49 protein-coding genes and 3 tRNA genes (1 of these 52 running past the window's edge) are annotated in these 57,671 nt (G+C 63.7%); 15 read left to right on the forward strand and 37 right to left on the reverse strand.

Going from position 1 to position 57,671, the window contains the following annotated elements:
- Positions 1–716: EF-Tu/IF-2/RF-3 family GTPase (locus Q7J58_RS07430; protein WP_304825593.1), on the forward strand; the 716-nt coding region annotated here is incomplete at its 5' end.
- A gap of 123 nt (positions 717–839) precedes the next feature.
- On the opposite strand, the gene purN is transcribed toward Q7J58_RS07430, so the two are convergent.
- A complete protein-coding gene (purN, locus tag Q7J58_RS07435) occupies positions 840–1,436 on the reverse strand; it encodes a phosphoribosylglycinamide formyltransferase (protein WP_304825596.1) in 597 nt (198 codons plus the stop codon).
- Between the two features lie 14 nt (positions 1,437–1,450).
- On the opposite strand from purN, the gene Q7J58_RS07440 reads away from it, so the two are divergent.
- From Q7J58_RS07440 to Q7J58_RS07450, 3 genes are all read left to right on the forward strand, one after another.
- On the forward strand, positions 1,451–2,170 hold the full coding sequence (locus Q7J58_RS07440; protein WP_304825597.1) for a YceH family protein: 720 nt from the start codon (positions 1,451–1,453) through the stop codon (positions 2,168–2,170).
- A 76-nt stretch (positions 2,171–2,246) separates the two neighbouring features.
- The gene (locus Q7J58_RS07445; protein ID WP_304825599.1) at positions 2,247–3,449 is read left to right on the forward strand and encodes an acyl-CoA dehydrogenase family protein; all 1,203 of its coding nucleotides are present in this window, start codon (positions 2,247–2,249) and stop codon (positions 3,447–3,449) included.
- Between the two features lie 32 nt (positions 3,450–3,481).
- A complete protein-coding gene (locus Q7J58_RS07450; RefSeq protein WP_304825601.1) occupies positions 3,482–4,597 on the forward strand; it encodes an acyl-CoA dehydrogenase family protein in 1,116 nt (371 codons plus the stop codon).
- Positions 4,598–4,737: 140 nt separating this feature from the next.
- Here Q7J58_RS07450 and Q7J58_RS07455 read toward each other — a convergent pair whose 3' ends face one another.
- The 4 genes from Q7J58_RS07455 to Q7J58_RS07470 all read right to left on the reverse strand — a co-directional run bounded on the left by Q7J58_RS07455 (position 4,738) and on the right by Q7J58_RS07470 (position 10,798).
- The gene (locus tag Q7J58_RS07455; protein WP_304825604.1) at positions 4,738–6,942 is read right to left on the reverse strand and encodes a DEAD/DEAH box helicase; all 2,205 of its coding nucleotides are present in this window, start codon (positions 6,940–6,942) and stop codon (positions 4,738–4,740) included.
- A 65-nt stretch (positions 6,943–7,007) separates the two neighbouring features.
- Positions 7,008–8,318, reverse strand: coding sequence for a tellurite resistance TerB C-terminal domain-containing protein (locus Q7J58_RS07460; protein WP_304825607.1), 1,311 nt, complete (start codon positions 8,316–8,318; stop codon positions 7,008–7,010).
- Positions 8,319–8,458: 140 nt separating this feature from the next.
- On the reverse strand, positions 8,459–9,766 hold the full coding sequence (locus tag Q7J58_RS07465) for an ATP-binding protein (RefSeq protein ID WP_304825609.1): 1,308 nt from the start codon (positions 9,764–9,766) through the stop codon (positions 8,459–8,461).
- Positions 9,767–10,240: 474 nt separating this feature from the next.
- Positions 10,241–10,798 (reverse strand): HNH endonuclease, encoded by a 558-nt coding sequence (locus Q7J58_RS07470; protein ID WP_304825612.1) that lies wholly within the window; start codon positions 10,796–10,798, stop codon positions 10,241–10,243.
- Between the two features lie 154 nt (positions 10,799–10,952).
- Here Q7J58_RS07470 and Q7J58_RS07475 point away from each other — a divergent pair, with 154 nt between their 5' ends.
- From Q7J58_RS07475 to Q7J58_RS07500, 6 genes are all read left to right on the forward strand, one after another.
- Positions 10,953–12,038, forward strand: coding sequence for a bifunctional riboflavin kinase/FAD synthetase (locus Q7J58_RS07475; RefSeq protein ID WP_304825615.1), 1,086 nt, complete (start codon positions 10,953–10,955; stop codon positions 12,036–12,038).
- Between the two features lie 119 nt (positions 12,039–12,157).
- Positions 12,158–15,082: an isoleucine--tRNA ligase gene (gene ileS / locus Q7J58_RS07480; protein WP_304825617.1), complete on the forward strand. Its 2,925-nt coding sequence runs from the start codon at positions 12,158–12,160 to the stop codon at positions 15,080–15,082.
- Positions 15,082–15,588, forward strand: coding sequence for a signal peptidase II (gene lspA / locus Q7J58_RS07485; RefSeq protein ID WP_304825619.1), 507 nt, complete (start codon positions 15,082–15,084; stop codon positions 15,586–15,588). Before ileS ends, lspA begins: the two co-directional genes overlap by 1 nt.
- 170 nt (positions 15,589–15,758) lie before the next feature.
- Complete coding sequence (locus Q7J58_RS07490) at positions 15,759–16,910, forward strand: aminotransferase class V-fold PLP-dependent enzyme (RefSeq protein WP_304825622.1); 1,152 nt, start codon at positions 15,759–15,761, stop codon at positions 16,908–16,910.
- A 51-nt stretch (positions 16,911–16,961) separates the two neighbouring features.
- On the forward strand, positions 16,962–17,405 hold the full coding sequence (locus Q7J58_RS07495; RefSeq protein WP_304825625.1) for a hypothetical protein: 444 nt from the start codon (positions 16,962–16,964) through the stop codon (positions 17,403–17,405).
- Entirely contained in the window at positions 17,402–18,208 is an 807-nt protein-coding gene (locus Q7J58_RS07500; RefSeq protein WP_304825628.1) for a dienelactone hydrolase family protein, read from the forward strand. Before Q7J58_RS07495 ends, Q7J58_RS07500 begins: the two co-directional genes overlap by 4 nt.
- 63 nt (positions 18,209–18,271) lie before the next feature.
- On the opposite strand, the gene Q7J58_RS07505 is transcribed toward Q7J58_RS07500, so the two are convergent.
- A complete protein-coding gene (locus tag Q7J58_RS07505) occupies positions 18,272–19,264 on the reverse strand; it encodes a quinone oxidoreductase (RefSeq protein ID WP_304825631.1) in 993 nt (330 codons plus the stop codon).
- Positions 19,265–19,420: 156 nt separating this feature from the next.
- Here Q7J58_RS07505 and Q7J58_RS07510 point away from each other — a divergent pair, with 156 nt between their 5' ends.
- The gene (locus Q7J58_RS07510; protein WP_304825737.1) at positions 19,421–20,359 is read left to right on the forward strand and encodes a DMT family transporter; all 939 of its coding nucleotides are present in this window, start codon (positions 19,421–19,423) and stop codon (positions 20,357–20,359) included.
- Positions 20,360–20,369: 10 nt separating this feature from the next.
- Here Q7J58_RS07510 and Q7J58_RS07515 read toward each other — a convergent pair whose 3' ends face one another.
- From Q7J58_RS07515 to Q7J58_RS07575, 13 genes are all read right to left on the reverse strand, one after another.
- The gene (locus tag Q7J58_RS07515; protein ID WP_304825634.1) at positions 20,370–20,942 is read right to left on the reverse strand and encodes a chromate transporter; all 573 of its coding nucleotides are present in this window, start codon (positions 20,940–20,942) and stop codon (positions 20,370–20,372) included.
- Complete coding sequence (locus Q7J58_RS07520; RefSeq protein ID WP_304825636.1) at positions 20,932–21,549, reverse strand: chromate transporter; 618 nt, start codon at positions 21,547–21,549, stop codon at positions 20,932–20,934. Before Q7J58_RS07520 ends, Q7J58_RS07515 begins: the two co-directional genes overlap by 11 nt.
- Positions 21,550–21,582: 33 nt before the next feature.
- Positions 21,583–23,613, reverse strand: coding sequence for a 4-oxalomesaconate tautomerase (locus Q7J58_RS07525; RefSeq protein WP_304825638.1), 2,031 nt, complete (start codon positions 23,611–23,613; stop codon positions 21,583–21,585).
- A 131-nt stretch (positions 23,614–23,744) separates the two neighbouring features.
- Positions 23,745–24,785, reverse strand: coding sequence for a porin (locus Q7J58_RS07530; protein ID WP_304825641.1), 1,041 nt, complete (start codon positions 24,783–24,785; stop codon positions 23,745–23,747).
- Complete coding sequence (locus tag Q7J58_RS07535) at positions 24,785–25,747, reverse strand: LysR substrate-binding domain-containing protein (RefSeq protein WP_304825644.1); 963 nt, start codon at positions 25,745–25,747, stop codon at positions 24,785–24,787. The genes Q7J58_RS07530 and Q7J58_RS07535 overlap by 1 nt, the downstream gene beginning before the upstream one ends.
- Positions 25,748–25,821: 74 nt before the next feature.
- Positions 25,822–26,994 carry a tricarballylate utilization 4Fe-4S protein TcuB gene (tcuB, locus tag Q7J58_RS07540; protein ID WP_304825648.1) on the reverse strand — a complete coding sequence of 391 codons (1,173 nt, stop codon included), beginning with the start codon at positions 26,992–26,994 and terminating at the stop codon, positions 25,822–25,824.
- Positions 26,981–28,417 (reverse strand): FAD-dependent tricarballylate dehydrogenase TcuA, encoded by a 1,437-nt coding sequence (gene tcuA, locus Q7J58_RS07545; protein WP_304825650.1) that lies wholly within the window; start codon positions 28,415–28,417, stop codon positions 26,981–26,983. Before tcuA ends, tcuB begins: the two co-directional genes overlap by 14 nt.
- A 6-nt stretch (positions 28,418–28,423) precedes the next feature.
- Positions 28,424–29,776, reverse strand: coding sequence for a 3-carboxy-cis,cis-muconate cycloisomerase (gene pcaB / locus Q7J58_RS07550; protein WP_304825652.1), 1,353 nt, complete (start codon positions 29,774–29,776; stop codon positions 28,424–28,426).
- Between the two features lie 26 nt (positions 29,777–29,802).
- Positions 29,803–30,624 (reverse strand): CoA ester lyase, encoded by an 822-nt coding sequence (locus Q7J58_RS07555; RefSeq protein WP_304825655.1) that lies wholly within the window; start codon positions 30,622–30,624, stop codon positions 29,803–29,805.
- Complete coding sequence (locus Q7J58_RS07560; RefSeq protein ID WP_304825656.1) at positions 30,621–31,802, reverse strand: CaiB/BaiF CoA-transferase family protein; 1,182 nt, start codon at positions 31,800–31,802, stop codon at positions 30,621–30,623. The genes Q7J58_RS07555 and Q7J58_RS07560 overlap by 4 nt, the downstream gene beginning before the upstream one ends.
- Positions 31,803–31,812: 10 nt before the next feature.
- Positions 31,813–32,670, reverse strand: coding sequence for a MaoC family dehydratase N-terminal domain-containing protein (locus Q7J58_RS07565; RefSeq protein WP_304825658.1), 858 nt, complete (start codon positions 32,668–32,670; stop codon positions 31,813–31,815).
- A 51-nt stretch (positions 32,671–32,721) separates the two neighbouring features.
- Entirely contained in the window at positions 32,722–34,737 is a 2,016-nt protein-coding gene (locus Q7J58_RS07570; RefSeq protein ID WP_304825661.1) for a tripartite tricarboxylate transporter permease, read from the reverse strand.
- A 126-nt stretch (positions 34,738–34,863) separates the two neighbouring features.
- Positions 34,864–35,976 carry a tripartite tricarboxylate transporter substrate-binding protein gene (locus Q7J58_RS07575; RefSeq protein ID WP_304825663.1) on the reverse strand — a complete coding sequence of 371 codons (1,113 nt, stop codon included), beginning with the start codon at positions 35,974–35,976 and terminating at the stop codon, positions 34,864–34,866.
- Between the two features lie 182 nt (positions 35,977–36,158).
- Between Q7J58_RS07575 and Q7J58_RS07580 the strand changes: the two genes are divergently transcribed.
- The gene (locus Q7J58_RS07580) at positions 36,159–37,094 is read left to right on the forward strand and encodes a LysR family transcriptional regulator (RefSeq protein WP_304825666.1); all 936 of its coding nucleotides are present in this window, start codon (positions 36,159–36,161) and stop codon (positions 37,092–37,094) included.
- A 25-nt stretch (positions 37,095–37,119) separates the two neighbouring features.
- On the opposite strand, the gene Q7J58_RS07585 is transcribed toward Q7J58_RS07580, so the two are convergent.
- From Q7J58_RS07585 to Q7J58_RS07625, 9 genes are all read right to left on the reverse strand, one after another.
- Entirely contained in the window at positions 37,120–37,917 is a 798-nt protein-coding gene (locus Q7J58_RS07585; protein ID WP_304825669.1) for an SDR family oxidoreductase, read from the reverse strand.
- A 21-nt stretch (positions 37,918–37,938) separates the two neighbouring features.
- A complete protein-coding gene (locus tag Q7J58_RS07590; protein ID WP_304825672.1) occupies positions 37,939–38,862 on the reverse strand; it encodes a DMT family transporter in 924 nt (307 codons plus the stop codon).
- A 56-nt stretch (positions 38,863–38,918) separates the two neighbouring features.
- Positions 38,919–39,629, reverse strand: coding sequence for a Crp/Fnr family transcriptional regulator (locus Q7J58_RS07595; protein ID WP_304825674.1), 711 nt, complete (start codon positions 39,627–39,629; stop codon positions 38,919–38,921).
- 106 nt (positions 39,630–39,735) lie between these two features.
- Positions 39,736–41,547 carry a type II/IV secretion system protein gene (locus Q7J58_RS07600; protein WP_304825677.1) on the reverse strand — a complete coding sequence of 604 codons (1,812 nt, stop codon included), beginning with the start codon at positions 41,545–41,547 and terminating at the stop codon, positions 39,736–39,738.
- 7 nt (positions 41,548–41,554) lie between these two features.
- Entirely contained in the window at positions 41,555–42,337 is a 783-nt protein-coding gene (locus tag Q7J58_RS07605; RefSeq protein ID WP_304825679.1) for a spermidine synthase, read from the reverse strand.
- Between the two features lie 170 nt (positions 42,338–42,507).
- The gene (locus tag Q7J58_RS07610) at positions 42,508–43,035 is read right to left on the reverse strand and encodes a DNA-deoxyinosine glycosylase (protein ID WP_304825681.1); all 528 of its coding nucleotides are present in this window, start codon (positions 43,033–43,035) and stop codon (positions 42,508–42,510) included.
- Entirely contained in the window at positions 43,032–43,883 is an 852-nt protein-coding gene (locus tag Q7J58_RS07615) for a TatD family hydrolase (RefSeq protein ID WP_304825684.1), read from the reverse strand. The genes Q7J58_RS07610 and Q7J58_RS07615 overlap by 4 nt, the downstream gene beginning before the upstream one ends.
- A 41-nt stretch (positions 43,884–43,924) precedes the next feature.
- Positions 43,925–44,599, reverse strand: coding sequence for a lipoprotein-releasing ABC transporter ATP-binding protein LolD (gene lolD, locus Q7J58_RS07620; protein ID WP_304825687.1), 675 nt, complete (start codon positions 44,597–44,599; stop codon positions 43,925–43,927).
- Between the two features lie 153 nt (positions 44,600–44,752).
- Positions 44,753–46,009 (reverse strand): lipoprotein-releasing ABC transporter permease subunit, encoded by a 1,257-nt coding sequence (locus tag Q7J58_RS07625; protein ID WP_304825690.1) that lies wholly within the window; start codon positions 46,007–46,009, stop codon positions 44,753–44,755.
- A 45-nt stretch (positions 46,010–46,054) separates the two neighbouring features.
- On the opposite strand from Q7J58_RS07625, the gene Q7J58_RS07630 reads away from it, so the two are divergent.
- Together Q7J58_RS07630 and recJ are read left to right on the forward strand one after the other, a co-directional pair.
- Positions 46,055–47,050 carry a phosphoglycerate mutase gene (locus tag Q7J58_RS07630; RefSeq protein ID WP_304825693.1) on the forward strand — a complete coding sequence of 332 codons (996 nt, stop codon included), beginning with the start codon at positions 46,055–46,057 and terminating at the stop codon, positions 47,048–47,050.
- Positions 47,047–48,783, forward strand: a complete 1,737-nt coding sequence (gene recJ / locus Q7J58_RS07635; protein ID WP_304825696.1) for a single-stranded-DNA-specific exonuclease RecJ — start codon at positions 47,047–47,049, stop codon at positions 48,781–48,783. Before Q7J58_RS07630 ends, recJ begins: the two co-directional genes overlap by 4 nt.
- A gap of 70 nt (positions 48,784–48,853) precedes the next feature.
- Here recJ and Q7J58_RS07640 read toward each other — a convergent pair whose 3' ends face one another.
- Complete coding sequence (locus tag Q7J58_RS07640; protein ID WP_304825699.1) at positions 48,854–49,606, reverse strand: LytTR family DNA-binding domain-containing protein; 753 nt, start codon at positions 49,604–49,606, stop codon at positions 48,854–48,856.
- A 24-nt stretch (positions 49,607–49,630) separates the two neighbouring features.
- Entirely contained in the window at positions 49,631–50,620 is a 990-nt protein-coding gene (locus tag Q7J58_RS07645) for a sensor histidine kinase (protein ID WP_304825702.1), read from the reverse strand.
- Positions 50,621–50,837: 217 nt separating this feature from the next.
- Here Q7J58_RS07645 and argH point away from each other — a divergent pair, with 217 nt between their 5' ends.
- On the forward strand, positions 50,838–52,289 hold the full coding sequence (argH, locus tag Q7J58_RS07650; RefSeq protein ID WP_304825705.1) for an argininosuccinate lyase: 1,452 nt from the start codon (positions 50,838–50,840) through the stop codon (positions 52,287–52,289).
- A gap of 286 nt (positions 52,290–52,575) precedes the next feature.
- Here the strand turns inward: argH and Q7J58_RS07655 are convergent.
- The 7 genes from Q7J58_RS07655 to Q7J58_RS07685 all read right to left on the reverse strand — a co-directional run.
- Positions 52,576–52,652 (reverse strand) — tRNA-Asp (locus Q7J58_RS07655).
- A 56-nt stretch (positions 52,653–52,708) separates the two neighbouring features.
- A tRNA-Glu gene (locus Q7J58_RS07660) sits at positions 52,709–52,784 on the reverse strand.
- 74 nt (positions 52,785–52,858) lie between these two features.
- A tRNA-Ala gene (locus tag Q7J58_RS07665) sits at positions 52,859–52,934 on the reverse strand.
- 77 nt (positions 52,935–53,011) lie between these two features.
- Entirely contained in the window at positions 53,012–54,400 is a 1,389-nt protein-coding gene (gltX, locus tag Q7J58_RS07670) for a glutamate--tRNA ligase (protein WP_304825707.1), read from the reverse strand.
- Positions 54,401–54,442: 42 nt separating this feature from the next.
- On the reverse strand, positions 54,443–55,657 hold the full coding sequence (locus tag Q7J58_RS07675) for an O-succinylhomoserine sulfhydrylase (RefSeq protein WP_304825710.1): 1,215 nt from the start codon (positions 55,655–55,657) through the stop codon (positions 54,443–54,445).
- Between the two features lie 33 nt (positions 55,658–55,690).
- Complete coding sequence (gene purF / locus Q7J58_RS07680) at positions 55,691–57,193, reverse strand: amidophosphoribosyltransferase (RefSeq protein ID WP_304825713.1); 1,503 nt, start codon at positions 57,191–57,193, stop codon at positions 55,691–55,693.
- 151 nt (positions 57,194–57,344) lie between these two features.
- On the reverse strand, positions 57,345–57,671 hold the 3' portion of the coding sequence (locus tag Q7J58_RS07685; protein WP_304825715.1) for a CvpA family protein. Its footprint extends 159 nt past the window's final position; only the last 327 of its 486 coding nucleotides appear in the window; the start codon falls outside the window, past its right edge; its stop codon occupies positions 57,345–57,347.

A 57,671-nucleotide genomic window follows, 5' to 3' on the forward strand; every position in this document is an offset into this window, starting at 1 on the left:
CCAACATGGACCCGGCGCACCGCGACCGCATCGCCTTCGTGCGCGTGGCCAGCGGCCACTTTGAGCGCGGCATGAAGCTGCGCGTGGTGCGCAGCGGCAAAGACCTGCGGCCCAACACGGTGGTGAGCTTTTTGAGCCAGCGGCGCGAGCTGCTGGACGAAGCCTTTGCCGGCGACATCATCGGCATCCCGAACCACGGCGTGCTGCAACTGGGCGACACGCTGACCGAAGGCGAGAGCTTGCAAGTCACCGGCCTGCCCTTCTTCGCGCCGGAGATCATCCGCAGCGTGGAAGTGGCCGACCCGCTGCGCAGCAAGCAGTTGCGCGCGGGTCTGACGCAGTTGGGCGAAGAAGGTGCCATTCAGGTGTTTCGCCCGGTGGCGGGCTCGGTGCTGCTGCTGGGCGCCGTGGGCCAACTCCAGTTTGAGGTGGTGGCGCACCGGCTGGAGCACGAATACGGCGTCAAGGCCCGCATCATGGGCAGCCCTTACCAGGTGGCGCGCTGGGTGACCTGCGCGCCCGAAGACGGTGGCGAGGTGGAGTTGAAAAAATTCATCGACGCCAACAGCCACCGCGTGGCGCTGGACGCGGTGAACGCACCCACCCTGCTGGTCGACCACGCGGCCACACTGCGCGCGGTGGAGGCGAACTGGCCGAAGATCAAATTCCACGCCATGCGCGAGCACGCGGGTCTGGTGTTTCACAAGAGCATGTGATTTTCACCCCCCGCGCCGGGCTGAGCCCGCCACCCCCCAGGGGGCCATGCGAGCGGCCCGGCGAAACCGGTTCCGCCACATTCTCGGTTGACGGCCCTTCGCCGCTCTGCCCGCTCGGTGGATTTATGCCATTTTTTCCAGCAAACGCTCCACCGCTCGCGGGTAAATCAGATGCTCTTGCGTCAGCACACGCTCGGCCAAGGTCTGCGCTGTGTCGCCCGGCAGCACCGGCACCACCGCTTGTTCCAGAATGTCGCCGTGGTCCAGCTCGGCCGTCACGCGGTGCACGGTGACGCCAGCAAACTTGCAGCCCATGTCGATGGCGCGCTGGTGGGTGTTGAGCCCGGTGAACGCGGGCAACAGGCTGGGGTGGATGTTGATGATGCGACCCGCGTAATGCGCCACGAAACCGGGCGTGAGGATGCGCATGAACCCGGCGAGCACCACCAGCACAGGGTTATGGTGGTCGATAGCGGCCATCAACTCGGCATCAAAAGCTTCGCGGCTGGCAAACGCCCTGTGGTCCAGCACGGCGGTGGCGATGCCCTGTTCGCGAGCAAAAACCAGGCCTTGGGCGTCGGCTTTGTTGCTGATCACAGCCGCCACACGGGCGCCGAATTGTTCTCTCCAGTGGTGTTTTTGAGCGGTCTTCAATATGGCGGCCATGTTGGAGCCGCCGCCGGAGATCAGAATAACGATGTTTTTGTTCACGCCTGACATGGCCGAGAAGTGTAATGACCCCAGACCAAGCCCCCGCCCCTCGCTCCCACGATTTCCAACAGCGCCCCTTGTCTGTGGCTGAGGCCCGCGTGCTGGGCACGCTGATGGAAAAAGCGCGCACCGTACCCGACAGCTACCCACTCACGCTCAACGCGCTGGTCACCGGCTGCAACCAGAAGTCCAGCCGCGACCCGGTGTTGCAGTTGCCCGACGCGCTGGTGGTGGAGGCGGTGGAGAACCTGCGCCAGCTGAACCTGGTGCTCGAGACCAGTGGCGGACGCGTCACCCGCTACGAACACAACATCATGCGCGCGGTGGGTGTGCCGTCGCAATCGGCGGTGCTGCTGGGCATGTTGATGCTGCGCGGCCCGCAAACGGCGGGCGAATTGCGCCTGAACACCGAGCGTTGGTACAAATTTTTGGACATCGCCTCGGTCGATGCGTTTCTGGAAGAGTTGCAAGACCGCGCCTTGGAGAAAGGCGGTCCGCTGGTGGTGAAACTGCCGCGTGCACCCGGTGCCCGGGAGCAGCGCTGGGCGCACCTGCTGTGCGGCCCGGTGGACCTGTCTGCCGTGCACAGTGCCACCGCGCCCACGGGCACCGGCGCCACCGAAGACGATGTGATCGCACTCACCCGCCGTGTATCCACCCTGGAGGACGCTGTGGCGCTGCTCCAGGACCAGCTGCAAAACCTGCACAAAGAACTCGGCTTGTCGCAGCCCGGACAGGGCTGAAACGAACGGTCGTGCCAAACTGAAGCTTGATTGGCGCAGACCCCGTTCACCCTGCGCCCCACAAGGAGACAACCCCATGGATTTGGCATTCACGCCCGAAGAGCAGGCGTTTCGCGAAGAGATTCGCGCCTGGGTCAAGGACAACCTGCCCGCCGACATCGCCCACAAGGTGCACAACGCCCTGCGCTTGTCGCGCGACGACATGCAACGCTGGGCCAAGATACTGGGCCAAAAAGGCTGGCTCGGCCACGGCTGGCCCAAAGAGTTTGGCGGTCCGGGCTGGAACGCGGTGCAGAAACACCTGTTTGAAGAAGAGTGCGCGCTGGCGGGTGCGCCCCGCGTGGTGCCTTTTGGCCCGGTGATGGTGGCCCCGGTCATCATGGCCTTTGGCAACAAAGCCCAGCAAGAGCGTTTTCTGCCGGGCATTGCCAGCGGCGAGGTGTGGTGGAGCCAGGGCTACAGCGAACCTGGCTCGGGCTCTGACCTCGCTTCCGTGAAATGCCGTGCCGAGCGCCAGGGTGACACATACATCGTCAACGGCCAGAAAACCTGGACCACGCTGGGCCAGTACGGTGAATGGATTTTTTGCCTCGTCCGCACCTCCACCGAAGGCAAGCCACAAACCGGCATCAGCTTCCTGCTGATCGACATGACGTCGCCGGGCGTGAGCGTGCGCCCCATCAAGCTGCTGGACGGCGAGTGTGAAGTCAACGAAGTCTGGTTTGACAACGTGCAAGTGCCCGCTGAAAACCTGATTGGCGAAGAAAACAAGGGCTGGACCTACGCCAAGCACCTGCTCAGCCACGAACGCACCAACATCGCCGACGTGAACCGCGCCAAACGCGAGCTGGAGCGCTTGAAGCGCATCGCCAAGACCGAAGGGGTGTGGGACAGCACCGTAGACGGCCCGTCGGCCGGGCGCTTTCGCGACCAGATCGCGCTGCTCGAAGTGGACGTGGTGGCGCTGGAAATGCTGGTGCTGCGCGTGCTGTCGGCCGAAAAATCCGGCAAAAACTCGCTCGACATCGCCGGTCTGCTCAAGATCAAAGGCAGCGAGATTCAGCAGCGCTACGCCGAACTCATGATGCTGGCGGCCGGACCGTCTGCCCTGCCCTTCATTGAAGAGGCCATGGAAGCCGGCTGGCAAGGCAACTTCCCCGGCGGCGAGGTGGCCAACGCGCCGTTGGCATCCACCTACTTCAACATGCGCAAGACCACCATCTATGGCGGCTCCAACGAAGTGCAGCGCAACATCGTGGCTCAGACCGTGCTCGGCTAAGCCCCTCGACCAGCTCAAAAACGGAGACACACATGGATTTCGATTTCAGCGATGACCAGGAACAACTGCGCGATGCAGTGCGCAAATGGGTGGACAAGGGTTACGACTTCGAGCGCCGCCGCGGCATCGTGAACGCCGGTGGCTTTGACCGCGTGGCCTACAACGAACTGGCCGAACTTGGCCTGGCGGGCCTCTACATCAGCGAAGCCGACGGCGGTATGGACATGGGCCCGACCGAGGGCATGCTGGTGATGGAGGCACTCGGCCATGGCATCGTGCTGGAGCCCCTGGCCCAAACCCTGATTTGCGGTGGCGTGCTCGGCGCCTACGCGGGTGCCGACCTGAAAGCCGCCTGGCTGCCCCGCGTGGCCTCGGGTGAGGCGCTGGTGGTGCTGGCACACCAGGAGCGCGCAGCGCGCTACCGGCTGAACGTGTGCACCACCCAGGCGGTTGAAAACGCAGGAGGCTGGACACTGAGTGGCTGCAAGCACGTGGTGCCCGTGGGTGACCACGCGGAGGCCTTCATCGTGCCCGCCATGGCCTCAGGGCAGCTGGCGCTCTTTCTGGTGGAGCGCACGGCGGCGGGCGTGACCACCCAGGGCTACCGCACGCAAGACGGTGGGCGTGCTGCCGAAGTGTCGCTTGAGCAGGCCCCGGGGCAACTCATCACCACCGACGGCCTCACCGCCCTGGAACACGCGGTAGACATCGGCATTGCCGCCACCTGCGCCGAAGCCGTTGGCGTGATGGACCAGACCCTGGCGATCACGGTGGACTACATGAACACCCGCAAGCAGTTTGGCGTGGCCATTGCCAGCTTTCAGGCGCTGCGCCACCGCGTGGCCGACATGAAAATGCAGCTGGAACTGGCCCGCTCCATGAGCTATTACGCCAGCCTGAAGCTGAACGCCCCTGCGGCCGAACGCCGGGCGGCCATGGCCCGGGCCAAGGTGCAACTGGGCAACTCGATGCGATTTGTGGGCCAGCAGGCGGTGCAGCTGCACGGGGGCATTGGCGTGACCGACGAATACATCGTGAGCCATTACTTCAAAAAACTCACCCAGTTGGAAATCACCTTTGGCGACACGCTGCACCACCTGGGTGAAGTGTCGGCCCGGATGCAGGACACGGCCGGGGTGTTTGCCTGAGCTTTGCGACTTGAAGAGGCACTCCACTTTCCAGGGGTGCTTTTCCGTTCCAAGGTGAGACGGGATCACAGAGGCGCTTGCAGACCAGTCTGAAGTCGTTCCTTAGCGAGTGCACCACCTGAAATATGTGAAATCAACTTTTAGCTCGGTGACTGTGGCATCGCACGGATCCACTGCAGCGCCTCGTCGATGGCCAAGTGCTGGGTTCCAAAGGCTCGGCGCAGCAAGCCGTCTGGAAGTGCCCAATCCCATTTCTCGCGCAGCAGGTTTTTTGTGTCGGCGAGTAGAACATCGATAGGCGGAGGTTCTTTAAGCCCGAGATCGAACAACACGCCGACAAGGTCCTCTGTCGTTGCCTGACGCTTCAGCACATCCACGCCCGGTCCGGCCGGTGATGCGACAAACCCGCGGTAGCGCAACAGGCAGGCAAGCGCTTCGTTGGCCGCATCACCCAGCCAGGTCAACAGGAACACCCGACGACCCTGGTCCAGCACATATGTAGCAGACAAGCCACGGGCCGTGTAGTTGAGTCGTGCCTCGGCGAGGAAGCGCCTGGCCACGTCGTCCAGATACGCCGGCTGTTCTTGGGAGGCCAAGAGTTCTCGCATCCTCTGCCGTATGCGCGTGTGGGTTCGTCCTGCACCGCCAGCGAAAAGGGGCTGCGTCCCGCCTGCCGCATGGCTCACATAGATCGCCCTGCGCGCCTCATCGATGTCCTCCACCTTCCAAGTGCGGCCAGCGAACAGGATTTGCTGACCGACCGCCAGCGATTGCGGCACGGGCAAGGTGCCGAGCGGCTTGCCGCCCGCGACAAGGCGGAACTCCTCGTCCGAGGCGAACGCCGCGTAGAAAGTGTGGTGATTGACCATCTTTTCGCCAAGCCGCCCATGAAGCAAAACACCCGACGAATCCTGCATGAGCAGTTCCTTCTGGCCAAGGTGCCGGATCAGCTCGACAAATTCGTCTTGGGTAACACCTGTGAAAGGCGACGCAGGAGCACACAGCAGCCTATAGAGCTGCCCAATGGTCGCGCCGCCGTTCTGCGCGATGTAGGACAACACTTGCTGGACCAGAGTAGACAGGTGCACGCCCTTCACCACAGGTGGCTCGAACCACCCTTCCAACAAGAGCGAGATCATGGCAATCATCTGCAGCGTGCCGAGCCGCAGTTCGTCTGCGATCGAGGACTGGCCATCCAGCGCGTCCTCGACGCAGTAGCCACGCAGAACCGCCGGTTCGCCGTCTCGGCGGCCAGAGCGCCCCAAGCGCTGGCGCAGACTGGCGACAGAGGGGGGTGGACCGATCTGCGCCACGCTCTTCACAGCGCCAATGTCAATACCAAGCTCCAGCGTGTTCGTGCAGATGGCGGTCGCAGGACGCTCCTGCTGCTTCAGCGCAGCTTCCGTCTCGGCTCGAGTTTCCTTGGAAAGACTGCCGTGGTGGGGCCAATACTCGTTCGGCACGCGCCGTGCCTTGCACATTTGGTTGAGCAAGTGGGTGTAGCGCTCAACCTCACGTCGAGAGTTCGGAAAGACCAGATTATTCGAACCTCGCAAGCATTTGAAGAGGTGTGCCGCGATCTGCGCCGCTGTGACAGGCTCAAGCGTCTCTCTATCGGCTTCAACGGGCACCACTCGAGGCTCCTCGTATCCCTTCACCAGAATCTTCAGCTCTCCGCCAGACGACCTTGACTCGACCAGTTCAACAGCCGATCCATAACCAAGACGGAGAAATTCGGCCGCAAGCTCCATATCTCCCAAGGTAGCAGACAGCCCGATGCGAGAAACGCGCCGACCGAGGACGTGCTCGATGCGGTGCATCAATGATTGCAACTGCTTGCCGCGCTCGGTGCCGATGAAAGCATGCAGTTCGTCGACAACCAGATAGGTCAGGCGCTCGAAGGTGGAACCGACGGTCGTGCCTCGGTTGCACAACATCGCCTCAAGCGATTCCGGCGTGATTAGCAAGACGCCTTGCCGCTGGGTCAGAAAACGGCTCTTGTCTGACGCCGAGATATCACCGTGCCACGGCCACACGGGTATTTCGAGTTGCTCGCAGAGTCGATGGAGCCGCCCGAACTGATCGTTGATGAGTGCCTTGAGTGGGCTGATGTAGACGACAAGGCCCGGAACATTGGCCTGCATCAGGCGGGTCAAGGCTGGAAGGAACGCGGCTTCGGTCTTACCCGCTGCGGTGGCGGCCGCAACGATGACATCGCGATCTGCCTGGACAATCAGCGGAATCGCTGCTTCCTGCGCATCGCGCAGCGACTCCCAACCTTCGGCCCAGATGAAGCGCTGGATGCTCAGGTCGAGCAGGTTAAACGATCTCGATGGGCTGGACACAGCTTACCAAGCCTGGGATTTGATCGACGTCTGCGATGTCGGTATGAATGCAGGAGGGAACGCCTTCACGCCAACACCAGTGCCTTTCGAACCTCACCCGCGACGGTCTGGTTCACATCCAGATCACCGTCATCCACGATCAACGCCTCGCCGGCAAGATCGAACACTGCCTCGTTGAGGTGCTCCAGAGCCCCGTCAAACATCAAGCCAAGCTCATCAACTCTTCGCTGGATACAGCCCCTGCTCCAATTTGGCTGGCAGATCAGTTCTGTCAGCAGCGTGAAATGTGCTTCGTCGAGTCCCAACCGGATGTGATTCTGGCTTGCCAAAACGGCAAATGGAGAAACAGCGGTGACATTCAATGGCAGCTGATCATCAACATCCTCGACAAACAGACCCGCGAGCAGCACTGACGCAGCGGCATCGTCTTCACGAATTCTTTCGAGACGAGCCCAGTCCAAAACAAAGTGCCTTTCAGCAACTTCCGTTGCCACAGGAGCGTTGCGCGGATCGCCATGCTCATTCAAAAGTTCTGGACTGCGATCAGCCTCGTTTCCCTCAATTATCGTGACGGCGACCACATCAGTGTCATCCTGCTCTGGTCGAGGCGGGATGTCCCACGCGCGAGGTTCTGGGTCTATTCCAAGCTGCGGAACCGTGACAGGATCGTTGTGTCCATCGGGAGCTTGGATAGATACAGGAGCCGCTACCTCTACAGCTGGCGTGTCAGCGGTTTCCGATATGCCGTTTGCCGGTCCAAGCGATTGGCCCAACTGCACATTCGGCACCATGTCGTGACCAGACAATGAGGATCGACGCTCAGCGTCATCGCAACCGACGGTCGTCCATGAAGGTTCAGGTTCTTCATGAGCAAGGGGCAAGCCAGCAATCAGTTGAACGGGCGCTGCCCTCAAGGCCCTGAGCGCAACCAGTGCAGCCTGTACCCGCTCACGCTCGCGGTCGGTCCAGCCCAGACCGTCAAGCGGTAGCGGTCGAGTGGGTGCATGTTCTGTCTCCGTTTGAAAAACGTCCTGACTCTCACGCTTTGACTTCAGCAGCCCGACCGCACTGATAACCGCTTGGAGTCGAACGATTTGTTTCTGTCGCCCAACAGCGCTGAGCGCTGCTTGTAGTCGAGTTCTTTCCTCTGCCGTCCAAAGGCTCTGCCTGCGGTTGTACGGATGCAAGGGCAAGGCCTCTTGAGGTCTATCGCTCGACGTGCGGTTCGCATGGTCATCCACCGCATTGAGACATCCGATAACGTCAGTTCGCTGCGACGCCATGCGCTGGAGCGCTCGGGTTTCCGCATCGGACTTTGCTTGATCAAGCACCTTCTGCATTTGCAGCCGATCTGCCTCAGACCATCGTGACTTCATTCATCCTCCTCCACTATGGCATTGGAACATCAGCGATTCATCGATTCATCACCGTTGACGATTTGGCGGTTCCTTTTGCTCGACCAAAGTAGATCTTCCATTCACCAACCGATGAAGCAAAACGAAGTCAATGACAGGCTCTAGAGCTTGAAGCTGGCAAACTCGTCGTCCCCTTCGGCGAAGGCAACATGATCAGCCGCACCACCCGTGTCAGGCATGACCTTGATGTCCCCCAGAAGACTTTGCCAAGAGGTGCCCGGGTTTTGCTCCAAGACCGCCAAAAGGTTGACAAATGCGGTGATCGTCGTGCGCGGCGTCCGAAAGTACATGTCGCCGATGCGCTTCGAGCAGTGCTGCATGAAACTCAAGATACCGTCGTCGGAGATCAGATGCCTGGTGGAGTCGCCGAAAGCGTAAACCCCTCGGATCTTCAGAAGCAGCATATAGAAGTCCTCCGGTGTCAGGCTGGACAGCGGGACCACAGGTCCGCTGAAGTCAACGAGGCCCTCTGAAACGAACGTATTCTGCGCAAGACGGCTTTGCAATGCGGGATAGCTGTACAAGCCGCGCCGGGGATCAAGCAAAAATTCCGTCGTGCCACCCAACACGAAGCCCAGCCCCACAGCAGTACCCTGCAAAGAGTCATTCAAGATGCGCAGAATCTGCTCGTAGTTGGCATTGCGTGCTTGGCTGTTGGCCAGTTTGTATATGTTGACCATCTCATCCAGGCTCACCAGCAGACCCGCGAAGCCAGCCAGGCGCACGAAGCGCGACATCAGCTTGAGCTGGTCGTAGACCGCTGCGTCATCGACGATGTTGCGAACCCCCAGAGCCGCCCGCGCATCGGTCTTCGTGCTGAACTCACCGCGCAGCCAGCGCACAGCGTCCGACTTCAACTGCTCATTGCCCTCCTCGTGTCCACGGCAATAGGCCGCAATCACGTCGGCAAAGTCGTAGCCGTTCACCAACTCGGTCAGCTGATCCAGCTTTTGCCGCAGGACCGCTTCGGTCGAAGCTCCAGACACCTTGGCCTCGGTTTTTGCGGTGGCAATGAATTTTTCGACAATGCCGCCCAAAGCGCCACCTTCAGGCCTTGTGCGCGTAGCCAGATTGCGCATCAGCTCCGCGTACAGCGACCGGGCTTGCCCACCGCTGGCGTGCAGCCTGCGGTCCGGATTGAGGTCGGCGCTGGCCACAACAAGCTTCTTCTCCATGGCTAACGCGCGGACCAGGTTCAGGAAGAAGGTTTTGCCCGCGCCATACTCACCGATCACGATGCGGAAGGCCGAGCCACCATCGGTCACGCGTTCAATGTCCGTGAGCAGGGTCTTGATCTCCCTTGTGCGCCCAACCTGAATCAGGTGCTGCCCGGCACGGGGAACAACGCCTGCACGCAGCGACTGGATGACTGCGTCGCGGTCCTTGGGGCGGATGGCCGGTGTATTCATACTTTCACTTTCTCCACTATGTCAGTGTTGAGAATTAAGGCTAATTCCCTTGAACAGCGGCATTCATGTGCGGCGAAGGCCTCATCAATTGATGCGCACCAGCACGCCCATGCCATTGGAATAGCCGTAGGATCCTTCCTGATCCGATCTTCGCCGAACTTGTGCAGTTGCAAAGACCGGCACGCAAGTCAGATACAGGCACCAAGCCAAGTATTGCCGGAATTCCCCCGTCTTTTCCGGGAGGCGAGGACGACCCACAGCACAGCACATTGAGTCGGCGACCTGATTGCTGGCTTAGAAATCGAAAAGACTGGCTTGTGAACTGCGGTAGAAGCGCATCAGCCACGGAGGGTGGAAAACCGTCTCACGCCGCCACTTCGTCAGACTTTGGCGACGGAACAGCCCACATGAGGGGGGAAAAAACTGGGGTCTTGCACCACATGTTCTGCTGCAGGACTTCTGCCACGCAGACTCCTAAACATGCAAACGCGACGTCTTGGGCAAATGCGACATCAGAAACTCCATCTGGTCGGCCAGGATGCGGCGGTTGCGCAGAATGAAGTCTTCCCACAGGCTGGGCACATACGGCGCATACAGCAGCGGCATGTGGGCTTGCTCGGGCGTGCGGTTGCCCTTGCGGTGGTTGCACGACTTGCAGGCCGTCACCACGTTCATCCAGCTGTCTGCGCCCCGCTGCCCCAGCGGCACGATGTGCTCCCGCGTGAGCTGGTCTTCATGGAAACGCTCCCCGCAGTACGCGCACAGGCAGCGGTCCCGTGCAAACAGCTTGCTGTTGGTGATCGACGGGCGCTGCTCAAACGGGTTGATGCGCGGCACACCCTGGGTGCCGATAATGGAGTTGATGGTGATGCTGGACTGGCGCCCAGTGAGCGCGTTGTGCCCGCCGCGAAACACGGCCACCTCGGCACCCATTTCCCAGCGCACTTCGTCCGCCGCGTAGTGCAACACGGCTTCTTCAAGGCTGATCCACGACTGTGGCAACCCCTGCGCAGACAGCTTCAAAACCTTCAAGACCCACCTCCACGTTGAGAACCAACCGGACAATCTGTCTTCAAGACGAGGCCCCCTGCAGACAAAGGGGCACATCTTGTGTGTCAATATACAGCGCTTCTGTGACAAACACTTTGAACCGCGTCCAACACCCCGGCCTGGACGGACATCGCCCATGAAAATCATCCGAGGTCTGTGGAACCTTCAACACGCCCTGCGCCACGAGGCGCCAACAGGCTGCGCGCTCACCATCGGCAACTTTGACGGTGTGCACCGGGGCCACCAGGCCATGCTGGCGCTGCTGATCAACGAAGCCCGCCACCGCGGTGTGCACAGCTGCGTGATGACCTTCGAGCCGCACCCGCGCGACTACTTTGCTGGGTTGCACCAAAACCCCGATCTGGCCCCAGCCCGCATCGCCACCCTGCGCGACAAGCTCGAAGAGCTGGCCCGCTGCGGCGTGGACCGCTGCCTGGTGCTGCCGTTCAACGCCCAGCTCGCATCGCAGCCACCCCAAGACTTTATTCAAGACACGCTGGTGCACGCCCTGAATGTGAAATACGTGCTGGTGGGCGACGACTTCTGTTTTGGGGCCAAGCGTGCTGGTGACTACGCCATGCTCGACGCGGCCGGCGAACGCCTGGGTTTTGACGTGGCGCGCATGCAAAGCTACGAAGTGCACGGTATCCGCGTGTCCAGCTCGGCGGTGCGCGAAGCCCTGGGCTGCGGCGACATGGACCGGGTGGCGGCCCTGCTGGGGCGACCTTACGCCATCAGCGGCCATGTGGTGCACGGCCGCAAACTGGGGCGCGAACTGGGCGCCAGCGCCGAGGGCCAAGGGGATGGCTTTCGCACCCTGAACCTGCGTTTTTCACACTGGAAGCCCGCTGCCAGCGGCATTTTTGCGGTGCATGTGCATGGCCTGAACCCCGACGGCACACCGCTGACCGGCGTGGCCAACCTGGGCGTGCGCCCCTCGATCGACCCCACCGATGTGAACGGCGGGCGCGTGCTGCTGGAAACCCACTGCTTCGACTGGCCCGAAGCGCTGGCCCGCAGCCTGCCCGGCGGGGAGGCCTACGGTAAAATCATCCGCGTGGACCTGCTGCACAAACTGCATGACGAACTGAAGTACGACAGTCTGGACGCCCTGACCCAGGGCATTGCCAAGGACTGCAACGACGCTCGTGCGTTTTTTGCCACCCTGCCCACGCAGGCCTATGGGCAAACCCACCGCCAGACCACGCGCGACCGAATTTAGCGCCCGCGCGCACCCGGTCGCCGCCCTTCGACAGGCTCAGGGCGAACGGTATCTCTCCCCAGCATCTTTCAACACCCCGTTCGGGCTGAGCCAGTCGTTGTCCCCACCGAGCCGCCCCTATGTCTGAAGCCAAACAACCCCCTGCCGCTGCCAGCAAACCCGAAGCCAGCGCCTACCGCGCCACGCTGAACATGTCCGATACGCCGTTTCCCATGCGCGGCGACCTGCCCAAGCGCGAGCCGGCGTGGGTCAACGACTGGAACAACGGCGGCCTGTACAAACGCCTGCGCGATGCCCGCCAGGGCGCGCCCTTGTTCGTGCTGCACGACGGCCCGCCGTACGCCAACGGCAAGCTGCACATCGGCCATGCGCTGAACAAGGTGCTGAAAGACATGATCGTCAAGTCGAAACAGCTCGCCGGTTTCGACGCGCAATACATCCCGGGCTGGGACTGCCACGGCCTGCCGATCGAAAACGCCATTGAAAAACTGCACGGCCGCAACCTGAGCCGCGACGACATGCAGGCCAAAAGCCGCGCGTTTGCCACCGAGCAGATCAACCAGCAGCGCGAGGACTTCAAGCGCCTGGGCGTGCTGGGTGACTGGGAGCGCCCCTACCGCACCATGGACCCGGCCAACGAGGCGGGGCAAATCCGAGCCTTCAAGCGCGTCATCGAACGCGGCTTTGTCTACCGGGGCCTGAAGCCGGTGTACTGGTGCTTCGACTGCGGCAGTTCGCTGGCCGAGTTCGAGATCGAATACGCCGACAAGAAGAGCGACACGCTGGACGTGGCGTTCGAGTCCAACGACGCCGTCGGTCTGGCCCAGGCTTTTGGTCTGGCCGCCCTGCCCGAAGGCAAACAAGCCTTCGCCGTCATCTGGACCACCACCGCCTGGACCATCCCGGCCAACCAGGCACTCAACGCCCACCCCGAGCTGGAATACGCGCTGGTGGACACGCCCAAAGGCGTGCTGCTGCTGGGTGCCAACCTGGTGGACAGATGCCTGGAGCGCTTTGGCCTGGAAGGCACCGTGCTGGCCACGGCCAAGGGCGAGGCCCTGCGTGGCCAGGTGTTCCGCCACCCGCTGCACGACTTGCCGGACAGCGGCAACGCCTTCAGCTACAAGCGCCTGTCGCCGCTGTACCTGGCCGACTATGTGAGCGACGCCGACGGCACCGGTATCGTGCACTCGGCCCCCGCCTACGGCGTGGACGACTTCAACAGCTGCGTGGCCCACGGCATGGCCTACGACGACATCTTGAACCCGGTGCTGGGCAACGGCGTCTACACCGATGAGCTGCCGCTCTTTGGTGGCCAGCACATCTGGAAAGCCTGCCCCGTCATCATCGACACGCTGCGCGAGCACGGCCGCCTCATGGCCACGGTGGGCATCACCCACAGCTACCCGCACTGCTGGCGCCACAAGACGCCCGTGATCTACCGCGCCGCAGCGCAGTGGTTCGTGCGCATGGACGAGGGCGAGGGTGTGTTCACCAAGGACAAGGCGCCCAAGACCCTGCGCCAGCTCGCGCTGGACGCCATCGCCCACACCCACTTCTATCCGGAGAATGGACAGGCCCGCCTGCGCGACATGATCGCCAACCGGCCCGACTGGTGCATCTCGCGCCAGCGCAGCTGGGGCGTGCCGGTGCCCTTCTTTCTGCACAAAGACAGCGGCGAGCTGCACCCGCGCACCATGGACATCCTGGACCAGGCAGCCGACATCGTCGAAAAGGGCGGCATCGAAGCCTGGAGCCGCGTGACCGCTGAGGACATCCTGGGCACCGACGACGCGCCGCACTACACCAAGAGCACCGACATTCTGGAAGTGTGGTTCGACTCGGGCTCCACCTTCTGGCACGTGCTGCGCGGCAGCCACGCCCAGGCCTACCCCAACGGTGCCTTCCATGCCCAAGGCCCCGAGGCCGACCTCTACCTCGAAGGCCACGACCAGCACCGCGGCTGGTTCCACAGCTCGCTGCTGCTGGGCTGCGCCCTGTTTGACCGCGCGCCCTACAAAGGCCTGCTGACCCACGGTTTTGCCACCGACGGCCAAGGCCGAAAAATGAGCAAAAGCCTGGGCAACACGGTGGAGCCGCAAAGCGTCACGAGCAAACTGGGTGCCGAAATCGTGCGCCTGTGGGTGGCCAGCACCGATTACTCGGGCGACCTCAACATCGATGACAAGATCCTGGCCCGCGTGGTCGATGCCTACCGCCGCATTCGCAACACGCTGCGCTTCCTGATGGCCAACACGGTGGACTTCGACCCCGCCCTTGATGCCGTGCCGCTGGACCAGATGCTGGAAATCGACCGCTACGCGCTGGCCCGAGCGAGCGAATTGCAGGCCCAGATCCTGGCGCACTTTGACGTGTACGAATTCCACCCCGTGGTGAGCAAGCTGCAGGTGTACTGCTCGGAAGACCTGGGCGCGTTCTACCTCGACGTGTTGAAAGACCGCCTCTACACCACGGCACCCAAGAGCCTGGCACGCCGCTCAGCGCAAACCGCACTGCACCAGATCACCCACGCCATGCTGCGCTGGATGGCGCCGTTCCTGAGCTTCACCGCCGAAGAAGCCTGGCCTTTGGTGGCCGGCAAGGCCAACCAGGGCTCGATCTTTTTTGAGACCTTCTTGCCCCTGCCCGCCCCCAACGAAGCGCTGCTGGCCAAGTGGTCGCGCATCCGCGCCATTCGCGATGTGGCGAACAAAGACATCGAGGCCGTGCGCACCGCTGGGCAGGTGGGTGCTTCGCTGCAAGCCACGCTGACCATTGCCGCAGGTGCCGACGACGCAGCGCTGTTGCGCTCGCTGGGCGACGACCTGAAGTTCGTCACCATCACATCCACCGCCGTGGTGGTGGACGGCCCGGAACTGGCTGTGAGCGTGAGCCCCAGCGCAGCCACCAAGTGCGAGCGCTGCTGGCATTACAGCGACGACGTGGGCAGCCACGCCGAACACCCCACCCTGTGCGGGCGCTGCGTCAGCAACCTGACTGAGGCCAACGGCACGGGTGCGGGTGAAACCCGCAAGGTGGCCTGATGGCACGCAACCAAGGCACTTTCTGGCCCTGGCTCGGCCTGGCCGCAGGCATTCTGCTGCTCGACCAGCTCACCAAGGTGCTGATCCTGGGCTATTACCAACTGGGCGACAGCACCTATGTCACCAGCTTTTTCAACGTGGTTCGTGTGCACAACACCGGCGCGGCTTTTTCCTTTTTGGCCTCGGCCGGGGGCTGGCAGCGTTGGTTTTTCACGGCCATCGGGGTGGCGGCGGCGGCCTTTATTGTGTGGATGTTGCGTTCGCACCCTGGTCAGAAACTCTTTGCCTTTGCACTGGCCTGCATTCTGGGCGGCGCCATCGGCAACGTGATCGACCGCGTGCTGCACGGCTATGTGGTGGACTTCCTGGACTTCCACTGGTCGTTTTTGTCGGGCATTTTTCATGGTGGACACTTCCCCGCTTTCAACATCGCCGACGCGGGCATCACCATCGGCGCGGTGAGCCTGATACTCGACGAGATTTTGCGGGTTCGGCGCAGCAAGTAGACAAAGGCCCCCACGCTCCGCCGCTGCGCGGGTCGCTGCCCCCCGAGGGGGCTGTTTCGCCTTGGGGCGGCCCGGCGGCGAAACCCTCCGGACCCACGCTACAGCGCTGCGCGGGTTGTTTGCCCTGTGCTAATCTGACTGGCTGAACCAACAAGCCCTAGGAGACACCCATGCCCGGACTGCTGCCCCACATCGACCCCGACGGTCTGCTTGAATTTTCGGTGGTCTACACCGACCGCGCGCTCAACCACATGTCCAAGCGCTTTCAGGGCGTCATGACCGGCATATCGGCCATGCTCAAGCGCGTGTACGGCGCCCACTCGGCGGTGCTGGTGCCCGGCAGTGGCACGTTTGGCATGGAGTCGGTGGCGCGGCAGTTTGCCCACGGCAAGCATGTCATGGTGATCCGCAACGGCTGGTTCAGCTACCGTTGGACCCAGATTTTTGACATGGGCGCCATCCCCGCGAGCCACACCGTGCTGAAAGCCCGGCGCACCGGCGAAGGCCTGCAAGCCGCCTGGGCACCCGCAGCCATTGAAGAGGTGACCGCCGCCATCACGGCAGAGAAACCCGCCCTGGTGTTCGCGCCCCACGTGGAAACCGCCGCCGGCATGATGCTGCCTGACGGCTACCTGAGCGCCGTGGCCGACGCGGTGCACGCCGTGGGCGGTCTGTTTGTGCTGGACTGCATCGCCTCGGGCGCCATGTGGGTGGACATGCAGGCCACCGGCGTGGACATCCTCATTTCGGCGCCGCAAAAAGGCTGGAGCAGCTCGCCCTGCTGCGCCATGGTGATGCTGAGCGAGCGCGCCCGCCAAGCCATTGACAGCACCCAGAGCACCACCTTTGCGATGGACCTGAAAAAGTGGCTGCAGATCATGGAAACCTACGAAGGCGGTGGCCATGCGTACCACACCACACTGCCCACCGACGCCCTGGTGCGCCTGCACGAGACCATGAAAGAAACCGAAGCCTACGGCTATGAACGCGTGCGCCAGGAGCAAATCGCGCTGGGCCGTTCGGTGCGCGGTCTGCTGGAACAACATGGTTTCCCCAGCGTGTCGGCCCCAGGCTTCCAGGCGCCCGGCGTGGTGGTGAGCTACACCACCGACCCCGACATCCAGAGCAGCAAGAAGTTTCTGGCCGCTGGCCTACAAACCGCCGCCGGCGTGCCGCTGCAGTGCGACGAAGGCGCCGACTTCCGCACCTTCCGCATTGGCTTGTTTGGGCTGGACAAATGGCACGATGTGCCGGCCACGCTGGCGCACCTGGAAGCTGCGCTGGCCACCGTGGCACCGGTGCTGGAGGAGCGCGCAGCCTGAGAGGCTGCGCGGACGGCTCTTGGCATGGATCTTCGGCATTCAGGAGGCCACATGTTGACCCAATCCCTCGTTCGCCGCTTTGCTGTGGCGATCTCGGCCTTTCTGGTGACGGCCGTCGCCGTCGCCCAGCTGGCTCCACCACCCACCGAGGACCAGCTCAAGGCCGCTGGCGCGACACAGATCAAGGGCGATGACCTCGCCCAGATGCTGCGCAACCAGACCCTGGAGCACACCAACCTACAGTCGGGTCAGGCCATCTTCATCTTCTACCGCGAAGATGGTCGCCGCTTTGTCGGCTTGGGCAGCAGCGTGCGGGAAACCAAGTGGTGGATCAAGGACGACATGCGCTGCGAGGACAGCGTGGCCGGGCGCAGCTCGGTGTGCCAGAAAATCTACAGACACGGTGACACATTGCGCATCTGCACAGCCGGTGAGGCGCAGTGCCAATGGCTCGTCGAGGCGACGCCGGGCGACGTTCGGAAACTGGCCCAATGAGGCACCGGCGCCAGGTGCTGGGCGCACTGGTAGGCACCCTGCTTCTTTTCAGTGGTGCGGCGCAGGCTCAACAAGCGAGCCGCCTGCTCAGCCTCACGCTGCCCGCCGGGCCGGGGCCACACCCGGCCGTCATCCTGCTTCATGGATGCTCCGGCATTCTGGACAACCAGCCGATGTGGCAACAATTCCTGCGCGACCGTGGCTATGCGAGCGCCAACGTGGACAGTTTCACACTTCGCCGCGTGAGCGAGATATGCACCGACTTCACGCGCGTGCGCATGCCCGACCGGGTGCGCGATGCCTACGACGCGCTGGTGGAAATGGCGGACCGACCCGACATCGATGCCCAGCGCATTGCGGTGATGGGCTTTTCCAATGGGGGCGTGGCCACGCTGGCGGCATTGACCCGCGCGGTGGAGTCGCAGCTGATGCCGGGCAGTCCACGCTTTCGCGCTGGCGTGGCCGTGTATCCCGACTGTGCCCTGACCAGCCCACGCTTTTATGCGCCGATCCTCACCCTCATCGGCGAACTCGACGACTGGACGCCGTCCGCCGAGTGCGTGACGCTGGGACAAAAAATTGCACCGGGGCGCCCTGCGTTCACCACCAACGTCCTACCCAAGGCGCACCATGCGTTCGACAACCTGAACCAGCCATATCACTACGACGGCAACGCGCGCAACCTCCACAAGCACAACGGCTATGGTGCCACCGTGGAAGGCAATCGGCCCGCCACAGAGCTGGCACGCCAAGCGGTCGAAATTTTCCTGAAGCAGGCCTTGGTGCCAGCCGAGGGCCACTGATCCTCCGTGCCTGCAGCAGCGGGCAAGGCCAGGGCGCTGACCTTGTCGGTCGCCGAGGCAGCATCAGGGCAGCAGCACGGTACAGCCCGTCGTGGCCCGTGCTTCCAGGCTCTCATGGGCCTGGCGCACCTCGGTCAGCGCAAAGCGCTGGTCAATGCGAATCTTCACCGCACCGCTTTGCACCACGGCAAACAAATCGTCGGCCATGGCCTGCGTGCGTTCGCGGCTGGTGATGTGGCTGAACAGCGTCTGGCGGGTCACGTAAATGGAGCCCTTGGGGCCCAGAATGCCCGGCGCAAACGGCGCCACCGGGCCGCTGGCGTTGCCAAAGCTCACCATCAGGCCAAACGGCATCAGGCAGTCCAGCGACTTGTCAAACGTGTCTTTGCCCACCGAGTCGTACACCACTTTTACGCCCTTGCCGCCGGTGATCTCTTTCACCCGGGCGGCAAAGTCTTCGGTGCGGTAGTTGATGGTGAACTCGGCGCCGTGCTCGCGGGCCAGCGCGCATTTTTCGTCCGACCCCGCCGTGCCGATCAAGCGCAAACCCAGCGCTTTCGCCCACTGGCAGGCAATCAGGCCCACGCCACCGGCGGCGGCATGAAACAGCACAAAGTCACCGGCCTCCAGGCCTTCCACCGGTTTACAACGCTTGAGCAAATACTGCGCCGTCAGGCCCTTGAGCATCATGGCCGCACCGGTTTCGAAGCCGATCGCGTCGGGCAGCTTGCACACGTTCATGGCCGGCATCACGCGCACATCGCAGTAGCTGCCGGGTGGGTTGGCGGCGTAGGCGGCGCGGTCGCCCGGGGCGAGGTGGCTCACGCCCTCACCCACCGCCTCCACCACGCCAGCGCCTTCCATGCCCAGCGCCAACGGCATGGGGTTGGGGTACAGGCCGGTGCGCTGGTACACGTCGATGAAGTTCAGGCCGATGGCGTGGTGGCGAATGCGCACCTGACCCGGGCCGGGTGCACCGACCTCCACGGTGTCGATCACAAGCTGCTCGGGGCCACCATGGGCGTGGATGCGCACGGCGCGGCTGGTCTGGGTCATGGGAATCTCCTCGTCGTTGTGGGAAAAACAAAAGCCTGAAGGCCTTTGCGGTGGAAGAAGCCCGCCATGCTGCCACGAAACGCCGCCTGCACCTGCGCGACAGCACCGCAGCCCCTGACCACAGGGGGGCTTGGCGCGGTTGTTACAGTGCAGGCCATGCCGCACACCGCCTCCGCCCGCCTCACGCCCGCCACCGTCGCCCTGCTGGTGATTCCACCGCTCATGTGGGCCGGCAATGCCGTGGTGGGCCGGATGATGCAGGGCGTGTTGCCGCCCATCACCTTCAACCTGCTGCGCTGGTCGCTGGCGCTGCTGATCTTGCTGCCCGTGGCGGGCTGGGTGTTGCGCCCCGGCAGCCCGCTGTGGCCGCACTGGCGGCGCTTTGCGCTGCTCGGTCTGCTGGGCGTGGGGCTGTACAACGCGCTGCAATACATGGCTTTGAAAACCTCCACACCGCTCAACGTCACGCTGGTGGCCTCCAGCACACCGGTGTGGATGCTGTTGCTGGGGCGGCTGTTTTACGGCGTGTCCGTTTCCCGCCGTGCCGCGCTGGGTGCAGCGCTGTCGCTCGCGGGCGTGGCCACGGTGCTGTCGCGTGGCGAACTGGCGCAGCTGCAGGCGGTGCAACTGGTGCCCGGCGACGGCTGGATGCTGCTGGCCGCACTGGTCTGGGCATGGTACAGCTGGCTGCTGGCCAAACCCAAACCAGGCAGCGAGCCCGCCGCCATCAAGGCCGACTGGGCCGCTTTTTTGCTGGCACAGATGGCCATGGGTGTGGTGTGGTCCAGCACCATGGTGGCGGTCGAATGGAGCCTGTTGCCCACCCTGCCGGCTGGGCAACACCACATCCAGTGGGGCTGGCCGCTGGCTGGCGCCCTCTTGTTTGTGGCCATCGGCCCGTCGCTGCTGGCCTACCGCTGCTGGGGCGCCGGTGTGGGCCGCGTCGGGCCGTCCATTGCCAGCTTTTTCACCAACCTCACGCCGCTGTTTGCTGCGCTCATGTCGGCCACGCTGCTGGGTGACATGCCCCGGCTGTACCACGCGGCGGGGTTTGCGCTGATTGTGGGCGGGATTGTGGTGAGCTCGCGGCGCTGAACAATCAAGCTCATACCCAACCGAGCGCTCCCAGCGCAGCCCCGGCCAAGAGGACCCATAGCAAGTGCACTTTTGTGCGCCACAGCAGCACCAGTGCCCCTGCACCCACGAACCAGAACGTCCAAGGCGTCTGCGGGTTCACGCTGGGTGCCATGAGGAGCCATGCCGTGGACATGAGCAGCGCGACCACCAGCGGCGTCATGCCTTGCTTGAAGGCCCTGACGCCATAGTGCGCCTGGTTGCGCTGTGCCCAACGCGTGGCCCACAGTGTGAGCAACGAACTGGGGAGCACGATACCCAGCAGGCACAACAAAGAGCCCAACAAGGCCCAGTGGACACCGCCCGCATTGATGCCAACATGCCACCCCATCAGCGCCACGAACAACACATTCGGGCCCGGCGCGATTTGCGCCAACGCCACCGATGAAGTGAACTGTGCGTCACTCAGCCAGGCTTGCTGGACCACCAGGTAGCGGTGCATGCCCGGTACCACACTGATACCGCCACCCACAGCCAACAAAGACAGGCCCATGAAATGCACAAACAAACTGACCCAATCCAGGGTTGACAGTTCAACGTTCATCTGCCCCCCCTTTGGCCAACGCTGTCGCAACAAGGCACCGGTAAGTCCACAGGCAAGAAGCGCCACCCACCAGCAGCAACACCCACAGAAGTGGCCATTTGAGCAACACAACACAGATTACCGTGGCCAGGCCCGCCAAGGCACAGAAAATTCGCCCCCCGGGGTGCGTGCCCAGCGCGGGTATGAGCTTGAACGCCGTGGTCATGATCAGCGCGGCCACAACCAAGCCCATGCCCCGCAGTGCGCCCTGAACCTGAGGCAAATGGCTCAGGCTCATGAACCCGATGGCGAGCACCACAACAATGACAAAGGGAAAAACGAACAAGCCCGCTACCGACACCAACGCACCGCGTGAGCCCATGAATCGGTCCCCAAGCATGACCGCGAGATTGGCCACATTCGGCCCGGGGAGAATTTGCGCAACCGCCCAATCCTCCAGAAAACCCTGCCGGGAGAGCCAGCGTTTTCGTTCCACCAACTCACGCTGGGTAATGGCCATGACCCCACCAAAGCCCTGCAGGGCCAGCAGGCTGAAAGACCAGAACAGGTCCCAGAGCGTATTTGGAGGAGCCAGAGGCTCGGTACTGATGGAAGATATTTTGGTCATTGGCTTGCGACTGATCGCTCGTTTCTTTGGTCTTCAATCAAAGCTCATGTCGGGGCGCAAACCGGCTTGGCGCGCCACCCCTTGCCAGCGCTCGGCCTCTGCCATCAACAAATCGTGCAGTTGACCCGGTGTCGAGGACTGCACCTGGGCACCGTCTGCCTCCATCCGGGCCCCGATATCGGGGTCTTTCAACACATCATTGAGCGCGGTGTTGAGCTGGCGAACCACCGAAGGAGCCGTCTTGGCAGGCGCAAACAAGGCGTACCACTGGGTCATCTCAACCCCGGATACCCCCGCTTGCGTCAGCGTTGGGGTTTCGGGCATAGCCACCAGGCGCGCGGGGCCGGCCACCGCCAGAGCCTTGAGCCGACCACTGCGAAGATAAGGCTGAGCCGTGAACAAGCTGGGGAACATCAGGTGCACCAGGCCACCCGCCACGTCTGCAATGGCCGGTGCAGCCCCCGAGTAATCCACGCGTTTCAACTGCACACCGGTTTGCAAGCAGAACAGTTCTGCCGCGAAATGCGGCACAGTCCCCTCGCCGGCTGAGGCATAGCTCAGACGCCCGGGCGATTCACGAATCAGACGAACGAGTTCTTGCACGTTTGCTACCGGGAGCGACGCCGGCACCACGAGCAACGTCGGCGAGTAGCCAATCAAGCCGATGGGCGAGAAGTCTGCCATCGGGTCATAGCGAAGTTTCTGAAGGGCCGGATTGATGGCGTGCGTGGCTATGTAGCCGAACATCAGCGTGTGACCGTCGGGCTGTGCTGCAGCCACGTACTCGCATGCAATGCTGCCGTTGGCACCTGCTCGGTTGTCCACCACCACGGATTGCCCCAGCAAGGGCCCCAGCTTGCGCGTGAGCGTACGCGCCATGGTGTCGTTGCCACCGCCCGCACTGGTGGGCACGATCACATGCACCTCGCGCTGCGGAAATTGACGGTGCGTTTGCGCTTCGGGCGCTCCGGCACCCTCTTTGAGGCTCGGCGGGAACACGTAACCCGGCAAATGCAGCAAGCCCTGCATGATCTTTCGTGCGGTACGAACGAGGGCCGCACTCTGCACGGAAGCACCCTCCCCTTCCCCTTGAAGCACCACCTCCACGTCGATTTGACCGGCTGGATGCAACACAACCAGCGGATGAAGACCCGCTGGCCGAGCCGCGCCACTGGCCACGGTACCTGGCAATGCGAACGCTGTGGCCACACCAATGGCGCCTGTGACCGCGTGAGATGCGTGGCATTTGTGTGGTGTGAAGTAGCGAGAAGTGATGCTGTTGGGCGCATCGCCAGCGCTCACCAGCACCGGTTTGGGTATCACACTGCCTGAAACGTCACCCAGACCCATGCGCTGGCCCGCAAGCAGGCGCAGCGCCTCAATGCGCGCTAGGAGCCCCGTATTCGCGTCAAGCTCAGCGGGACGTTCCCGGCCAGTGAGGCCAATATCACTGGCTCGAAGCACCATGATCGGCATCGCAGCGTCAATGCAGGTGACCTCCAGGCCATCGATGCAGTCGATGCGCTGGCCGGTGGGGAATAGTTTCCCGGTGACCGCACCCCATGCATCCAGGAAGTTCAGCAGAACAGGTGCCGAGGTGCCCGCCACCCCGTCGATGCGGGCATCGCCCTCATAGGTCACCTTGCCGCCAGGAGTGCACACCGTCACCTCAATCTGGGAGCCTGTGTTCACGTTGAAAATGCGCACCGTGGTCTTGCCATCCTGTGCCGTGATCAGCCCTTGATCTATCGCAAACGGTGCCACGCCCGAGAGCATGTTGCCGCAGTTGGGCCGCGTGTCCACCGACTGGTGCCCTACACCCACCTGGGCGAACAGGTAGTCGAGATCGCAGTCGCTGCGGGTGGAACGCGACACGATGGCCACCTTGCTGTTGAGCGTACTGCCGCCGCCCAAGCCATCCAGCTGAAGGGGGTCGGAAGCCCCAATGGCACCGATCAGCGCTTGGTTCCGAGCCTCATCGCCCTCGGGCAACCAGTCCCGCAAAAAGAATGGACCCCGCGAAGTACCTGCTCGCATGAGTACGCAGGGTATGGACAAGGGCATATAAAAACTCCAGTGAACAACCAACCGTCAGGCCACGAGGCTGACTGCACGACAGCTGACCGGTTCAGATGAGCGACAACTAAAAAAGGGAGCCTTTTGTGAAAGCTCCCAACCTTGAAAAAAGCGTTGTGTCAGAAGTTGTGGCGCAGCCCCACCATGCTGGCGTTGACGTCTGTGGCCGTCTTGCCTTTGCCGTTGCGTGTGTGGGCAGCGTAGATCATGGTGCGCTTGGACAGAGGGTAGCGACCTTCCAGCAACAGGTTGGTGTCTTTGTTGTCGGTATCACGTGCCACATCGGCAATCAGCAGGACAGGACCGGCATTCATCGATCCACCCAAGGTGAAGCCTTTGCCTCTTCCGGCTTCGGTCACATCGTGATAGCTGGCAGCCAGCTTGGCTGTGCCGAAACTGTAGGCAACACCGATGACCTGATTGCTGCCCTTGTTGCTCAGTTTGTTGTAAGACAACCCACCCGACAACGGCCCATTCTTGTAAACAACGTTCAAATCCATCTTGCTCACGCCCGCATTGTCGGCCTTGAGAATATGCCCAATCGTGACCGTAAAACCACCCAAATTGGGTGATGTGTAGCTGATCTCATTGCTGTTGCGAGCGTTCAGGCCGGCGTACTGAAACTGGCTGCTCACCACGTTGTAATTTGCCGCGCTGGTGAGCTCCCAGGCTCTCACACCCCAGTAGCTTGGCGTCAAGGTCCGCCCCAATTTCACAGCACCGAATCCACCACTCAGGGAGATGTTGGAAGCACGCACAAAACCCGCACTGCCGGTACCGTCCGTCGCATCCAACTGGGCTTCAAGATTGAACGAGGCCTTCAATCCACCACCGAGGTCTTCGCTACCACGCACACCCCAGCGGCTGCTGCCGTTGGTGAGCGGCGAACCACCTGCAAGCTCAACGGACTTTCCCGTGACTTTGGCCAAAGAGATATCAACCACACCATAAAGTGCAACAGAGGACTGGGCCTGAGCAACGCCTGACGCACCCAGCGATGCAAATGCGGCCAGAACAACGGATGTTTTTTTCATACAGAAGGTCTCCAAAAAATAATGGGCTGAAAAACACCGAATGGCAGACAACTGCCCGGCGCGGTGCGTGCCGATTCTGTTCAGGTGGTGCGCAGAAGAAAAGCAATCATTCGGCACGGAGTCCATCACTTTTCAAGAAGGCAACTCATCTGCCGCTCGGCATGGCCGGCTGAAGAGCGGTCCAGCAGATGGGCCAGCAACTTGCGCGCGGGCAGCGACAAGGTTTCAGCAGATCGAACGCAAATCACGAACTGCTGCTGAGCCCAGGCATCGCTCAAGGGAATCAATCGCACGCCCAACTCGCGCGCATGGTTTCGCGCCGCCTCGATGGGCAGTATCGACACCGCGTGAGACCCTCTCAACAACCGCAGGGCCGCGTAATAGCTTGCGACCTGGATGCGGCAGGTGGGATCGCAACCCAGTGCGGCCGCCTTCTTCTGCATCAGGGCCTGCATGGAGTCGCCCTGTTGAGGATCGCAGGTGAGGCCGATGCGGTCGTATTGCAGGGTTTGCTCGAACCAGAGCTCCGGAAACCGGGCCAGCGGATGCCCAGGGTCCATGGCGACTGCGAAGTGGTCGTAGCGGTAGGGGAAGGATTCCAGGCCTTGCAGGTCCAGGAAGGCCCGGCTGATGCCGATGTCGGCGGCACCGTCTTCGATGCCACGCACCACGTCGGCGCTGCGGCGCTCTTCCAGGCTGATCGCGATGTCGGGATTCGCCTGGACAAAGGCCTGGATTTCCTCCGGCACAAACTCGGCCAATGACGACATGTTGACCAGCAGGCGCACATGACCGCGCAGACCATCGCTGTAGTCGGAGAGCTCCGCCTGCAGTTCGCGCATGCTGCGCAGGATCTGGCGCGCATGGCGCAACAACGCGATGCCGGCGGCCGTGGGCTGTACGCCGCGTTGCCCCCGATGCAGCAGCGGGGTTCCGACCCAATACTCCATCTCGGCCACGCGCTTGCTGATGGCCGACGCTGTGATGCACTCCCGCTCGGCTGCGGCCGCGATGGTCCCTTGATCGCACACCGTCACGAACAGCCGCAAGCTCACCGGGTCCACGCGTCCGTTCAGGCCGGTGCTCACTGGACCACCCTCCGTGCTGCGCTCTGCGGGGCTGAGCGCCTTCGGAACGGCCGGGCGGCGCTCATGCCATCACCTCATTCGTCGCCCAGCGCCAGCGAACTGGGCTGGCGCTTTTCCACGGCGTAGCGCAACAACGATGCACTGCGGAAAATGCCGTGAGCGAACTTGCCATAGGGCAAGGTCGCGAACAGCGCCATCACGACACCCAGGTGCAGCGCCAGCATCAGGGCCAGGGCATCGGTGCCACGCAGCCACCACAGCAACAGCCCGGTCAGGCTGGTGAGGAACAGGAGTGCAATGAAACCGTAGTCCATGGGTTTCTGGGCAGCGTCGCCGTGCAGCGGGTGTCGCGACCATTTCAGGCGAAACAGACCGGCCGTCCCGAGCAACAGGCTCACCCCGCCCACAGCACCCAGGATCTTGGGCAGGCTGGGCAGGTCGTAAGGGGCTTCCCAGCCAAACACGTAGTGGTACACCGTGGCCAGACTGGTGGCGGCAAAACACAGCATGAAACCGTAGAAGGTCAGGTGGTGGGCACGTCGGCGCAACAAGGAGTAGGCATCGTCCTCGTTGTGACAACCTTCCCCGTGACCACCGTCCAGGTACTTGAGCGTCATCACATCGTGCGCAGCCTTTGCTGCATCACCACCGCCCACCGCCTGCCCCGTCGTCGCGGGCGACACATCGCGCAGGAAGCGCGTGACGCCGATGCCCAGCGCCAGCACAGCCCAGAGAAACACGGGCGCGAACATCAACACCAGCAGGTTGTGCGGGAACAGGTTGTAGAAATTGCCACCCAGGTCACCTCCCCACAGGGTACCGTTCAGCGCCAGGGCCAGCACCAGGAACAGCGCCAGTCCACCGGCCAGCGCGAGCGACACGGTCAGACCATTGCGCTCATACAGCGCACCCAGCGGTTGCGGCCAGGCATAGGCCACATAGGTTTCACCCCGCACCTTCGCCATGGCCTGCGGCACATTGACCGCGAACTCGTGTGGCGGGGCGTACTGGCAGGCGTGCAGGCAGGCGCCGCAGTTGTGGCACAGGTTGGCCAGGTAGTGGATATCGGCCGGGCCAAACTCGAGCCGGCGCGTCATGGCCGGGAATACCGCGCAAAAGCCTTCGCAGTAGCGGCAGGCGTTGCAGATGGCCATCTGCCGCGTCACCTCGTCCACCGCAGCCGACGAACCGTCCGCCCCGGAAGCAAGCGACCGAGCGTCTTGCACCAGTGAGTCAAGCGACAACATGCCGACCCTCCTTGAGGCTCATCGCCGAGCGAGCAGCTTCGGTACCGGCAATGCGCCCGAAGGCCGTACCAATGGACATGCCCACGCCGGCGGTGTAGCCCTTGCCCAGCACGTTGCCGGCCATCATCTCGCCCGCGACGAACAGGTTGGGGCTGGGTACATCACCGAAGCGCACAGCGGCGGTTTCATCGGTCTTCAGACCCAGGTAGGTGAACGTCACCCCGGGCTTGAGCGCATAGGCGTAGAACGGGGCCGTGTCGATCGGGCGTGCCCAGTGGGTCTTCGCGGGTGCAACGCCTTCGGTGTGGCAATCGTCCAGCGCGGTGTGGTCAAACGTCCCGACGCGGCAGGCGTTGTTGTAATCGGTCAAGGTTTGCATGAAGGTGTCTTTGTCCAGGCCCAGTTGCCCGGCCAACTCGGGCAGCGTGTTGGCCTTCACACCGGGGAAGACCGGTGGCATGAAGCGGCCAATGGCCTTGGCGTCGATGATGGAATAGCCCACTTGCCCGGGCTGCTGCGCCACCAGGCGACCCCAGATGGCATAGCGCTTGGGCCAGAAGTCTTCGCCCTCGTCGTAGAAGCGACGCGCATCGCGGTTGACCACCACGCCCAGCGAGACGCAGTCGATGCGGGTGCAGATGCCACCGTCGTAGAGCGGTGCGCGTGCGTCGATGGCGACCATGTGCGCCTGGGTCGGGTCGCCGATCGCATCGGCCCCGTGGTCGTCGAGCAGATGGCGCAGCAGCACGCCCTGGTTGAAGCGGGTACCACGGATCAGGAAGTTGTCGGACGGCGTCTCGCCGCGCTGATTGGTGCCCCAGGCTTCGCGCAGCCATTCGCGGTTGGACTCGAAGCCTCCTGCTGCCAGCACACAACTGCGTGCGGTGATGCGCTCGGTGCCCACGTACGCGGCAACAAAATGGCCGTCGCGCAGTTCCAGCCGGTCCACCGGTGCCTCATACCGGACCTGAACCCCCAGGCGCTCGGCGCTGCGGTAATAGGCGTTGACCAAGGCCTTGCCACCCCCCATGAAGAAGGCGTTGGTGCGGGCCGTGTGCAGCGCGCCCGAGAGCGACGGCTGGAAATGCACGCCGTGGCTGCGCATCCAGGGGCGACAGGTGCTCGAATCGCGGATCACGCGGCGCGCCAGCATCTCATTGGTCAGGCCACCGGTGACCTTGAGCAGGTCTTGCCAGAACTCTTCTTCCGGATACGCGTCCACCAGCACGTCTTGCGGGGCGTCGTGCATGCAGCGCAGGTTGCGGGTGTGGGCCGAGTTGCCGCCGCGCCATTCTTTGGGCGCGGATTCCAGCAGCAGGACGCTGGCCCCGGCCTCGCGCGCCATCAGGGCGGCGCAGAGCGCGGCGTTGCCACCGCCGATCACCAGCACATCGACCGCAGGTTGTTCGTCAGTTCTCGACATGGTGTTTCAGCGCCCCTGGCGAGCGGCCAGCACACGGTCCACCATCACACCGGCCTGGCCCAGGTGGTTCTCCGGGTTGCACAAGGCTTCGAGCTGAGTCCGGTTGACGTGGCGGTTGATTTCCGGGTGTGCTTCGAGGATGTCAATCAGCGGCCGGTTTTCGGCCAGCGCCTGGCGGCACAGGTCGTACACCAGGTCGTGAGCGTATTCGCGGCCCAGGTAGGGGCCCAGGCCCATCATCACGGCTTCCGACATGACCAACCCGTGGGTGATGTCCATGTTGGCGCGCATGCGCGTGGCGTCCACCTCCAGGCCTTGCAGCACGAACTTGGTCTGCTTCAGCGCACCCGACATGAGGCAGAAGATCTCGGGCAGTGACACCCATTCGATTTCCCAGGGACCTGTGGAACGTTCGTGGTCAGCCACCATCGCATCCATCAGGGCAGCAGCATGCTGGCGCGCCACCGAAATGTTGGCGTGGATGTAGAGGCAGGAAATCGGGTTGCGCTTCTGCGGCATCGTGCTTGATGAGCCGCGACCGGGAGCAAAGGGTTCGAACACCTCGCCCACCTCGGTCTGCATCATCAACTTCACGTCCATGGCGATCTTGCCCAGCGACCCGCCCACCAAGCCGAGGAAGGCCCCCACCTCGGCAATGGTGTCGCGCACGGTGTGCCAGGAGATCAGGGGTTGCGCCAGGCCAAGCTCTTTCATGAGCGCCGCCTGGGTTTCCATCGCACCCTTTTCCAGCGACGACAGCGTGCCCGAAGCACCACCAAACTCACCCATGAGGACGCGAGGCTTGAGTTGCTGCAGGCGTTCGCGATGGCGTTCGATGCCGGCCAGGATGCTGGCCATCTTGTAGCCGAAGGTGATCGGCGTGGCCTGCTGCAGGTTGGAGCGCCCGATGACGGCGGTATCGCGGTACTTCTGTGCCAGCGTCGCCAGTGCGTCGGATATGTCCTTGAGGTCCTGCTCGACCAGTGCCAGGCCTTCGCGCATCTGCAGCACCGCGGCGGTGTCGGTGATGTCCTGCGTGGTCGCACCCCAGTGGCAGTACTCACCGAGCCGGTCGCGGCAGTTGGCGTTGATCTGATTGACCACCGCGATGATCGGATAGCCGATCTGCTCGGTCTTGGCCTTGAGCTGGTCCCAGTCGATCATGGACAGCTCACAGTGCTGGACGATCTCGTCGGCGGCTTCCTGGGGGATGATGCCCAGTTCGCCTTGGACCTTGGCCAGGGCACGCTCGATGTCCAGGTACTTGGCGGTCCGGTTCTCGTCCGACCAGACTTGGCGCATGCGGCTGTCGCTGAAAATGTCGCCGAAGATGCGTGAGTCGATGATGGTGGCAGCCATGGTGATCCTCAAAAAGTACTGGGGGTTCAGAAAGGTAGGCCCGCCAGGGCCAGAATGCGTTGGGCGCGCAGCACCACGGGCTTGTCGACCATGCGGCCGTCGACCTGTATGGCCCCCTGGTCACTCGCGGTCTGCCAGGCACTGTTCACACGGGATGCCCATGCCAGCGTCTGGGCATCGGGTCGCAAGGCTTCGCGCACCACACCCACTTGCGTCGGGTGGATGCAAAGCTTCGCGGCGAAGCCCAGGGCGCGGGCGTGCAGGATGTCGGCATTCACGCGCTCGATGGCCAGTTCGGGGGTGACCCCAGCCACCGGTGACGGCAGCTCGGCGGCACGCGAGGCCATGGCAATGGCCGTGGCGGCCGCATCGAGCGCGAAGCCGGGACCGGGCAGGTCGAGGTCCAGCAGGTAGTCGATGGAGCCGAAGGCCAGGCGCGACACATGGTGCGCACGGGCGATGTCGTTCAGGCCCATCACGCCACGCACGGTCTCGATCAGGGGCAACACCTGAGCGCTGTGTGCCATCCGCGCATGAACCGCAGCGACCTGAACCGCTGACTCGCATTTGGACAACATCACCTCGCCAACCGGTTGGGCCGACAGCCACTCCAGATCGTCCGCGTGCCAGGGACTCAGGGCATCATTGAGGCGCACGAGGATGGCGTCGAGCGCGGCTTTGTCCAGCGTAGCGAGCCAGACGCCGATGGCTTTGCGGGCCTGCGGCTTGTCGGCGGGCAACACCGCGTCCTCCAGATCAAGAATGACCCGGTCCGCACCACTGGCGAGCGCCTTCGCAAAACGCTCAGGCCGGTTGCCCGGCACAAACAGGTAGGTGGTCGGTATCACACAGCCCCCTCTTCGCGCAAGGCCTGAAGCTGCGTGGCGCTGTAGCCGAGTCCGCTCAGGATGCTGTCGGTGTGCTGACCCAGTGCGGGCACGGCGTCCATGCGCGGTGCACCTTGGCTCCAGGAACCCGGTGGCAACAGGGCCGGCACCGTACCGACCGAGGTGTCCACCTGGGTCCAGCGCTGGCGCGCCTGCAACTGTGGGTGTGCCCAGACCTCGGCCATGGTGTTCACCTGGGCGTTGGCGATCTGCGCCGTTTCCAGACGCTGCACCACGTCGGCGGCGCTGAGGCCGGCAAAGGCGTTCACGATGATGTCGTAGAGCGCTGCGCGTGCGGCCACGCGCAGCGGGTTGCTCGCGAAGCGCTCGTCCGTGGCCAGCGCGGGCTGCAACAGCACCTGTTCGCAAAAGGCCTTCCACTCGCGTTCGTTCTGCAAGCCCAGCATCACGGTCTTGCCATCCCCGGCGGGGAAGGGGCCGTACGGGTAGATGGTGGCGTGGCTGGCGCCGGTGCGCTTGGGCGGTGCCGCGCCGTCGATGCTGTAGTACAGCGGATAGCCCATCCACTCGGTCAGGGATTCCAGCATCGAGATGTCGATGTGCTGGCCCTTCCCCGTCTGCTGGCGGTGCAGCAGCGCGGCCAGGATGTTGGTGTACGCGTACATGCCGGCGGCGATGTCGGCAATCGACGGTCCGGCCTTGGACGGCGTGTCTTCGGTGCCGGTGACCGAGACGAAACCGGCCTCGCTCTGGATCAGCAAGTCATAAGCCTTCTTGTCGCGGTAAGGGCCACTGTCGCCATAACCCGAAATGTCGCAGACGATGATGCCCGGCTTGGCGGCGCTCAGGACTTCGTAAGAAAGGCCCAGGCGAGCGGCGGCACCGGGCGCGAGGTTCTGCACCACCACGTCGGCCTCTTCTTCAATGATGCGTTTCAGAATCGCCTGCGCCTCGGGGTGCTTGACGTCCAGCGTCAGGCTTTCCTTGCTGCGGTTGGTCCAGACAAAGTGCGAGGCGATGCCCCGCACGCGGGTGTCGTAGCCGCGCGCGAAATCGCCCACGCCGGGGCGCTCGATCTTGATCACGCGCGCACCCAGGTCGGCGAGTTGGCGGGTGGCGAACGGCGCCGCGATGGCGTGTTCGAGTGTGACGACGGTGATGCCTTGAAGCGGTTGCATGGTGTGTCCTTCAGCGCAACGTGGCCACGGCGTCCATGGTCAGCCAGCCCTCGTGGTCCTGGGCCCAGAGCTTCACCGTCTTGCCGTCGGCTTGCGGCGCGCCGTTGACACGAAAAGGGTGCAGGTCGAACGTGGGCCGCACCGCTTTGAAGCTGAAGCTCGCCACGTCAGCGCCCGGCAGGTGGCGGCGAATCTGGTCCATCAGCAGCGTGGCAATCAACGGGCCGTGCACGATCAGGCCGGGGTAGCCTTCGACCTGGGTCACGTACTGGCGGTCGTAGTGGATGCGGTGGCCGTTGAACGTGAGCGCGCTGTAACGGAACAGCAGCACGTCGTCCGGCACGATCTCCAGCTGCCACGGCGCACCGGTGGGCGCAGCCACCGGCGGCGGCTCCACATCGCTCGCCTGTTTGGCCTCCCGGTAAACGATGTCGTGAAATTCGAAGACGGCGGGATCGGGCGCCCCGTTGCACCGCAGTTCGTGGCGCACCTTCACGAACACCAGCTTGCCTGTCCGCCCCGCCTTCTCGGTGACGTTGGCGATGGTCGAAGTGCGCTGCAACTCGTCGCCCACATGGACCGGCGAACGGAACTCGAACTGGCTGCCCGCCCACATGCGGCGTGGCAAAGGCACCGGCGGCAGAAAGCCGCCACGCTTGGCGTGACCATCGGCACCAATCTCGCTCTGGCGGTGCAAGGGCAGGAAGTACAGCCAGTGCCACAGCGGCGGCAGCGGGGTGCCGCTGGTCACCGCCATGTCGGGGTGGTCCAGGGTGGCGTTCAGGGCTTTGACCGGCGTGGCGCCAATGAAGTCGTTCAGGATTTCCTGACGACCGATCCAGTCGGTCAGCGGGTTGGGAATGGACATGTCAGCTCCTGATTGGGCTTTGAGACAGTGGGGGAGATTGACGCCTGTGCATCACTTCAGCGGCCAGGGGAGCTCGACAAAGCGTTGCAGGACACCCGCCGGGAAGTCCAGCGTGAGAAAGTGACCCAGGGTGACCATGAAGCCGATGCACGTCCCCGCATACACCAGGCTCTTGATCCAGCCGATCGTGGTGCGGGTGACAAGGAAGGCAGAGATAAAGATCGCCAGCGACAGAATGAAACCGATCAGCGCCGTCATCCCGAACAGGAAGGCGAACCACCCCACCGAGGGCCAGACGCTGCTGCCGTCGTGGCTGTTGCCAACCCGCGCCGCGATCTCCTGGTCACAGTGGGTTGAGTGCCCGGGTGCACCACAGACGAGCTTCCAGACGATGAAGCCGGTGAAGAGCAACATCAGCGACGAGGTGGACAGCGGAAACACAGCCCCCAGAAACGACAGCGGGTAGCTGCTGGCCACGCCATAGACAAAGAGCGCCAGCACGATCACGGCAAACACCAGTTGGGGCATGCGCTCGGACCGTGTGCGGCCACCAGCGGGTTCGGTGGGTGCCTGCGCGCCCGACTGTGCGCCGTTGGCCACGGCGCCGTCTTCCGACACCCGGCTGCGCACCGCCATCAGCAAGGAAGCCACCGCCAGCGCCCCGATGATGAGCACGCCTGGCCGCTGCAGGAAGCCCCAGCCGTAGAACTGAAGCGCCTGATAGAGGTAGCTTTCCACCTGACCGGAGAGAACGAAACCGATCAGGAAGGCGGGTCGTGGCCAGCCAAAGCGACGCAAGAAAATGCCGAGGATGCCGATGGCAAACAGCACCAGCAGGTCCGTCAGATCGCGCCTGGCCTGAAACGCGGCAAAGCAGATCAGCATGATCATGGCGGGCGCGATCAGGTTGAACGGTACAAAGGTGAGGCGCGCAATGGGTGCGGCCAGCAAGAAACAGATGAAGGCGCCCACGATGCTGGCAATGGCCAGCGTCCAGGCGATGGTGTACGTCAGGTTCAGATCGGTGGTGACCATGTTGGGGCCGGGTTGCATGCCCAGCAACACCATGCCGCCCAGGAACACCGCCATGGACCCGGAACCTGGGATGCCGAACAACAAGGTCGGCATGAGCGCGCCGCCCTGCAGCGCGTTGTTGGCCGACTCGGGTGCGATGACACCGCGGATGTCGCCCTTGCCAAACTGGCTGCTGTCTTTGCTCGACTGCACCACGTGGCCGTAGGCGATCCAGTCGACCACGCCGCCCCCCAGACCGGGAATCGCGCCAATAAAGGTGCCCAGGGCAGAACAGCGCAACACGAGAAACCAGTGCTTGAACGTGTCTTTCACGCCCTGCAGCCAACCCGATCCCAGCGTGGCCTCCGAAGCAATGGGGCGGTGCCGGCGCATGAGTTCGGCCAGCTCGGGAATCGCAAACAGCCCCAGACCGATGATCACCAAGGGAATGCCGTCTTGCAGATAGTCCAGCTTGAGGTCAAAGCGGCTTTCGCCTGTGGCTGGGGCCGCACCGATGGCGCCAAACATGATGCCCAGGCCGCACGCAGCCACACCGCGCACGATGCTGGCACCCGCCAGCACCCCGACCACCGACAACCCAAGCACGGCGAACATGAAAAGCTCTGCGGTGGAGAACATCAGGATGAGCGGCTTGGCCACCACCACGAACCCGGTCAGGAGAATGGCCCCGAACACGCCCCCCATGAGGGAAGCCGAGAACGCCGCACTCAGCGCACGCGCTGCCTGACCCTTCTTGGCCAGCGGATAGCCATCCAGCACCGTCGCCTGACTGGCACTGGAGCCCGGTATGCCCATCAGCACCGACGTGAAGGTGTCACCGGTCGGTATCACGGCCACCATGCCCACCAGCATCGCGATGGCCGACACCGGGTCCATGCCGTAGATGAAAGGCATGAGCAAAGACATGCCGGCGATACCGCCCAGGCCGGGAAGAATGCCGACGCCAAGACCCACCACGATGCCCAGCAGCATGTAGGTCAGGTGCTGCAGGCTCATGAGGCCGACGAAGGCGCTCTGCATGGTTTCGAGCATGGATGTCTCCAGACATGACCGTCGAATGCGGCCTGTTTACACAAAAAAGCACGGGGAAGGGTTCACTCCACGTCGGCGCCAAGACAGCCGACGGGTCAGGAAACCCTGTGAGAGAAAAAGCCAGCGTCAGAAGGCGACGTTGTAGTTCTTGCTCAGGTGGTAGCGCACCCAGTCGCGCGCATGCGGAGCGATGGTGGTGGCCTCGCGAAACAGGGCGTCGCCCGCCTTGTCGGTCACCTGCTCATAGCCACCCAGCGCGTCTTCCTTGCCTGCCTGGTAGGCCGGGTCCTTGATCATCTTGCGCACCGCCTCGCGGTAGGCTTCCACAACTTCCTTCGATGTCCCTTTGGGCAGAACCAACAGCTTCTGCGCCGGGAAACCGGCAATCAGAAAAGCTTTGAAGGCCTCCCATTCGCCGCCCGAGGGTGCCTTGCCCGTGGCCAACTGGATGGCCTCGCCAATGTGCGGCAGGTCGGGGAAGGCGGGATCGCGAATGATGTTGCCGTTCTCGTCGGTCACGCCCCAGCTGAACAGCGGAACGGCCTTGCCTTCCTTCACCAGCGGCAGGGCGTTCTTGATGTAGGCCGAGCTGGTCTGGTAATCGATGTTGGCCTCGCCGCGCTCGAACGCCAGGCGGCCCTCGCCGCGGCTCTTCATGCCGAAGACATGCTGGACCTCCAGGCCCAGCAGCCGGAACCCCAGCAGAGGAACCAAGTCCAGCGAGGTGGCACCCTGGCTGCCATACACCAGCTTCTGGCCTTTGAGCTTGCCCAGATCTTTAGCCGATTTCACACCAAATTTTGAGCTGAGATAAGCCACACCCCCTGTGGGGGCTGCCATGACCATCTGCCAGTCCTTGTACTCGTAGCGCACCCGCGGGTCACCCAGCAGGTAGGGAAACTGGGTCGAACCGGAGGTGCCGAGCACACTGAGTCCGTCGGGCTTGGCGTTCGAGGCAAATTGGTTGGTACCCGTGATGGAGCCCCCACCCGGCACGTTTTTCACGACCACGTTGGGATTGCCCGGCAGGTACTTGGACAGGTAAGGCGCGTTGAAGCGCGCCCACACATCGGAGCCACCGCCAACACCAAAAGGGATGACAAATTCAACCGTCTTCCCGGCGAAGCTGACGTTCTGCGCCAGGGCTGCGCTGGGCAATCCCAACGCCACAAAGGCCAACGAGGCGCTCAGCGTCAGGGCAGTGGACGCAAAGGTCCGGCGGGTGGTGTTGGATGGCATGTCTTGTCTCCTATCTCTGCGTGTGAAATCCCGAACATCGTCGGCATGGTCGGCCCGCTGTCTGTCCCATGGATCATGTAGCAGGCTGGCGAGAATGATCGGTGACTAACTCAACCCTGTAAATTGCCGATTTCCGATGGATTGATCCAAAATACACATCAATCAAAAGGGAAACCACCAATATGAATTTCGACCTGAACGATCTTCTGGCCTTCCGAGCCGTGGCGGAACTGGGCAACTTCCGCAAAGCGGCCGAATCGGTACATATCTCGCAGCCGGCCTTCAGCCGCCGCGTTGACAAACTCGAACAAGCCCTCGGTGCGCGCTTGCTGGAACGCACCACGCGGCGCGTCAGCTTGACCGCAGTGGGTAGAGACTTTGACCGCCAGTTGCGCCCAATCCTGGATGCCTTGGACACAACGCTTCTGGGCATTCGCGGCGTAGCAGCAACCCGTATGGGCGAGGTCACCGTCGCGTGCGTGCCGTCTGCGGTGAACTACTTTTTGTCTGGCGTGATTGCGCTCTACCACCAGCGCTACCCCCGCATTCGCGTCAAGATCATTGATGACAGTGCCAACGAGGTGTTGCTCGCGGTCGCTCGCGGTGAGGCCGACTTCGGCCTGAACTTCATCGGATCGCAAGAAAACGACGTGGAATTCGAACCCTTGCTGGAAGAGCAATTCGTGGCAGCTTGTCGACGCGACCATCCCCTCGCGAAAATGAAACAAGTGCGTTGGGCTGAGCTGGCCAACTACGACTACATCTCGGTGGGCAAGGCCTCGGGCAACCGCCTGCTGCTGGACCAAGCGCTTGCGGGACTCACAGGCCAACCCCAAAGCATGTACGAAACACAACACGGCACCACAATGGTGGGTTTGGTGGAGGCAGGACTGGGCGTCGCCGCTGTGCCATCCATGGCCATGCCCGGATCCGACCACCCGCTGCTGGTCAGCGTCCCGCTCGTTGATCCCGTGGTCAAAAGAAAGATGGGGTTGATCAAACGCCGTTCCACGATGCTATCCCCTGCTGCCCAACAGCTCTATGACCTGTGTTCCGAACTGCAGGTGAAATATAAGCAGGAGCCCACCACCTCCAAGCAGAATCGTGGAACCTTGTGAGTGCACGCTGAAGATGTTGGCAGTGTCAAAAACTCCCCGCGTACGCCCCGCCATCGGCCAGCACGTTTTGCCCCGTCATGTAACTGGCGTGCACGCTGCACAAAAACGCACAAATCGCGCCGAACTCTTGCGGGTTGCCGAAACGGCCGGCCGGAATCTGTGCCTGTTGGGCGCGCCGGATGTCGTCCACGCTTTTGCCGGTTTTCTCAGCCGCACCCTGGATGACGGTGGCAATGCGGTCGGTGTCGAACTTGCCGGGCAGCAGGTTGTTGATGGTCACCCCTTGTGCCGCGATGCCGCTGCGCGCCACACCGGCCACGAAGCCCGTCAAACCGCTGCGCGCGCCGTTGCTCAGACCCAAAATGTCGATGGGTGCCTTCACCGCACTGCTGGTGATGTTGACGATGCGGCCAAAGCCGCGTGCCGCCATGCCGTCCACCGTGGCCTTGATGAGTTCGATGGGGGTGAGCATGTTGGCGTCCAGCGCTTGGATCCAGGTGTCGCGGTCCCAGCTGCGAAAGTCGCCGGGGAGCGGGCCACCGGCGTTGGTGACGACGATGTCGAACGCGGTGCCAGGGCCGCCCGGGGCTGCGAATGCAGCGGCGCGCCCTTCGGCGGTGGTGATGTCTGCGGCCACAGCCAGCACCTGCACGCCGGGTGACGCCTTGCGCAGGGCGTCTGCCGAAGCGGTTAGCACGTCGGCGCGGCGGGCCACCATGACCACGTGCACCCCCTCAGCCGCCAGCGCCTGCGCGCAGCCCAGGCCCAGCCCTTTGCTGGCGCCGCACACCAGCGCCCATTTGCCTGCAATGCCCATGTCCATGTGGAAGTCTCCTGTGAAAAGTTATTTGCCTGCGCTGGCCGAACCAAAGCGCGTCACCAAAAACACGCCCGTGACCACCAGCACCGTGCCGGCCACGATCCAGCCGTTGAACGGCTCGTCCAAACTCAGCACGCCCATGGCGATGGTGGACATGGGGCCGATCATGCCGGTCTGCGCGGCCAGGCTGGCGCCAATGCGTTCAATGCCCATCATCACCATGATGACGGGCGCAAAGGTGCACAGCGTGGCGTTGAGCACCGACAACCAGATGACCTCGGGTGCCACCACCGTGGCGGCCTCCAGCGGGCGCAGCAACACGAATTGCAGCAGGCACAGCACACAGGCCACGCTGGTGGCCAGCCCCACCAACCGCATGGAGCCCAGGCGCTTGACCAGCTCACCGCTGTACACAAGGTAGATGGCGTAGCTGATGGCGCTGCCAAACACCAGCGCCGCGCCCAGCACCGCGTTGGGCCCGGCAAAGTCGGCCTCGTGGCCAAACACCAGCAGCACGCCGGCGTAGCTCACCGCCATGGCCAACGCCTGCAGATGGGTGATGCGGCGCTTGTAGACCACCCAACCGAGCACCAGCACCAGCGTGGGGTTGAGGTACAAAATGAGCCGCTCCAGGCTGGCGCTGATGTATTGCAAACCCCAGAAGTCCAGAAAGCTCGCCAGGTAATAGCCGGTGAACCCCAGGCCCAGGATGCCCAGCCAGTCTTGCCGGGTGAGCGCCGCCTTGCCCCGGCTGGCCCACCAGGCCAGCGCGAGAAACAGCGGCAGCGCAAACAGCATGCGGTACATGATGAGCGTGACCGCGTCCACCCCATGGCGGTAGGCCAGCTTGACGATGATGGCCTTGCCCGAAAAAGCGATGGAGCCGGCGCTGGCAAGCAGCAAGCCAGTGGCGAGGTGGGGCACGGGGCGCGAGGGCGTTGAGGGCATGGCGCCGATTATCGGCACAGGCGGTCTGGCCGGCTGTCACCTGGCCCCTCAGCCTCTCAGGCCTTGGGGGCAGACAGGCGCTCGGCGTCCACCACGCGGTACACCCTGCCCTGCTTGTCAAGCGGCTCAATGAGGCCTTCGCGCTCAAAGGCTGAGAGCGTGCGGCTCACGGTTTCGAGCTTCAGGTCGAGCATGGCACCCATGTCTTCGCGCGAAAACAGGTGGCACACATCGGCATCGTTTTCTGTGCGCATTTTCAAAATGAGCCCGGCCACGCGCTGGCGGGCGTTGCCAAAGTTCAGGTCGGCCAGCCAGTCGTCGGCCTCTTTCAGGCTGCGGTGCCATTTTTCCAGCAGGCGCTGGTGCAGGCGCGGGGTTTCACGGTTCAGGCGTTGAATCACTTGCAGCGGCAGGCGGCACACCTTGATGGGCGTGAGGGCGATGGCGTCGGAGTCGTAGGTGGGGCCCATGAGCGCTTCCAGACCCACCACGTCGCCCGAGCGCAGCACCCGCACGATGCGCTGGCGCCCGTCCACCGTGTTGCGCACCAGCTTGATCACGCCCACGCGCAGCGTGTAGAGCGAGGTGGCGGTTTCACCCATGCGCACCAGAGGCTGCCCAACGGCAAATTCCAGATCATCGATGGGCGCATGGATCAAGGCGAAGTCTTCTTCGCGCAGGTCGGCGAACAGCACCATGTCGCGGATGCCACAGTGGCGGCAGTCGGCGGTGCCGCGCCAGGCGGACTCGGTTTTGATGGGGATCATGCAGGCTCGGGTTGCGACAACGGAGAAACAGCGAATATAAGCGTTTGATGAATCTCAAGCCATCCCAGGGCTACCCCGCCCAGCGGTTCGATGCCGCGCCATGCACTCAATTCACCGGCGGTGTGCAGGCCAGCACCTCGTCCAGCGTGGTCAGGCCTTCGGCCACACGGACCGCACCGGCCAGGCGCAACGGGCGCATACCATCGGTGATGGCCTGTTTGTGCAGGCTCTCCAACTGGGGCTCGCGGCTGACTTTTTCCTTGAAAGCCTCGGTCACCACCAGCAACTCGTACAACCCCATGCGACCCCGAAAACCGGTCATGCGGCAGTCCACGCAGCCCACAGGCTGGTACGGCCGGTAGCTTCCGCTCACTTTCCAGGGCTTCACCAAGTCGCTCAGTGTTTGGCGCGAGGCAGTGGCTGTGGCCTCGTCTTCGCGCGTGCGGCACGCCGGACACAGGGTGCGCACCAGGCGCTGCGCCAGCACACCCAGCACGGTGGCGTTGATCAAATACGGCGGTATGCCCAGCTCCATCAGCCGCATGATCGCGGCGGGTGCGTCGTTCGTGTGCAGCGTGGTGAACACCAAGTGGCCTGTCAGCGCAGCCTGCACCGCCATTTCGGCGGTGGGCAGGTCGCGGATTTCGCCCACCATGATGATGTCCGGGTCTTGCCGCATCAGGGCGCGCAGGCCCTGGGCAAAGTCCAGGTCCAGGTGTGGCTGCACCTGAACCTGGTTGAAGGCGGGTTCGATCATCTCAATCGGGTCTTCCACCGTGCTCACGTTCACCTCTTCGGTGGCCAGGCGCTTGAGCGTGGCGTAGAGCGTGGTGGTTTTGCCCGAGCCGGTGGGGCCGGTCACCAGCACGATGCCGTGCGGCCGTTTGGTCAGACCTTCCCAACGCTGCGCGTCGTGTGGCGCAAAGCCCAGTGCGCTCAGGTCTTTCACCGTGACTTCCGGGTCAAAAATGCGCATCACCAGCTTTTCGCCAAAAGCGGTGGGCAGGGTGGACAAGCGCATTTCCACCTCGTCGCCGCGCGCGGCACCGATACCGGGGCGCAGCGTCTTGATGCGGCCGTCTTGCGGCCGGCGCTTTTCCACCACGTCCATGCGGCCCAGCAGCTTGATGCGCGCGATCATCGCGTTCATCACGCCCATGGGCATCTGGTAGACCGGGTGCAATACGCCGTCGATGCGAAAGCGGATCACGCCCTGCTCGCGCCTGGGCTCCAGGTGGATGTCGCTGGCGCGCTGGTCGAAGGCGTACTGCCAGAGCCAGTCCACCACCTGCACCACGCCCTGGTCGTTGGCGTCGAGCTGTTTGTTGGCCTTGCCCAGTTCGACCAGTTGTTCAAAACTGCCAAAGCCGCCCTGGCCAGTGCTTTTGTTGGCCGCACGGACCGACTTGGCCAGCGCAAAAAACTCGGCCGTGTAGCGCGAAATGGCCGTGGGGCTGGCCAGCACCAGACGCACCGTCTTGCGGGTCTGGCGCTCCACCTCGGGCACCCAGTCGCGGATGAACGGCTCGGCGGTGGCCACCACCACCTCGGCAGCGCTGACTTGCACCGGCAGGACCTTGTGGCGCTCGGCATAGGCCGCGCTCATCACGTCGCTCACCTTGCCCACGTCCACTTTCAGCGGATCGATGCGCAGGTAGGTCAGGCCGCAGCGCTGGGCCAGCCACTCGGTCAACTGTTCTGCATCGAGCACACTGCCGTCCACCGCGCGCGCCATGCCCACCACGGCCAAGCGCTGCAGCGGGTGCTGTGCACTGTGGGCCGAGGCGCAGCGGGTGGTGGTGCGCTCGGCTTCCTGCACGGTGATCACGCCGTCGTCGCGCAACCAGTCCACCAGCATGCGCCAGTCCAGCGGGCCCATGTCGTCCACCATCGGGTTGGGGTTGGGCATGGTTTTCATACAGCCCTCAAGCAACGGGTTTGAAAATTTTGAGCCACTTCACCGCCGGCAAGCTCCAGCGCTCTTGCACCGCCTCGGCGCGCGCCAGCAGCTCCATGCGGGTGGGCCGGGTGGCGGTGCGCTGCGCCAACACAATGGTGTTGCCCTCGCGCGTGGGTTTAAAGGCCCACACCGCATCTTCCCCAAAGGCGGCGCAGATGCTCTGCAGCGAGCGCTCGTAGCTGGTGTCGCGGCCAAACAGGTTCACCGTCATCACGCCGTCGTCGCTCAGCACCGAGCGGCAGTCGCCGTAAAAGTCGGGACTGTCCAGCACCGGGGCTGCGGCCTCGTGGTCGTACAGGTCCACCTGCAAGGCGTCGATGCGCCCGGTGTAGGCGGGGTTGCGTATTTCTTCGCCTGCGTCGGCCAGCACCACGCGCAGGCGCGGGCCGTCGTCGGGCAGTTTGAACCAGGTGCGGCACACCGCGAGCACCTGGGGGTTGATCTCAATGGCGGTGGTGTCCATGCGCAGTTTCTTGAAATGAAACTTGGTCAGCGCCGCCGATCCCAGGCCAAGCTGCAGGGCGCGGCGCTTGCTCACCGACTCGGGCGTCACAAACAACAGCCAGGCCACCATGCGCTGCACATAGTCCAGCTCAATGTCAAACGGCGCCTCCAGCAACATGGAGCCCTGAATCCATTCGGTGCCCAGGTGCAAAAAGCGCACCTCGCTGTCTTCAGAAATCGTCACCTCGGGCAGGGTCTGCTGGCCGGTGCGTTTGCGCGCGGCGGCGTTGGCACCGGCCTTCATGCGCGGGCTCCGCAACCACGTGGCTGGGCTGCTTCGGCGGGGTGGATGAAAGGCGCCGGGGAACAGGCGCAAGCGGTGGGGTACTTCATGGTTGTCTGCGATCGGCCAAAACAAGCATTATGAACAGGGCCACGGCGCAGGCTCGTTGGGGGACTTGGGCCGGGAAGGATTCAACCCAGCGCCTGCACAGCGGGTTTTTCTGCAGGAACCAGTCCATACCGCTGCAACACCTCGGCCCAGGCGGCCAGTTTCCGGTCAAAAGACCAGCTCGCGTTGGCCGGGCTGGTGGACGGCAGCCTGACCACCGGCAGACCGAATTTTTCGGTGTGCCGGGCATGGCGAAAACTCTCGCCGCCGTTGTGCGCAATGGCTCTCAATTGCGGGCACTGGCCGCGCAACCAAGCCAAATCGTTCAGCTCGGCGGCCTGGATGTTCGCGTCCAGACTGCCTTCGCGCTCGCAGGCGCCGTACACATCCCACAAGCCCAGGCCGTGTGCGTGCAGCGCGCTGATGCGTTCGGGGTACGGCATTTGCACCAGCGGCAGCGCCCACACAGCACCCAGAATTTTCCAAAACTGATTTTGCGGGTGGCCGTAATACTGCTGCGCCCGCAAAGACGCCACGCCGGGAAAACTGCCCAGCACCAGCAGCCGCGTGTGCGGCCCAAACACCGGCGCCAGACCTTGCAGGCGGCTCATGCCGCGCCTTGCGGCAGCAAACCCGCCAGCCGGGGCAGCGCCTGCACCGCGTTGGCCATGGTGGCTTGCGCCAAGTCGGCCAGCGGCAGGCCGCGCAAACCCGCCACCTCCGCCGCAATGCGCGGCAACTCGGCCGGTGAATTGATGCCCTGCGCACGCCCGTTCAGGCGCTCGGCGGCGGTGGCGTAGAGCCAGTGCGGCGGTATGTCGGGCGCGTCGGTTTCCAGCACCAGGGCCGACAGCGGCAGCGTGCTGGCCAGGCGGCGCAGGCGCTGGGCGGGCTCAAACGTGAGCGCCCCGCCAAAGCCCAGCTTGCACCCCAGGCCCAGAAACGCCTGGGCTTGCTGTTCACTGCCGCTGAAGGCGTGGGCGATGCCACCGCCGGTGGGCAGTTCGCGCAGGTGCTTGAGCACCGCGTCGGCGCTGCGGCGCACATGCAGAATCACCGGCAGGCCGTGCTTTCGGGCCAGCTTGAGTTGCTCGCGGTAAAACCCGGTCTGGCGCTCGCGCATCGCGCTCTCGCACAAGGCGGGCACAAAAAAGTCGAGGCCGATTTCTCCCACCGCCACCAGGCGCGGGTCGTTGCGGTGCTCGGTCAGCGCGGCGTCCAGCGCCTGCAAGTCGCCGTCGTGCGCTTGCGGCACAAACAGCGGGTGGATGCCCAGCGCGTAGGCGTCGCCCAGACGGTGGGCCAGCTGGCGCACGGTGTCCCAGTTGGCCCGCTCCACCGCCGGTATCACGCACAGCCCCACACCCAGGCCCGCCGCGCGATCGCGCAGTTGCAGCGCCAGCGCGTGGTCAGCGCCCAATTCGGGGGCGTCCAGGTGGCAATGGGTGTCGATCCACATGGGCGTGTTGGCGCGGCCTCAGACTGCTGTTCAACCCGCTGTCAGGTCAAGACACCGGCGGTGAGCCGCATCACCCGGCCGCAGCGGGCGGCCAGGGTTTCGTCGTGGGTGACCACAATGAAGGCCGTGCCCTGGTCGCGGGCCAGTTGCATCATGAGTTCAAACACGCCGTCGGCGGTGGCGCGGTCGAGGTTGCCGGTGGGCTCGTCGGCCAGCACGCAGGCCGGCTGGGTGACCAGCGCCCGCGCCATGGCCACGCGCTGGCGCTCGCCGCCTGAAAGCTCGGCCGGCCGGTGCGCCAGGCGCTCCGTCAGTCCCACGCGCTGCAGCATCTGCGCAGCGCGCTCGCCCGCTTGCGGGCGCGGCATGCGGCGAATCCACAGCGGCATGGCCACGTTGTCGCGTGCGCTGAATTCGGGCAACAGGTGGTGAAACTGGTACACAAAGCCCAGGTGCTGGTTGCGCAACTGGCCTTGCTGGGTGGGGCTCAGGCTGGAGAGCGTTTGCCCCATCAGCTGCACCGTGCCGCTGCTGGGTGCGTCCAGCCCACCCAGCAGGTGCAGAAGCGTGCTCTTGCCCGAGCCCGAAGCGCCGACGATGGCAATGGTCTCGCCGGCGCGCACGGTCAGGTCCACACCCTTGAGCACGGTCACGTCCAGCCGGCCTTCGGTGAAGCGTTTGGTGAGGCCGGAGGCCTGAAGAACGATGTCGGTCATACAGATGAAGTAAGTGCCGTGGTGCAGCAGCCAGAAGCAAGTTTTGCCGCCGGGCCGCCCCAAGGCAAAACGCGCCCCCTCGGGGGGCAGCGACCCGCGCAGCGGCGGAGCCCCGGATTCGCGCTGAAGGCGGGAAGACGCTTGGGGGCCACATCACTCATAGCGCAGCGCCTCCGCAGGGTTCACACGGCTCGCGCGCCAACTCGGGTAAATGGTGGCCACAAACGACAGCGCCAGCGAAATCAGCGCAATCGGCAAGATGTCGCTTTGCTGCGGGTCGCTCGGCATGCGGCTGATGAGGTAAATGTCTTGCGGCAAAAAGCTGGCACCCAGCGCGCGCTCCAGCGCGGGCACCAGGGTGTCGATGTTGAACGCCACCCCCAGGCCCAGCAGCAGGCCCAGGCCGGTGCCGATGATGCCCACCATGGCGCCCTGCACCATAAAGATGCCCATGATGCTTTGCGGGCTCGCGCCCAGCGTGCGCAGAATGGCAATGTCGGCGTGCTTGTCGGTCACCGTCTTCACCAGCGTGGAGACCAGGTTGAACGCGGCCACCGCCACGATGAGCGTGAGGATGATGAACATCATGCGTTTTTCCAGCTGCACGGCGGCAAACCAGGTGCGGTTCTGGCGCGTCCAGTCGCGCACCAGCAGGCCGGGGTCGAGGTCGGCTGCGATGGAAATAGCCACCTCGCGCGCGGCGTGCAGGTCTTTGATCTTCACGCGCACGCCGGTGGCGCCTTCCACGCGAAAGATGCGGGCCGCGTCGTCCATGTGCAGCAGCGCCAGCGCCGAGTCGTATTCAAAGTGGCCCGAGTCGAACACGCCCACCACCGTCATCTGGCGAATGCGCGGCACCACGCCCGCCGGCGTCACCTGGCCGCTGGGCGCAATCAGCGTCACCGTGTCGCCCTGGGCCACACCCAGGCTGCGCGCCAGCTCGCCACCCAAAATAACGCCAAACGCACCGGGCACCAGCCGGGGCAGCACGGTGTCGGCCAGGTCGGCCACCAGGTCGGTCACCTGGGGTTCCAGCGCCGGGTCAATGCCCCGCACCAGCGCACCCTTCATGTCTTCGCCGCGCGCAATCAGCGCCTGCGCCCCCACAAAGGGTGCTGCGCCCAGCACCTCGGGGTGGCGCTCAATGGCGGCCAGCGTGCCGGCCAGGTTGGGAATAGCCTCGCCACCGGGCTCGAACACCTCGATGTGCGAAAGCACGCCGAGCATGCGGTCGCGCACCTCCTTCTGAAAGCCGTTCATCACGCTGAGCACGATGATGAGCGCGGCCACGCCCAGCGCAATGCCCAGCATGGACACGCCCGAGATGAAGGAAATAAAGCCGTTGCGCCGCGTGGCGCGGCCCGCGCGGGTGTAGCGCCAGCCAAGAATGAGTTCGTAGGGGGTTTGCATGGGTAAAAACTTTGGCCGATTGTGGCATCCCCGACAATCAAGGCCATGTCTGCCTCCCCCATGGCCCCAGAAGCCACCCCGCACCTGCTGATTCCGTTTGCCAGCGCCAGCGCACCCGAATGCCGGGCCATCGGGCCCCAGCTGGTCACACCGCACCTGAACGCCCTGCTGGCCGAGCTGACCCCTGAAGACACCGACGCCGGCAACGACCACAGCCTGAGCCTGCCACACGAGCGCGCCCTGGCCCGGGCACTGGGCCTGGTGCAGCCCGCCGGAAACCCTTACGGCGACGGTTTGATTCCCTGGGCCGCCGCGCAAAGCGACGACCCCACCACCCCCCAGGCCTGGTTCACGCCCTGCCACTTTCAGGTGGGCATGGAGCAGGTCACCCTGCTGCCGGGCGAGCAACTGGGCCTGGACGATACCCATGCCAGGCCGCTGTTTGACGCGCTGGCGCCGTTTTGCGCCGAAGACGGCATCACCCTGCGCTATGAGAGCGCCACCCGCTGGCACGCCAGCGGCGAGGCGCTGCGCGGCATTGCCTGCGCCAGCCTGGACCGCGTGATGGGCCGCCCGGTGGACGCCTGGCTGGTGGAGAGCCCCGCCAACCCGGCGGGCGCCCAGCTGCTCAAGCGGCTGCAGAGCGAGGCGCAAATGCTGTTCTATACCCACGCGGTGAACGACGCTCGCGAAGCCGCCCGCCAGCACATCATCAACGGCATCTGGATCAGCGGTGCCGGCGCCTTGCCCGCACCCCTGGCGCCACCAACCGCACCCGACATGCCCGACACCCTGCGCCAGGCCGCGCTGCGCGCCGACTGGGCCGCCTGGCAAGCCGCCTGGGCCGCGCTCGACGCCACCGCCATCAAGCCCCTGCTGGACGCCGCCCGCCGGGGCGAAGCCGTCACCCTCAGCCTGTGTGGCGAACGCAGCGCGCAGCGCTGGGTCAACGCGCCGCGCAGTGCCGGCGCGCGTTTAGGCCATTTCTTCAAAAATCTGCGGAGCCCTGCCCCCGCCTGGAAAGTTCTCGAATCGCTATGAAAATCATCACACGCGACGTTCCCCCCCGCGCCGCCTGGGCGCTGGAGCAAAGCGGCCTGCACCCGCTGCTGGCCCGCCTGTTTGCCGCGCGCGGCATCACCAGCAAAGAGCAGCTGGACGACGCCCTCTCGCTGCTGCTGCCGCCCGCGTCCATGAAAGGCGCAGCAGAAGCCGCCCGCGCCCTGGCCGACGCCATGGCCGCCAACCAAGCCATCTGCATCGTGGCCGACTACGACTGCGACGGTGCCACCGCCTGCGCCGTGGGCCTGCGCGGCCTGCGCCTGCTGGGCGCGCCCATGGGCTACAGCCGCGTGAACTACCTGGTGCCCGATCGCGTGACCGACGGCTATGGCCTCACCCCCGCGATTGCCCGGCGCGTCAAAGCGCAAGGCGCCGACGTGCTGGTGACGGTGGACAACGGCATTGCCAGCATCGAAGGCGTACGTGCTGCGCGCGAACTGGGCCTGCAAGTCATCGTGACCGATCACCACCTGCCCGCCCTGAACAACGGCCAGGTGGTGGTGCCCGACGGCTGCGTGATCGTCAACCCCACCCAGCCCGGTTGCGATTTCGAGAGCAAGTCGATCGCCGGTGTGGGCGTCATGTTTTATGTGCTGCTGGCCTTGCGGGCCGAACTGCGCGAGCGCGGGGTCTTTGATGCGAAGTCACAGCCCAAAATCGACACGCTGTTGCCCTTGGTGGCCTTGGGTACGGTGGCTGACGTGGTCAAGCTCGACGCCAACAACCGCCGCCTGGTGGCCCAAGGGCTCAAGCGCGTGCGCGCCGGCGCCATGCCGCCGGGCATGACCGCGCTGTTCAACGTGGCCGCACGCCAAGCGCCCAAAGCCACCAGCTTCGACTTCGGCTTTGCCCTGGGCCCACGCCTGAACGCCGCCGGCCGCCTGGCCGACATGACGCTGGGCATCGAATGCCTGAGCACCGACGACGCATTACGCGCCGACGAACTGGCGCGCACGCTCGACGGCATCAACCGCGAGCGCAAGGCCATTGAGGGCGACATGCGCGATCAGGCCCTGATGCTGGCCGAAGAAATGTTTGACGAGTCCGAAGAGCCGCCGCCAGCGCTGATCGTGTTCGACCCGGACTTCCACGAGGGCGTGGTCGGCATCGTGGCCTCACGCCTGAAAGACAAGCTGCACCGCCCCACGTTTGTGTTTGCCGCCAGCGGTGCCGAGGGCAAGGAAAACGAACTCAAGGGCTCAGGCCGCTCCATCCCCGGCTTTCACCTGCGCGACGCGCTCGACCTGGTGGCCAAGCGCCACCCGGGCGTGTTGCTGCGCTTTGGCGGGCACGCCATGGCCGCCGGCTGCACCATCGACGAAGAACACCTGGAAACCTTTGAAACCGCCTTGCAGCTGGTGGCCCACGAATGGCTGGACGCCGCCACCCTGCAACGCCGGCTGGAAGCCGACGGCGTGCTGGACAAACAGTACCGCCGCACCGACCTGGTGGACACGCTGCACAAAGAGGTGTGGGGCCAGGGCTTTGCGCCGCCGGTGTTTTGCGAAGAGGTGCAAATCGTCAGCCAGCGGCTGGTGGGTGAAAAGCACCTGGCGCTGAAAATCAAGCACCAGGGCGAGCCGGTGGACGGCATCTGGTTTGGCCACACCGAGCCGTTGCCCGAACGGGTGAAACTGGCGTTTCGGCTGGACGCCGACGAGTGGCAGGGTCAGCGGCGGGTGCGGTTTCTAATTGAGGCGGCAGAATATTGATCCCCGCGCCGCCTGCGGTGTCACCCCCCGGGGACGGCACTGACGGTGCGGGGGGAGTCTGCCAGCCGGTTCAGCTCATCAGCGCTTCACGAACAGCAGCCAACTGGCGACGGGAAACCGACAAACGCTCGTCCACACCGTCCAACCGCACCGTCCAGCCCTCACCCTCCACCGGATCGTTGTGCTTCTCCACCGCCCGCACCGCGCGGCGTGCCACCAGCGCGTTGCGGTGCACACGCACAAACAGGTGGGCGTAGCGCTGCTCCAGATCGCTCAGGGCGCCATCAAAAATATGCTCTTTGTCCGCCGTGCGCACGGTGATGTACTTCAACTCCGCCTTGAGATAGACCACATCGGACAGCGCCACGCGTTCGCTGCGCCCGCGTTCCTGAATGATCAGGCTTTCGGTGCCTGCGCTGTTGGACTCGACCTGCGGACCACCATCGGCGGCCAGCCGCAGGCGCTCCACCTTTTGCAGCGCCTGCTGCAGCCGCTCGCGGCGCACCGGTTTGGTCAGGTAGTCGATAGCTTCCAGCTCAAACGCCTGCACCGCGTGCTCGGCGTGGGCGGTTACAAACACCACCGCGGGTGCAGCAGCCATCTGACGCAGCGTGGCAGCCAGCGTCATACCGTCCACGCCGGGCATGTGCACGTCCAGCAGCACCAGGTCGCAGCCCGTTCGCTGAATCTGGTCCATGGCCTGCACGGCGTTGGCAGCCTCGCCCACCACGTCCACACGCGGGTCGGTGCAATCCCCCAGCAGGGTGCGCAACCGAGACCGCGCCAGTGTTTCATCGTCAACGATCAGTACTTTGAGTGTCATGCCATGCGCCCTGCCTTGATGCGCTTATACCGGGATTTCCAGGCGTACCTGAAACACGCCATTGACCAAAGCGCTTTGAAAGCGCCCCTGCACGTCGTGCAGCAGCGTCAGGCGCTGGCGCACATTGTTCAGCGCCAGCCCGTGGCCGCGGCGTCCGCTGCCTGCTGGCACGGTGTTGGTCACCTTGATCACCACCACACTGCCCCGACGCTGGGTGCTGATGCGCACCATGGCGCCGTCCGGGCTGGGCTCCACACCGTGTTTTACCGCGTTTTCGACCAAAGGCTGAAGAATCAGCGGCGGCAGCATCGCTTTAGAGGCCGTTTCATCAATGCTCCACTCCACTTTCAGCCGTTCGCCAAAACGCAGTTGCTCAATGGCCAGGTAATGTTCGGCAAGCTCCAGCTCCTGCCGCAACGGCACCGCCTCTTGGGTATCGGCCAGCGCGTGGCGAAACAACTCGCTCAGGTCTTCCAGCAGATTTTCGGCTTTTGCCGGCTCCTCACGCACCAAGGCAATCGCTGTGTTGAGTGTGTTGAACAAAAAATGCGGGCGTATGCGTGCCTGCAACTCGGCCAACTGGGCCGTGGTGCCCGCTGGCGTGCGCGCTTTGGTGCGCCATACCAGAGCAGCCACCAGGACCGTCGCGACCAGCGCGCCAGCAGCGGCACTGCCCAACCAAGGCGCGGGATCGGCCAAGCCCATCCACACCAGCAAGCCGCAACCATAGAGTGCCGCCAGCGCACCCAGCGCAACGCCCGACGCCCATTGCGCGGGCATGGGCAGATGACCCAGGGGCTTTTTCAAGACACACACCGCCAGCAACCACAGCAGCGTGGCGGGCAACGCCGCGCCGGTGAACAGGGCCATTTGTGTCAACCAACTCAGCAGCGTAGTGGCACCAAAAAGGCCCACCACCGCAGCAATGGCCTGCACAAAAAGCACCGCTCGCAGCACGACCCCCACCTTGCAGGTGTCAAAAACCAGGTCGCGGGCACGCACAAGCTCAGGCATCTGCGCCAGCGGACGTGTGGCATCTGCGTGGGACGACTCTTCGAAGCTCGATAAAATTCGTGAATCTCTCATCGGAACACTATAGGCTGAGGCAAGCCGCAGAGCGGGCCTGGATACCACCGGCATGGCAAATGCCCCCGTTTCAAATCTGGCTACTGCCCAGCCCCTGGCAACCCACCACCCTGTTCAAACCCTTTACTCAGCCGCTGGCAACACCATGTCCACCAACCAACTTGACAAAAAATCTGAAGCCTGGTCCGCCCTATTCTCGGAGCCCATGAGCGAGTTGGTCAAGCGCTACACCGCCAGCGTGTTCTTTGACAAACGCCTCTGGCTGGCCGACATCACCGGCAGCCTGGCACACGCCGAAATGCTGGCCGCTCAGGGCATCATCGGCACCGAAGACCGGGCCGCCATCGAGCGCGGCATGGCGCAGATTCGCAGCGAAATCGAAGCCGGCAGCTTTGAATGGAAGCTGGACCTGGAAGACGTGCACCTGAACATTGAAGCCCGCCTGACCCAGCTGGTGGGCGACGCCGGCAAGCGCCTGCACACCGGGCGCAGCCGCAACGACCAGGTGGCCACCGACGTGCGCCTGTGGCTGCGCAGCGAGATTGATCTGATTGCAGATTTGCTGGCCGAGCTGCAAACCGCGCTGGTGGACGTGGCCGAGAAAAACGTGGACGTGATCATGCCGGGCTTCACCCACCTGCAGGTGGCCCAGCCGGTGAGCTTTGCCCACCACCTGCTGGCCTATGTGGAAATGTTTGCCCGTGACGCCGAGCGCATGGCCGACGTGCGCCGCCGCACCAACCGCCTGCCGCTGGGCAGCGCCGCGCTGGCCGGCACCACCTACCCGCTGGACCGCGAGCGCGTGGCCGCGAGCCTGGGCATGGTGGACGCGCAAGGCCAACCGCAGGTGTGCCAGAACAGCCTGGACGGCGTGAGCGACCGCGACTTTGCGATCGAATTCACCGCCGCCGCCAGCCTGTGCATGGTGCACATCAGCCGCTTCAGCGAAGAACTCATTTTGTGGATGAGCCAGAACTTCAACTTCGTGAAGATCGCCGACCGCTTCACCACCGGTTCGTCCATCATGCCGCAGAAGAAAAACCCCGACGTGCCCGAACTCGCGCGCGGCAAGACTGGCCGCGTGGTCGGCCACCTGATGGGCCTGATCACGCTCATGAAAGGCCAGCCCCTGGCCTACAACAAGGACAATCAGGAAGACAAGGAGCCGCTGTTTGACACCGTGGACACGCTCAAGGACACCCTGCGCATCTTTGCCGAGATGGTGGGCGGCCAACTGAACCCGGCGACCGGCACCAAGGAAGGCGGCATCACGGTCAACGCCGTGGCCATGGAAGAAGCCGCCAAGAAGGGCTACGCCACCGCCACCGACCTCGCCGACTACCTGGTGAAAAAAGGCCTGCCCTTCCGCGACGCCCACGAAACCGTGGCCCACGCCGTGAAGGCCGCCACCAGCCACGCCTGCGACCTGTCCGAGCTGCCACTGGCCGTACTGCAAAGCTTCAACGCCAGCATTGAAAAAGACGTGTACGAGTGTCTGAGCCTGCGCGGTAGCCTGAACGCCCGCAACACCCTGGGCGGCACCGCGCCGGTGCAGGTGCTGGCTCAGATTGCGCGCCACCGCAGCCGTCTAGGCTGACATCAAATACAGTTCGTGGAAAAAAGCTCGAAGACATCGGCGGCCAGTCCGTACCCTCCTCGAGCATGCGCCGATGCTGTGCTGCGATGCAGAGAGCCAGGTACAAGCGCCGTTTAAGCTTGGATTAGCCGGGATTAGTGAACAACTGACGAGACGGAATGGAACACCGATCCCAGTTCAAAGCACGTAGACAGTGCTTCTTTGCAACAGACCTTGACAAGGGGTATTCAGAGCATGAAAAACAAAAAGGGTTAGCAGATACTTACCTGCTAACCCTCGTGTTGACTGGCGGAGTGGACGGGACTCGAACCCGCGACCCCCGGCGTGACAGGCCGGTATTCTAACCAACTGAACTACCACTCCGCAGTGGTGCAGCTTTTGCCTGATGCTTTTCAGCTTCAGGCCAAGTGCCACAAACTTGGCGACCCTACGGGGATTCGAACCCCGGTACTCACCGTGAAAGGGTGATGTCCTAGGCCTCTAGACGATAGGGTCAAAACCTTGGAACTTACTAAGCCTTGCATTGTAGCACCGATATTTATCGGCTTTACTCTGCAGATCTAAATTTTTGGTGGAGGTAAGCGGGATCGAACCGCTGACCTCTTGCATGCCATGCAAGCGCTCTCCCAGCTGAGCTATACCCCCACAGGGTTTGCCAAATTGCACTTTTTAGTTTTCACTACTAAGTGCATCTCAGCAAGCCTCAAATTATAGGACAAATTTCAGGCTTTTTGCAATCTTTCCAAAATTGTTTGCTTTTTTTGCAGCTCAAGCACAGCGTCCAGCGACGGCGTCTGGGCTGTGCCCATCACCAGCACGCGAACCGGCATGGCCAGTTGGGGCATTTTCAAGCCGTGGGCGACCAGCACCTCTTTGATGGCTGCGGCAATCGCAGGACGCTCCCAGGCACACGAGGCCAGCTTCTCCACCAGCGCCAGCAAGGCTGGGCGTACGGTATCGGTCACATGCTGCACCCGCTCTTCGGGGCTGGGGGTGATATCGGCGTAAAAGGCCGCAGCCCAATTGGACAGCGCCACCGTGGTGTCGCAACGGTCTTTGAACAGCGCGCAAATGCGGGGCAGACGCTCGTCCACGGCGATGCCACGCTTCTCGAGTTGCGTGGCCACCAGAGAGGCCAGGGCGGTATCGTCCATGGCCTTCAGGTGCTGGGCATTGACCCAGCGCAGCTTGGCTTCGTCAAACTGCGCTGCGCTGCGACCCAGGTGGTCCAGGTTGAACCATTCAAGGAACCGGGCGCGGCTGAAAATTTCGTCGTCGCCGTGGCTCCAGCCCAGGCGGGCGAGGTAGTTCACCATGGCATCGGGCAGGTAGCCTTCGTCGCGGTACTGCGTGACGGGTTTGGCACCATTGCGCTTGCTCATCTTTTCACCCAACTCATTGAGCACGGTGGGCAGGTGGGCGTACACCGGCGGCTCTTTGCCGAGCGCCTTGAAGATATTGATCTGGCGCGGGGTGTTGTTCACATGGTCGTCACCGCGGATCACATGGGTGATGGCCATGTCGATGTCGTCCACCACCACACAAAAGTTGTAGGTGGGCGTACCGTCTGGGCGAGCAATCACCAGATCGTCCAACTCGTCGTTGCGGATTTCAATCAACCCTTTGACCTTGTCGTCCCACGCCACCACGCCGCCTTGCGGGTTCTTGAAACGCAGCACAGGCTTCACGCCCTCGGGCACCGGCGGCAGCACCTTGCCGGACTCCGGCCGCCAGGTGCCGTCGTAACGGGGTTTTTCTTTGGCGGCCATTTGGCGCTCGCGCAGCGCGTCCAGCGCTTCCATGCTCATGTAGCACGGGTACACATGGCCTGCGGCGACCATATCGGCCAGCACCGCCTTGTAGCGGTCCATGCGCTGCATTTGGTAGAACGGGCCTTCGTCGTGGTCCAGGCCCAGCCACTTCATGCCTTCAATGATCACGTCCACCGCAGCCTGCGACGAACGTTCCAGGTCGGTGTCTTCAATGCGCAGAATGAAGGTGCCACCATTGGCGCGGGCAAAGGCCCAGGGATACAGGGCTGAGCGGATGTTGCCCAGATGAATGAAGCCGGTGGGTGATGGGGCGAAACGGGTGCGAATGGGCGTGGTCATGGGTCGGTTCGGTGGCAGCGGCGGCGGGGCGAGGGCGCTGTGTCAAATGCTGGAAAGGCCGCGGTCCAGGTCGGTCTGTATGTCGGTGATGTGCTCCAGACCCACCGCCACGCGGATCAGGCCCTGGCTCACGCCGGCGAGCTGGCGTTGCGCTTCGGTGAGGCGGCCGTGCGAGGTGCTGGCCGGGTGCGCCACCAGTGTCTTGGTGTCGCCCAGGTTGGTGGACAACGACAGCATCTGCATCGAGTCCAGCACATGGAACGCACGCTGGCGCCCCTGGTCGGCATCGGCGGCCTTCACTTCGAAGGACAACACGGCACCACCGCAACCCGATTGCTGGGCCATGGCCAGCTCGTGCTGCGGGTGGCTGCTCAGGCCGGGGTAGTGCACGCGCGACACGGCTGGGTGCGCCTGCAGCCACTGCGCCAGCGCCAGCGCGCGGGCCGACTGCGCCTGCATGCGGATATCCAGCGTCTCCAGCCCCTTGAGCACGACCCAGGCGTTGAAGGGTGCCAGCGTCATGCCGGCGCTTTTCATGATCGGCAAAAAGCTTTTGCTCACCAAAGCCTGGCTGGCACACAGGGCGCCGGCCATGACGCGGCCCTGACCGTCCAGGTATTTGGTGCCGGAGTGCATGACAATGTCGGCACCCAGCGCCATGGGGCGCTGCAGGGCAGGCGTGGCGAAGCAGTTGTCCACGCACAGCAAAGCCCCGGCGTTGTGGGCCACGTCGGCCAGCGCGCGGATGTCGCACACATCGGTGAGCGGGTTGGTCGGCGTTTCGGCAAACAGCAGGCGGGTGCTGGGCCGCACCGCCGCCTTCCAGGCTTTCACGTCGGTCTGCGACACGAAGCTGGACTCGACACCGAACTTGGCCAGGTCGGTGCCGATGAGCTTGATGGTGGAGCCAAACATGGAGTGCGAGCAGATCACATGGTCGCCCGCTTTCAGCAGGCCCATGCACATCAGCAAAATGGCCGACATGCCGGAGGCGGTGGACATGCAGGCCTCGGCGCCCTCCAGCGCGGCCAGCCGTTGCTCAAAACTGGCCACCGTGGGGTTGCCGTAACGGCCATAGGTGAAGCCCTCTTCGTCGCCGGCAAAACGGCGGGCCGCGGCTTCGGCGCTGGGCTGCACGTAGCCGCTGGTGAGGTACAGCGCTTCGGAGTTTTCGCCGTACTGGCTGCGATCCACCGCCGCGCGCACGGCCAGCGTATCGCGGTGCAGGCCTTCAGGCGCCGGATGTTCTGTGTTCATGGTCAAGCTGTGTTCGGAAAAAGTTGCCGCCGATCAAGCGGTCTGGGCATTGGGCAAAGCCAGGCGCGAGCTGTCTTCTTCGCCCTCTTCGCTCTGGTCGCGGCCTGCGTTCATGCGCGCAATGTCTTCCAGCGTGATGTCGCCGGTGACGTACACACCGTCAAAACACGACGCGTCAAAGCCGGCCAGTTTGGGGTTGAGCGAGGCGATGGCCTGCTTCATGGCATCCACGTCCTGGTAAATCAGGGCGTCGCAGCCGATGCTGATGCGGATCTCGTCGACCGTGCGGTTGTGGGCCACCAGTTCGTCGGAGGTGGGCATGTCGATGCCGTAGACGTTGGGGTAACGCACCGGCGGCGCGGCGCTGGCCAGATAGACCTTGCGGGCACCGGCGTCGCGCGCCATTTGCACGATCTCGCGGCTGGTGGTGCCGCGCACAATGGAGTCGTCCACCAGCAGCACGTTGCGGCCCTTGAATTCGCTGGCGATCACGTTGAGCTTCTGGCGCACCGACTTCTTGCGCACGCCCTGCCCGGGCATGATGAAGGTGCGGCCCACATAGCGGTTTTTCACAAAACCTTCGCGGTACGGCAGGCCCAGCAACTGGGCCAACTCCATCGCGCTGGGGCGCGAGGACTCAGGGATCGGAATCACCACGTCAATTTCACTGGGCGGCACGGTGGAGACCACGCGCTTGGCCAGCGTTTCACCCATGTTCAGACGGGCCTGGTAAACAGAAATGCCGTCCAGCACCGAGTCGGGCCGCGCCAGGTACACGTACTCGAATACGCAGGGGTTGTGGCTGGTTGTCTCGGCGCACTGCTCAAATTGCATGTTGCCGTCCAGGTCCACAAACAGCGCCTCGCCGGGCATCACATCGCGGTCCAGCTCAAAGCCATTGCCCTCCAGGGTGACCGACTCGCTGGCCACCATCACGCCCGCATCGCTGTGGCCCACGCACAGGGGACGGATGCCAAACGGATCGCGAAACGCCACCAATCCGTGCCCAGCGATCAAAGCCACCACCGCATAAGAGCCGCGCACACGCTGGTGCACGCCGCGCACAGCGGCAAACACATCGGCCGGCTTCAGGGTGATGCCGCGCGTAACCTTTTCCAGCTCGTGCGCCAGCACGTTGAGCAGCACCTCGGAGTCGCTGTCGGTGTTGATATGGCGGTGGTCGGTCTGGAACAGCTCCTTTTTCAGCGCCTGGGCGTTGGTCAGGTTGCCGTTGTGCACCAGCACCAAGCCAAACGGCGCGTTCACGTAAAAAGGCTGTGCCTCTTCTTCGCTGTAAGCGTTGCCCGCGGTGGGGTAGCGCACCTGGCCCAGACCACAGTTGCCAGGCAGCGCCCGCATGTTGCGGGTACGGAACACGTCGCGCACCATGCCCTTGGCTTTGTGCATGAAAAACTTGCGCCCTTGCTGGGTGACGATGCCTGCAGCGTCCTGACCACGGTGCTGCAACAGCAGCAGCGCGTCGTATATCAGTTGATTGACCGGCGCCTGGCTGACCACGCCCACGATTCCACACATGTTTGATCCTTGACGAAAAACGAAAAAACTACAGATTCAGGACTTACGCAAAACCGCAGACAGTACACCCGGTACGGCAAGGCTTTGTAGCAACGCCATGGCGGTTTTGCGCAAGTCACAAGATTGACATTTCAGGGCGCCGCAGCGCACTTCAAGGCAAGTAGCGGGCAACCGGCTCGGGCAGCAACGGTTTGACCTCGTGCAGCGTGGCCGACAGCACGCCCGCCCCACGCGACGCCTGCCAACCGCCTTCCTGATGCAACGGCGTCATGCTCACCACCACCGCCACGCCCAGCAAGATCACGGCACCACGCACCAGCCCAAAAGCACCGCCCAACACCCGGTCCACCGGCCTCAGGCCCACAGATTCCACCCATTTTTTGACCGCCCAGGCCACCAAACCACCCACAAAGGCCGTTGCAATAAAGACCACCGCAAAACCGGCTGCAAGCTGCAGTGGCGCAGAAAAACCACCCAA

Source organism: Hydrogenophaga sp. (assembly GCF_030656115.1).
GTDB lineage: Bacteria > Pseudomonadota > Gammaproteobacteria > Burkholderiales > Burkholderiaceae_C > Hydrogenophaga.

Coding starts and splice junctions, on each gene's coding strand:
- purN (WP_304825596.1), bottom strand. CDS start 1,436: ATGTCAGGCGTGAACAAAAACATCGTTATTCTGATCTCCGGCGGCGGC.
- Q7J58_RS07440 (WP_304825597.1), top strand. CDS start 1,451: ATGACCCCAGACCAAGCCCCCGCCCCTCGCTCCCACGATTTCCAACAG.
- Q7J58_RS07445 (WP_304825599.1), top strand. CDS start 2,247: ATGGATTTGGCATTCACGCCCGAAGAGCAGGCGTTTCGCGAAGAGATT.
- Q7J58_RS07450 (WP_304825601.1), top strand. CDS start 3,482: ATGGATTTCGATTTCAGCGATGACCAGGAACAACTGCGCGATGCAGTG.
- Q7J58_RS07460 (WP_304825607.1), bottom strand. CDS start 8,318: ATGAAGTCACGATGGTCTGAGGCAGATCGGCTGCAAATGCAGAAGGTG.
- Q7J58_RS07465 (WP_304825609.1), bottom strand. CDS start 9,766: ATGAATACACCGGCCATCCGCCCCAAGGACCGCGACGCAGTCATCCAG.
- Q7J58_RS07475 (WP_304825615.1), top strand. CDS start 10,953: ATGAAAATCATCCGAGGTCTGTGGAACCTTCAACACGCCCTGCGCCAC.
- ileS (WP_304825617.1), top strand. CDS start 12,158: ATGTCTGAAGCCAAACAACCCCCTGCCGCTGCCAGCAAACCCGAAGCC.
- lspA (WP_304825619.1), top strand. CDS start 15,082: ATGGCACGCAACCAAGGCACTTTCTGGCCCTGGCTCGGCCTGGCCGCA.
- Q7J58_RS07490 (WP_304825622.1), top strand. CDS start 15,759: ATGCCCGGACTGCTGCCCCACATCGACCCCGACGGTCTGCTTGAATTT.
- Q7J58_RS07495 (WP_304825625.1), top strand. CDS start 16,962: ATGTTGACCCAATCCCTCGTTCGCCGCTTTGCTGTGGCGATCTCGGCC.
- Q7J58_RS07500 (WP_304825628.1), top strand. CDS start 17,402: ATGAGGCACCGGCGCCAGGTGCTGGGCGCACTGGTAGGCACCCTGCTT.
- Q7J58_RS07505 (WP_304825631.1), bottom strand. CDS start 19,264: ATGACCCAGACCAGCCGCGCCGTGCGCATCCACGCCCATGGTGGCCCC.
- Q7J58_RS07510 (WP_304825737.1), top strand. CDS start 19,421: ATGCCGCACACCGCCTCCGCCCGCCTCACGCCCGCCACCGTCGCCCTG.
- Q7J58_RS07515 (WP_304825634.1), bottom strand. CDS start 20,942: ATGAACGTTGAACTGTCAACCCTGGATTGGGTCAGTTTGTTTGTGCAT.
- Q7J58_RS07520 (WP_304825636.1), bottom strand. CDS start 21,549: ATGACCAAAATATCTTCCATCAGTACCGAGCCTCTGGCTCCTCCAAAT.
- Q7J58_RS07525 (WP_304825638.1), bottom strand. CDS start 23,613: ATGCCCTTGTCCATACCCTGCGTACTCATGCGAGCAGGTACTTCGCGG.
- Q7J58_RS07530 (WP_304825641.1), bottom strand. CDS start 24,785: ATGGACTCCGTGCCGAATGATTGCTTTTCTTCTGCGCACCACCTGAAC.
- tcuB (WP_304825648.1), bottom strand. CDS start 26,994: ATGTTGTCGCTTGACTCACTGGTGCAAGACGCTCGGTCGCTTGCTTCC.
- tcuA (WP_304825650.1), bottom strand. CDS start 28,417: ATGTCGAGAACTGACGAACAACCTGCGGTCGATGTGCTGGTGATCGGC.
- pcaB (WP_304825652.1), bottom strand. CDS start 29,776: ATGGCTGCCACCATCATCGACTCACGCATCTTCGGCGACATTTTCAGC.
- Q7J58_RS07560 (WP_304825656.1), bottom strand. CDS start 31,802: ATGCAACCGCTTCAAGGCATCACCGTCGTCACACTCGAACACGCCATC.
- Q7J58_RS07565 (WP_304825658.1), bottom strand. CDS start 32,670: ATGTCCATTCCCAACCCGCTGACCGACTGGATCGGTCGTCAGGAAATC.
- Q7J58_RS07570 (WP_304825661.1), bottom strand. CDS start 34,737: ATGCTCGAAACCATGCAGAGCGCCTTCGTCGGCCTCATGAGCCTGCAG.
- Q7J58_RS07575 (WP_304825663.1), bottom strand. CDS start 35,976: ATGCCATCCAACACCACCCGCCGGACCTTTGCGTCCACTGCCCTGACG.
- Q7J58_RS07580 (WP_304825666.1), top strand. CDS start 36,159: ATGAATTTCGACCTGAACGATCTTCTGGCCTTCCGAGCCGTGGCGGAA.
- Q7J58_RS07585 (WP_304825669.1), bottom strand. CDS start 37,917: ATGGACATGGGCATTGCAGGCAAATGGGCGCTGGTGTGCGGCGCCAGC.
- Q7J58_RS07590 (WP_304825672.1), bottom strand. CDS start 38,862: ATGCCCTCAACGCCCTCGCGCCCCGTGCCCCACCTCGCCACTGGCTTG.
- Q7J58_RS07595 (WP_304825674.1), bottom strand. CDS start 39,629: ATGATCCCCATCAAAACCGAGTCCGCCTGGCGCGGCACCGCCGACTGC.
- Q7J58_RS07600 (WP_304825677.1), bottom strand. CDS start 41,547: ATGAAAACCATGCCCAACCCCAACCCGATGGTGGACGACATGGGCCCG.
- Q7J58_RS07605 (WP_304825679.1), bottom strand. CDS start 42,337: ATGAAGGCCGGTGCCAACGCCGCCGCGCGCAAACGCACCGGCCAGCAG.
- Q7J58_RS07610 (WP_304825681.1), bottom strand. CDS start 43,035: ATGAGCCGCCTGCAAGGTCTGGCGCCGGTGTTTGGGCCGCACACGCGG.
- Q7J58_RS07615 (WP_304825684.1), bottom strand. CDS start 43,883: ATGTGGATCGACACCCATTGCCACCTGGACGCCCCCGAATTGGGCGCT.
- lolD (WP_304825687.1), bottom strand. CDS start 44,599: ATGACCGACATCGTTCTTCAGGCCTCCGGCCTCACCAAACGCTTCACC.
- Q7J58_RS07625 (WP_304825690.1), bottom strand. CDS start 46,009: ATGCAAACCCCCTACGAACTCATTCTTGGCTGGCGCTACACCCGCGCG.
- Q7J58_RS07630 (WP_304825693.1), top strand. CDS start 46,055: ATGTCTGCCTCCCCCATGGCCCCAGAAGCCACCCCGCACCTGCTGATT.
- recJ (WP_304825696.1), top strand. CDS start 47,047: ATGAAAATCATCACACGCGACGTTCCCCCCCGCGCCGCCTGGGCGCTG.
- Q7J58_RS07640 (WP_304825699.1), bottom strand. CDS start 49,606: ATGACACTCAAAGTACTGATCGTTGACGATGAAACACTGGCGCGGTCT.
- Q7J58_RS07645 (WP_304825702.1), bottom strand. CDS start 50,620: ATGCCTGAGCTTGTGCGTGCCCGCGACCTGGTTTTTGACACCTGCAAG.
- argH (WP_304825705.1), top strand. CDS start 50,838: ATGTCCACCAACCAACTTGACAAAAAATCTGAAGCCTGGTCCGCCCTA.
- gltX (WP_304825707.1), bottom strand. CDS start 54,400: ATGACCACGCCCATTCGCACCCGTTTCGCCCCATCACCCACCGGCTTC.
- Q7J58_RS07675 (WP_304825710.1), bottom strand. CDS start 55,657: ATGAACACAGAACATCCGGCGCCTGAAGGCCTGCACCGCGATACGCTG.
- purF (WP_304825713.1), bottom strand. CDS start 57,193: ATGTGTGGAATCGTGGGCGTGGTCAGCCAGGCGCCGGTCAATCAACTG.